Below are 53,730 nucleotides of genomic sequence, written 5' to 3'. Positions count from 1 at the left end.
CGCTCCTCAGCCTTGTCCAGCCCGTTCCTGCGGCAATGTTCGATGACGTCGAGGACATGACGGGTCTGGCGGGGCGTGAACTGGCGATTGTCGATGGGATGCGTCATCGGATGCCTCCTCCGTTCGGTAGCCGAACCAAGGAAGAATGCGCCGGGCCGTGGCTTTGTTCCCGGCGCCCGTCGTGTCAGGCAACCATTCCGGCGCCGGACTGGCCAGCCTTGCGGGAGAGGCCGTAGTCCCGGTCCTGCAGCGGGCGGCGGAAGGTCTGGCTGCGGTCGCGCGGCAGGGCCGAAAGGTCGGCGAGCGGCGTTCCGATCGCCCCATCCGCGTAGGTGCCCGTTGCAATATCGTCCTCGGGCGTGGCCGGGCTCACCTGAAAAAATCCGAAAAACATCCTGCTGTCTCCAGTTTCTCTCCAAACGGCCGGTCGGGGTTTGCGTTCCCTCCGACGCGCCGGATAGACGCAAAATTAACCATGTTTGCTAACAGGTCGTTAAAGCCCTCGCTTTTTGCGATCGGCGACGGGCCTCTTCCTGATCCGGCCTGTCATGATTCACGTCTTGGCGTACGCCGCCATTGGCGATAGCCTTCATCCAACGTCGGGTTGGCAGAGGGGCAATCGATGACGACTGAAATGATTTCAGAAAAGGCATTTTCAGACCAGGATGCACTGACGTCCGCCAATTTTGCCGAACGCACCAGACGGCTGCCCTTGCGCGCCAAGATGGTGTTGCGGGGCCTCTTGGACCTTGAGACCGGCGCACTGGTCATGACCGTCCCCGGCGGGCAGACCTTCGTGATCCGCGGCAGGACGCAGGGGCCCAGCGCCGCCGTCCGGCTCAACAACTGGAATCTCGTCAACCGCGCCGTCAGTGCCGGCACGATCGGCGTTGCGGAAAGCTATATGGACGGCGACTGGGAAAGCCCGGATGCCGGCGCCTTCCTCGAACTCTTCCTCGTCAATACGACTGTCGGCCGCAGCTACACCAACGGCCCGCGCGGGCTCTTCCTCCTCGCGGAAAAATTCCGCCACTGGCTGAATGCCAACACCCGCCGCGGCTCGAAGCGCAACATCTCGGCGCATTACGATCTCGGCAACGAGTTCTATTCGCAGTGGCTCGACCCGACGATGACCTATTCGTCCGCGCTCTATTCCCGCGGCGCAAACGACCTCACCTCGGCCCAGGTCGCAAAATACCGCGCGCTGGCCGAGGCGACCGGCATCGGCCCGAACGACCATGTGCTGGAGATCGGCTGCGGCTGGGGCGGCTTTGCGGAATTCGCCGCCAGCGAGATCGGTTGCAAGGTGACGGGCCTGACGATCAGCCGCCAGCAGCTCGCCTTCGCGCGCGAGCGCATGGCAAAGGCCGGGCTTGCGGACCGGGTCGAGCTTAAGTTTCAGGATTACCGCGACGAGACCGGCACCTATGATCGCATCGTCTCCATCGAGATGTTCGAGGCGGTCGGCGAACGCTATTGGCCGGCCTATTTCTCAAAACTCAGCGAATGCCTGAAGCCGGGCGGCCGCGCGGGCCTGCAGATCATCACCATCCTGCAGGAGGCCTATGCCGAATACCGGGCCAATCCGGATTTCATCCAGAAATACGTCTTCCCGGGCGGCATGTTGCCGACCCGCGAGCACCTTGCCTCCCTCGGCCGACAGGTCGGGCTCGCGACGGCCTCCGACATCGGCTTCGGCCACGACTATGCCCGCACCCTCGCCGAATGGCGCCACCGCTTCTGGGCCGCCTGGGAGCGCATCGTCCCGCTCGGCTTCGACGAGCGCTTCCGCAAGCTCTGGGAGTTCTACTTCTATTATTGCGAGGCGGGCTTTCGGGCCCGAAACATCGACGTTCGCCAGGTGGTCTACACGCGGCCTGCCGCCTGAGGGCAAGACATGGAAAAAATCCCTCTGGAAGGTCGCTCCATGGGAACACGATTTCTTGCAAAGCGCGGCTTGCCGGCCGAAAAGACGCTTTCCAATCTAGGCACATGAAGCGAGGCTCGGGTCCCATGGCAATTCTTCCGTCCGTTCTGGATGCAATCGGCAACACGCCGCTGATCCGGCTCAAGGGAGCCTCGGAGGCGACGGGCTGCGAAATCCTCGGCAAGGCGGAATTTCTGAACCCCGGCCAGTCGGTCAAGGATCGCGCGGCACTTTCGATCATCCGGGCGGCGGAGCGTTCGGGCGCCCTGCGGCCGGGCGGCGTCATCGTCGAGGGCACGGCGGGCAATACCGGCATCGGTCTTGCCCTCGTGGCGCAGGCGCTCGGCTATCGCACCGTCATTGTCATTCCGGAAACCCAGAGCCAGGAGAAGAAGGACGCGCTGCGGCTGCTCGGCGCCGAGCTCGTCGAGGTGCCGGCCGTTCCCTACAAGAACCCGAACAACTACGTAAAACTCTCCGGCCGCCTTGCCGAGCAGCTCGCAAAGACCGAGCCGAACGGCGCGATCTGGGCGAACCAGTTCGACAATGTCGCCAACCGCGACGCCCATATCGAGACGACGGCGCCGGAAATCTGGCGCGACACCGACGGCAAGGTCGACGGCTTCGTTTCGGCCGTCGGCTCGGGCGGCACGCTTGCTGGCGTCGCCGCCGGCCTCAAGGCGAAGAACCCGAACATCAAGATCGCCCTTGCCGATCCGGATGGCGCCGCCCTCTACAACTATTATGCGCATGGCGAGCTGAAATCCTCCGGCAGCTCCATCACCGAAGGCATCGGCCAGGGCCGCATCACGGCCAATCTCGAAGGTTTTACGCCGGACTATTCCTACCAGATCCCCGACACCGAGGCCGTCCCTCTGGTCTTCGACCTGATCGAGAACGAAGGCATCGCCGTCGGCGGCTCCTCGGGCATCAACATTGCCGGCGCGATCCGGCTCGCCCGCGACCTCGGCCCCGGCCACACGATCGTGACGATCCTGTGCGACTATGCTAACCGCTACCAGTCGAAACTCTTCAACGCGGACTTCCTCGATTCGAAGGGCCTGCCCGTTCCGGGATGGCTGAAGGCGAAATCGGGGATCAAGGTCCCCTACCAGCCGGTCGAATAGGTCTCATGTCCCTCACCACCACTGCCCTCTTCCGCGACGATTTCTATCTTTCGACGAACGAGGCGGTGGTGACGGCGGTGCACCAGGACGGCGGCATCGAGCTCGACCAGACCTGTTTCTACGCGACGTCGGGCGGCCAGCCCGGCGACAGCGGTTTCCTGGAGCGCGCCGACGGCAGCCGCATCGCGCTCGGTCCGGCGGTGACCGGCGCGACCAAGGACATCATCCTCCACCGGCCGCTGGAGGGCGAGGCGGTGCCGATCGTCGGCGAGGCTGTTGTCGCCCATATCGACTGGGCGCGCCGCTACAAGCTGATGCGCATGCACACGGCCTGCCACCTGCTCTCCGTCGTCTGCCCCTATCCGATCACCGGCGCGGCCGTCGGCGAGGACGACAGCCGCGTCGATTTCGACATGACGGAGACGATCGACAAGGACGAGGTGACGGCCCGGTTGATGGCGCTCGTTGCGGAGAACCATCCAATCTTCGTGCAGTGGATCACCGACGCGGAGCTTGCCGCCAATCCCGGCATCGTGAAATCGAAGAATGTACGCCCGCCGATGGGCCTTGGCCGGGTCAGCCTCGTGTGCATCGGCGAGAACTCCGCCATCGACAGCCAGCCCTGCGGCGGCACCCATGTCTCCGAAACCCAGGAAGTGGGTGCCATCCACATCGCCAAGATCGAGAAGAAGGGCAAGGAGAACCGCCGGTTCCGCATCCGATTCGGGGCGCCTGAGGCCTGACGGGATAGGCTCCGCGGCAAAATCGATCTAGGATATTTTCCAGCATATTCAAAATATTGCAGTGCCCATCACGCAGAGTACACCTGCCGGGCACTGCCAGCCTGACAGGGAGAAGACCATGTCCAACGACAAGAGCCGGTTCGTCGTCTCGGCGGACTTCGTGGAAAAGCAGCTCGGCGCGCCGCAGTTCCGCATCGTCGATGCCGCCTGGTATCTTCCCGCGCAGAACCGCAACGGCGCGGCCGAGTATGCGGCAGGCCACATTCCCGGCGCCGTGTTCTTCGACCAGGACGTGATCGCCGATCATTCGGGCACGCTGCCGCACACCGTGCCCTCGCCGGAACTCTTCGCCGCCGAAGTCGGTAAGCTCGGCATTTCCGATACGGACACCATCGTCGTCTATGACGGCCCCGGCATCTTCACCGCACCGCGCGTTTGGTGGCTGCTCCGCACCATGGGCGCAAAGAACGTCTTCGTTCTCGACGGCGGACTTGACGGTTGGAAGAAGGAGGGCCGGCCGCTTGAGACCGACCTGCCCGAACCGGCACCGGCCGTCTTCCACACCAATTTCAATCCCTATGCCGTCACCTCCTTCGAGGAGATGCGCGGGATCGTCACGACCGGCGCCAGGCAGATCGCCGACGCGCGCGGCGCCGGCCGCTTCACCGGCGAGGAAGCCGAGCCGCGCGCCGGCATGCGCGCCGGCCACATGCCGGGCGCAAAGAGCATGCCGTCGGGCACCTTTTCCGAGGGTGGCCGGTTCAAGGATCTCGCCAGTCTGCATCGGCATTTCGAGGAAGCCGGCATCGACCTTTCCAGGCCGGTCGTCACGACCTGCGGTTCGGGCATCACCGCCGCCATCATCACGCTGGCCCTGCATTCGCTCGGCCATGAGAACAACACGCTCTATGACGGCTCCTGGTCCGAATGGGGCGGTCGGGACGACACGCCCGTGGTGACGGGGAAAGACTGATGGCAAAAAAGTCCCGGCCCGCGCCGATCGCGGTGCATGTCACCACGCTGGAAATGACCGCGCCGCCGAAGCAGAGCCTGCCGGTGCCGGTCAACGTGCACACTGCCATCCTCAGCGCGCCCGACATCCCGCTCGCCTTCTACCGCTTCCTCTATCGGCAGGTCGGCGGGCGCTGGCACTGGGTCGACCGGCTGCGCATGGACGACGAAACGCTTGCCGCGACGCTGCACGACAAGCGCAACAGCGTCACGGTGCTCTATGTGAACGGTGCGCCGGCCGGTTTCTTCGAGCTTCTGCAGGTGGACGACACGGTGGTGGAGCTGTCGCATTTCGGCCTGTTCGAGCGGGCGCTCGGTCTTGGCATCGGCAAGTGGTTCCTGCTGCAGACGCTCTATGCCGCCTGGGCGCCCGGCCCGACGCGCGTCACGGTCGATACCAACAATCTCGATCATCCGCGCGCGTTGCAGCTCTACCAGATGTTCGGCTTCTCGCCGGTCGGCACGCGGGACACCGACCTCGTGCCGTTGTCGGACGCCGAGCTGCTTGCGCTTGCCAAGCGCGACTGTCTTTTGCCCGGCGAGGGGCGTTAATCACTCTGAACGGAACCTAACAGGCGGTTCAGGTCCGCTTCAGATCGCCTGTGGCACTTTCCAGCCAACAGACGATCAACCGAGCAAGGAAACACCGCCATGCAACGCCGCGCCTTTCTGACCGCGTTCGCCACCGCCCTCGCCGTACCCGCCTTTTCAGGCCTCGCCGTCGCACAGGAAACCCCGTCCTCGGAAATCATCCTGCGCCGGCTCGACGCGGCGCCGGCACGCCGCCTGCGCGAAGAGGAACGGGTGACGGTGCGTGAACTCAAGCGCCGGCCGGACCTGCGCAGCGCGGCACCGTCGATCAACATCCAGTCGATCAACTTTGCCTTCGGCTCCGCGGATATCCCGCGCTCGGAATACCGCAAGGTGCGCCAGATCGCCCGCGCCATGGAGCAGTTGCTGAACCGCCGCCGCCGCGCCGTCTTCCTGATCGAGGGCCATACGGACGCCGTCGGGTCGGCCGCCTCCAACCAGATCCTGTCGGAGCGTCGCGCCGAATCGCTGAAATGGGTGCTCGTGCAGGAATTCGGCATTCCCTCCCGTGCGCTCGAAACCGTCGGCTATGGCGAGGATTACCTGCTCGTCCAGACACTGAACGAGGAATGGCGCAACCGGCGTGTGACGCTGCGCCGCATCGACGAGTTCGTGCGCTGAAGCCCGCTGGAAACACATGAAAATCACAGCGGACCGGCCGTCCGGACACCGCGGTGATCGCCTTCCGGGCAACTGGTCCGGACCAATTCGCCGCTGGAAACGCTGTCACAGCTGTGCCATATGACTGTCACGCGCAATTCCGGGGGCGATGGATCCGCTGGACGGATCGATCGGCAGACAAACGGAACTTCTCGCTCGCATGGACAGCCGCACGCCCGACCTTCGCGATTTGCTCGGCAAGCGGGTGCGCGTCCTGCACACCAAGCGGCGCCTCAGCATCCAGAAACGCATCGTAGAGTTCGAGCAGCAAACCTATGTGCTGCATTTCTTCCTGCGCAAATCGACGAAGGACCGGTTCGAGGCGGCGGTGCGCAAGCTCCAGCAGTCGGGCATTTCCGCCCAGCATGTCTGTGCCGGCACCGGCTCGCGGCGCGAGGCCCTGCGGGCCGGCGGCCACTGGCTGGCGCTCTCCTTCCTGCCGGGCACGCCGCTGTCGCGGAAAGCCCATCCGAAGGCCCTCGCCGCGCTCGGTGGAACGCTGGCGAAGCTGAACGCGATCGAAGGCGCCGCTTCGGGCGCGCTCTTCGAGCGGCGGCAGCCCGTCCTGCCGCACGAGGCCTATCTTTCCTTCGCCGGCGCGGCGCATACACCCGAGGAGCGGCGCTGGATCGAGGAAAGCCTTGCCCGCATGCGCCGCCTGCCCGCAAACCAGCTGACCCACGGCGATCTCTACGGCAGCAACATCATCGAGCAGGACCACCACGCGATCGGCCTCATCGATTACGAGCTGATGACCTATGACGTGTCGGGCATCGAGCTTGCCGCCACGCTGATGCGCCCCTTCTGTCGCCAGGGCGCGCAGCGGCGGAGCCTGATTGAGAGCTACCTCGCGGCCTGCCCCGCGGCCCTTGCCGATATCTGGCGGCACCATGCGCCCGATTTCGTCTTTGCCGCAGCGACGCGACTGCTTGCCGCGCGGCAGAGGCGCATTCGTCACCTCACCATCCGTGATCGCCTGCTGGCGGCCGGCGAATGCGTGCTGCCGTCGTCGATGCGCAAGCGGGTGAAGGATCGGCGGACGGCAATCGCCAAGAACATCGCCTCTGCCCGGGAAAACGAGGCCTATTATCTGCATATCGCCCGGACCATGGTCGGCCTCTGCCTCGCCGAGCCGGCGGTCGATCCCGTGCGCCTCCTGGAACATTGCGACAAACTCTTCCGCAAACCGGGCTGAGCCGCAGGAAACGGGTGTCGCGATGGCGGCAAAAACGGGAGGCTACCGGCACGTCAACCGGAGCCCTGTGCCATGTCCATCCGCTTCCTGCCCATGCCGACCGAAACCGCCGCCGCCTATTGGACCGGCGGCAAGGATGCCTACGGCCTTGAGCCGGAACGGCATGTTTCCGACGGTACCGGCGTGCCCTGCCGCCATTGCCTGCGGCTGGTCGGCGCCGGGGAGCCCTATCTCGTCCTGGCGCACCGCCCCTTCCCGGCCATGCAGCCCTATGCGGAAACCGGACCGATCTTCCTCCACGCCGAGCCCTGTCCGGCCCATCAGCCCTCGCAAAGCCCGCCGCCAATGCTGACCAGCCGCGACTACATCGTGCGCGGCTATTCGGCGGAAGACCGCATCCTCTACGGCACCGGCGCCGTGGTGCCGACATCCGACATCCCGGCCTATGCCGCAGTGCTGCTCGCCCGGCAGGACGTCGCCTATCTGCACATCCGCTCGGCCCGCAACAACTGCTACCAGTGCCGCGTCGAGCGGGCATGAAAAAGGCCCGGATCGCTCCGGGCCTCCTTTATCCGTACCGTGACCCCGATCAGGCGACGTTGAGCACCGCTTCGGGCGCATAGGCCTCGTAGCCGAGCGCATCGGCGACCGGGCGGTTCGTCACGCGGCCCTTGTGCACGTTGAGACCGGCGCGGAGGTGCCGATCCTCGGCGATCGCCTTCAGGCCCTTGTCGGCAAGCTGCAGGCCGTAGTGCAGCGTTGCGTTGTTCAGGGCATGGGCGGAGGTGACCGGCACGGCGCCCGGCATGTTGGCGACGCAGTAGTGCACCACGCCGTCGACCTCGTAGGTCGGGTCGGAATGGGTCGTCGCGTGCGAGGTCTCGAAGCAGCCGCCCTGATCGATGGCGACGTCGACGATGACCGCCCCCTTCTTCATGCCCGAGAGCATTTCGCGGGTGACGAGTTTCGGGGCCGCGGCACCGGGGATCAGCACTGCGCCGATGACGAGATCGGCGGAGAAGACCTCCTCCTCCAGCGCGTCGATGGTCGAATAGCGGGTATGGATGCGCCCGCCGAAGAGATCGTCGAGCTGGCGCAGGCGCGGGATCGAGCGGTCGAGGATCGAAACATCCGCGCCGAGGCCCGCGGCCATCTTCGCCGCGTGCAGGCCGACGACGCCGCCGCCGATGATCGCGACCTTGGCCGGCAGCACGCCGGGCACACCGCCGAGCAGGATACCGCGGCCGCCATTGGCCTTCTGCAGCGCCGTGGCACCCGCCTGGATGGACAGGCGGCCGGCGACCTCGGACATCGGCGCAAGGAGGGGCAGACCACCGCGCTCGTCCGTCACCGTCTCATAGGCGATGGCGGTGACGCCGGAGGCGAGAAGGCCCTTGGTCTGGTCCGGATCGGGCGCAAGATGCAGGTAGGTATAGAGAATCTGTCCGTCGCGGAGCTGCGCCCATTCGGCGGGCTGCGGTTCCTTGACCTTCACCACCATGTCGCACTTCTGGAAGATATCGGCGGCGGTGGCGGCAATCTTCGCGCCGGCGGCGCGATAGGCGTCATCGTCTGCGCCGATGCCGGCGCCGGCCTTGGTCTCGACGAGAACCTCGTGGCCGTGGGCCACATATTCGCGCACGGCACCGGGCGTCAGACCCACCCGATATTCATGATTCTTGATTTCCTTCGGACAACCGACACGCATGCGCGTTCCTTTCCCAGTGTGTTCCCGTTTTCATTGCCGCCGCTCCCGGCGGGGATCACCATGGAAGCAGAGGACGCACGCAATGTCCTTGCAAAGCCGGTTTGCGAAACGGCCACACGTCGAATATTCTCCTGATATTAGCAGAATTTTCGAAGGAAATTCGAATGGCGCACTTGGATGCAATCGATGCTGCGATCCTCAAGGCTCTCCAGCAGAACGGGCGAATCTCCAATGCCGAGCTTGCCGAGCGTGTCGGCCTGTCGCCCTCGGCCTGTTCACGCCGCCTCGACATCCTCGAAAAATCCGGCACCGTCACCGGCTACCACGCCCGCATTTCGCCAAAGGCGCTGGATTACAAGATGATCGCCATCGTGCACATCTCGCTGTCCGGCCAGTTCGCCAAGACGCTCGCGGAATTCGAGGCGGCGGTCAAACTCTGCCCCAACGTGCTGGTCTGCTACCTGATGTCGGGTGAATACGACTATATCCTGCGCGTCGCCGCCAAGGATCTAGAGGACTACGAGCGCATCCACCGCGACTGGCTGTCGGCCTTTCCCCATGTGGTGAAGATCAATTCGAGCTTCGCCCTGCGCGAGATCATCGATCGGCCGAATGTCGGGGTCTAGGTCGTTCCGTTTTCACGCGGTTCCGGGAGCAAAACCGCTAGACGCTTTCGCTGGAGATGACGCGGTTGCGCCCGCCGTTCTTGGCGGCATAGAGCCGGGCATCGGCAGCGGAGAGCAGCGCATTCAGCGTCGTGCCGTCGCTGTAGCTGTTGGCGATGCCGATGCTGACCGTCACCGGCACGCCGTCCGGCCGACGGATTTCGGCCTCGACGGCCTGGCGCAGCATCTGCGCCCGCTCGGTGCCGACCGCCGGGGAAATGTCCTCGCAGATGACCACGAATTCCTCGCCGCCGAAACGAAACAGCCGGTCGCTGGTGCGCAGGGCCCGCTGCAGGCTGGCGGCGATATCCTTCAAAACGCCGTCGCCGGCAAGGTGCCCGAAGCGATCGTTGACGTCCTTGAAATGGTCGGCGTCGATGATCATCAATGCCATCGGCTTTCCCTCGGCCAACATGGCCGACAGCATGCGCGGCGCCTCGAACTCCAGGCGGCTGCGATCGTAGACGCCGGTCAGCGCGTCGCGGCCGGAACGGTCGAGCAGGTCCTCGTAGCGCTCTCGGAAGGTGAGATCGGCAAAGATGTCCGAGATCGGACGCGGTGAAACGGGAATGGCGGAAATGCGCGAATAGTGCAGGTACACGGTGATCAGCACCGCATAGGCGCTCGCCGCCAGCATCTTGGCAATCCAGCCGCCCCAGAACACCTCGGTCGGCGCGCCGTTGAGGAAATGCAGCGCGGCGAAGAAGCCGATCTGGTCGAAGGTGAGCACCACGATGCCGGAGACGAAGAAGCGCAGGGCCGTGTTCTTCTTGAAGACCCGCCCGAGCCGCTCGTAGAGCAGGATGATCGCCAGCGAATCGAGATAGAGCAGCGTCGTGCCCCACAGCATCAGCCAGCCCATCTCGTCGATGAAGGCAAGGTCGGCGATGCGGCCGGGCACCACGCCGATGGTCTGGTGATGGCGCAGGAAGAAACTGAGGCCGACCGTCAGGAAATTGCCGGCGAGCAGGCCGTAGATCGGCGCGCGCACCACCGCCGCATCCTCCTTCACATAAAGAAGGAGAATCATCATCAGCTTGCCGGAAAACAGCACCGAGGAGCCCGGCGAAATGACGCCGAAGGGCAATTCGATGTAGAAGACCGCGGCCAGATAGGTTTCCAGGAAGTGCATGACGCCGAGCGCGGCGATGAACACGCCGATTCCCAGCTGATGGCGCAGGTGCAGAAGGCCCACCATGAAGACGAAATAGAACCCGGCCTCGATGAGAAGCAGAATCAGGTTTTCAATACCCATGGGCTGTCCGCAGCATCTTCGACTGCCCGGCAGCTAACCGCACCGAGAGAGTCGCAACAAGTTGTTTTCCCGCGGATACAGGCAATCGCGCCGGTTCTCCAGCGCCTTCGTGCAATTGTGTACGACTTTTCACAGGGGCGGACGAAAAATCCGCCTGGGTCCTCAGACCTGCCGGCTGTCGATGCCGTCGCCGAAGAGCGAGGCGCCATGCTGGTCGGCGATCTGCTTCGCCTTGCGGAAGGTCGAGGTGACCGTATCGTCCCGCGAGGAGAAGAGATCGGCGCGGATGAAGCTGCGGGTCAGGACCCGGTCGCCGTCCCGCTTCTCGATCCGGCCTGCCAGACGATACTGCCCGCCTTCCGGAATGGGAGCCGCAACGAGGGTGAGGTCGTTGTAAGCCTCGGTTTCCTCCGCGATTTTCGCGGGAGTTGCCGAGTCGCCGCCGCGACCGAAGAGTTTTGAAAAGAACGATGCCATGGCCGATTGCTAACACAGGCCGCGGCGCGCTCCAAGGGGAGAGCTGTGGATAGCATCACCCGCCGCCGCGACGTCCTCTTGATGGAAGACGGGCGCGGGCAGCAGGCAACGCGACCTAGATAACGAGATTGGCCAGGATCTCGTTTTCCGTGATGTCCTGGTAGCGCAGGCCCGCCCCGTCGAAGGCCTTTTTCAAGGCAGCGAAATTCTCCGGCGCCTTGGTCTCGATGCCGATGAGGATCGAGCCGAAGTTGCGGGCGGATTTCTTGAGATATTCGAAGCGGGCGATGTCGTCGTCCGGGCCGAGCAGGTTGAGGACGTCGCGCAGCGCGCCGGGACGCTGGGCAAGGCGCAGGATGAAATACTTCTTCAGTCCCGCATGCCGCATCGCGCGCTCCTTGACATCAGGCAGGCGCTCGAAATCGAAATTGCCGCCGGAAACCACGGCAACGACCGTCTTGCCTTCCAGCGCCTCGCGGCCGAGCGCATCGAGCGCCGTCAGCGACAGCGCGCCAGCCGGCTCCAGCACCACGCCCTCGACATTCAGCATGTCGATCATCGTCACGCAGATCGCATTTTCCGACAGCAGCATCACCTGGTCGGCAGAGAAGCGGCTCAGCGCAGCGAAATTCAGCGCCCCGATCTGGCCCACCGCGGCACCGTCGACAAAGTTGTCGACCTGGTCGAGCGTCACCACCGCGCCACTTTCGAGGCTGCGCCGGAGGCTCGGCGCACCCGCCGGCTCGCAGAAGATGAAACTCGACGGGCCGATCCGGCCGTCAAGGTAACCCGTTATGCCGGAGGCGAGACCGCCGCCGCCGACCGGCAACACGACGAGGTCCGGAAGCATGCCATCCGGCAGCTGGGCGACGAACTCCGCCGCGACCGTCGCCTGTCCCTCGATAATGTCGGCATGGTCGAACGGCGGCACCATCAGCGCGCCGGTCGCCTCGGCATGCGCGCGGGCCGCCGTGTAGCACTGGTCGAAGAAGTCGCCGACGAGCTTGATCGTGACGAAGTCGCCGCCAAACATGCGCGTCTTGTCGATCTTCTGCTGCGGCGTCGTCACCGGCATGAAAACCACGCCCGGCACGCCGAAATGGCGGCAGACGAAGGCAAAGCCCTGCGCGTGGTTGCCGGCCGAGGCGCAGACGAAGCTGCGCGCACCGGAAGCATCGGCGAGCACCTTGCGGAAGAAGTTGAAGGCCCCGCGGATCTTGTAGGAGCGCACCGGCGAAAGGTCTTCGCGCTTGAGATAGATGTCCGCACCGTAGCGGGCGGAGAGATGTTCGTTCAGTTGAAGCGGCGTTTCGAGAAAGAGGCCGCGCAGGGCCTCCATGGCCGTGTCGACGTCGGGTGTCATGCTCTGGTCCGTGTTCGATAGATTGGGTTCAAAAAACTGCGTTTCTTGCCTTCGGAAAAGGACAGAGGCAGGCAAAGCCGATCATTCTTCAAACCTTTCCGATGCCCCGCGGCCGCGAGAGCCGCGCGACAGAACCTGCCCGAACCGGAATGGCGCCGCGCCGGGGCGCCATCCTTGAGTTTGGACGATGCAAAGGCTATGGCATATCGACGCGACGGTTACCACCCGCCCTGGCCAGCATGGCCTCTTCGAGACCAGAACTTGAACGCCACCATCTTCCGATCAGCCATCAATATCGCAGCAATCAGCGGGATCTATCTTTCCGTCGCGATGCTGATCCCGGCCTTCATCGACGTCTATTACGGCCATCCCGATTCGGAGGTGTTCTTCCTCTCCGCCTTCATGACCGGCGGCCTGTCGCTGGCAACGGCCGCGGCCACCCGGTCCGGCCCGCCGCCCTTCAACAAGCGTATGGGCTTTCTCGTCGTCAACATGCTCTGGCTGTCCGGCAGCATCATCGGCGCCATTCCGCTCTGGCTCTCCTCGCTGAACCTCACCTTCGCGCAGGCCTTCTTCGAGTCGGTCTCGGCGATCAGCACGACCGGCTCCACCGTCATTACCGGCCTCGACAACGCGCCGCCGGGCGTTCTGATGTGGCGCTCGCTGCTGCACTGGCTCGGCGGCGTGGGCATCCTGGCGCTCGGCCTGTTCATCATGCCCTATCTGCGCGTCGGCGGCATGTCCTTCTTCAAGTTGGAATCCTCGGATACGGCGGACAAGCCCTTCGCCCGAATCGCAAGCTACACCCGCGCCTTCCTCGCCCTCTATGTCGGCATCACCCTGCTCTGTGCCGTCGTCTATGCCGCACTCGGCATGAACCGGTTCGATGCACTGAACCATGCCATGTCGACGGTGGCGACCGGCGGGCTTTCGACGCATGACGCCTCCTTCGGTTACTACAAGAGCCTGCCACTGCTGTGGGCCGCCACCTTCTTCATGACGCTGTCCAGCCTGCCCTTCTCCGTTTTGATCCTCTTCGTCGTGCGCGGGCGGCTCGATGCATGGCGCGACCCGCAGATCCGCGTCTTCCTCGGCTATCTCGTGCTCTTCTCCATTGCGGCGAGCGTGTTCCAGCGGCTCGAAAACGGTGTCAGTTTCCACGAGGCGCTCGCCCATTCCTTCTTCACCGTTGCCTCCATCCTGTCGACGACAGGCTTTTCGAGCGACGACTATACGCAATGGGGCCATTTCATCGTGGCGCTCGCCTTCGTCGCCACCTTCATGGGCGGCTGTTCGGGCTCGACCTCCGGGGGGCTGAAGGCCTACCGTCTGATCATCCTCTTCAACTTCATCCGCACCGGCCTCTACCGCCTGATCTATCCGAATGGCATCCACGCCGTGCGCTACGGATCGATGACCGTCGATGCCGACTTCCAGCGCAGCGTCTTCCTGTTCTTCATCACCTATGTCGCGATCTCGGCCGTCGGCGCGATCCTGCTCGCCCTGATGGGCTACGACGTGCTGACGGCGATCTCGGCCGCCGCGACCTCGCTGTCGAATGTCGGTCCGGGGGTGACGCAGGCGATCGGGCCGGCCGGCACATTCGCCGGGTTCCATGATTCGGCGCTCTACGTGCTCTCCCTGCTGATGCTGCTCGGCCGCCTCGAAATCCTGACCGTGCTGGTCATCCTCACCCCGCTCTTCTGGAAGAGCTGATTGCGGACGAGCCGCGCGGCGTTCTTGACTGTTGCCATGCTTCTTCGCATCCTGCCGCCAACCGCCCGGAGGAAGACGGAATGTTCGTGTCGAAGTCCCTGTTGCGCATGACCTTTGTCGCCGCGCTCGCGCCCACGCTCGCCCTTGCCGGCCCCCTTACGGATGCGGCCAGGAAGGCCGAGGAGCAGGCGGCTGCCGGCGACACGGTCGGTGCGCACAATACGATCCGCGATGCCTTCGGCGCCTTTGCCGCCACGCTGCCCTTCTCGATCGGCAAAGCCGTCTTCGTTTCGGCCGCCCCGGAAGGCTACGGCATGTATGCTGTTCGGCCTGAGGCGAGCTTCAAGGTCGGCGAGGCGCTGATCTCCTATGTCGAGCCGGTCGGCCTCACCTGGCGGCCGGGCGACGGGGGCCTGCTCGAATCGCACTTCACCGTCGACCTGGAACTGCTCGACCCGAAGGGTACGGTGCTTGCCGAGCAGAAGGCCTTCGGCTCCTTCGACTTCAAGGGCAGCGTGCGCAACCAGGAGGTCTTCGCCAAGCTGACGCTCAATCTCAGCGGCCCGCCGGTGGGCGACTATGTGCTGCGCTATCGCTTCCGCGATGCTGCAAGCGGTGCCGTGGCGATCAGCGAGCAGCCGTTCAAGATCGTTCCCTGACCGACTTTTCCACAGGCACGCAGAGAATTGTGACAAGCCGGAATCCGCGCTTTCCAGCGGGTTGGCGGTCAATTATGACAGCGGCATGACAACCCCAGCCACGTAAGGGGCACCCATGCTTTCGCTGTTTCGCAAACTCATGCCGCGCGAGGACCGTTTCTTCGACCTCTTCGAGCAGCATTCCCGCACCGTCGTCGGCGCTGCCGAAGCCCTCCAGTTGCTCCTGGCCGGCGGGCCGGACATGGAAAAACACTGCAACCGCATCGTCGAACTGGAAGACAAGGCCGACGACATCACGCGCGAAGTGCTGCTTGCCGTGCGCCGCAGCTTCATCACGCCGTTCGACCGCGGCGACATCAAGGACCTGATCCAGTCAATGGACGATGCCATCGACATGATGCACAAGACGGTCAAGACCATCCGCCTCTACGAGCAGACGAGCTTCCAGCCCGGCATGCAGGAAATGGGCGAAGCCGTCGTCAAGGCTGCCCATCTCGTCGCCGAGGCCATTCCGCTGCTCGACAAGGTGGGCGTGCATGCCGGCCGCCTCAGCGCGATCGCCGAGGAAGTCACCCGCGTCGAGGGCCGCTCGGACGAGTTGCACGACCAAGGGCTGAAAGACCTCTTCAAGCAATACGGCAAGACCGATCCGATGGCCTATATCATCGGCAGCGAGATCTACGGCGAGCTCGAAAAGGTCGTCGACCGCTTCGAGGACGTCGCCAATGAAATCAGCGGTATCGTGATCGAGAACGTCTGATGGACGCCACCCTCGCCTTCCCGCTGCTCGTCGGCCTCGTCGGCATCGCACTGCTGTTCGACTTCCTGAACGGCCTGCACGATGCGGCGAATTCCATCGCCACGATCGTCTCGACGCGCGTGCTGCGTCCGCAATATGCCGTCATGTGGGCGGCCTTCTTCAACTTCATCGCCTTCCTGTTCTTCGGCCTGCATGTCGCCGAAACGCTGGGCAAGGGCATCATCGATCCCGGCATCGTCAGCCCGCTCGTCATCTTCGCGGCGCTGATGGGCGCGATCATCTGGAACGTCGTCACCTGGATCTTCGGCATCCCCTCCTCCTCCTCGCACGCCCTCATCGGGGGCCTGGTGGGCGCGGGTCTTGCCAAGACCGGCTTCGACGCCGTCGTGTGGAGCGGCCTCATCAAGACGGCGAGCGCCATCTTCCTGTCGCCCGCCATCGGCTTCCTCCTCGCCCTCATCCTCGTGCTCGCGGTCTCCTGGCTCTTCGTGCGCCAGACGCCGTTCGCCGTCGACCGCACCTTCCGCGTCATGCAGTTCATCTCGGCCTCGCTCTATTCGCTCGGCCACGGCGGCAACGACGCGCAGAAGACCATGGGCATCATCGCCGTGCTGCTCTTCTCGCAGGGGTATCTCGGCAGCGAGTTCCATGTGCCTTTCTGGGTGGTCATCACCTGCCAGGCCGCCATGGCGCTCGGCACGCTGATGGGCGGCTGGCGCATCGTGCACACGATGGGCTCCAAGATCACCCGCCTCAACCCGATGCAGGGTTTCTGCGCGGAAACCGGTGGCGCGATCACCCTTTTCGCCGCCACCTGGCTCGGCATCCCGGTCTCGACGACACACACGATCACCGGCGCGATCATCGGTGTCGGCGCCGCCCGCCGCGTCACCGCGGTGCGCTGGGGCATTGCCGGCAACATCGTCATCGCCTGGATCGTCACACTGCCGTCGGCCGCTGCGATCTCCGCCCTCTTCTACCTCACGATCGACGCGATCACCGGCTGAGGCCGCTCCAAACGAAAACGGCGGAAGCGTTGCCGCTTCCGCCGTTCCTGTTCCTGCCGTTTCAAATCCGGATCAGAAGAGATCCGGCGCGTGCTTGAGCGCATGGACCGGCTGCCCGAAGTCGGGCGCCGTAAAATCGAAATCGTCGGAACCCGACGTCGCCGAAGCGTCATCGATGGCAAAAGGCCGGGTGGCAAAACCCGCATCGGCGTGATCGTTGCCGGCTGCCGCCGCCTTCTTGAACACGAAGGCATCGCCGCCGCCGTGATCCTCGTCCGCCGGTTCGCCAGCCTTCTTCACGCCGGTGAACTTGAGCTGGAGCTTGGCGAAGAGCTCGGCGGTCTTGGCCGATTCGAAGAAGTACTTGTCGCTCTTGTCGTAGTAATCGCCATAGGACTTGAGGTTCAGCTTGGCCGTGCCGATCACGTCGCCGTCGCCGTCCACCGCCTTGAACGTCACCACGTCGCCGGAAACCTTCGTCGAGGTGATGGTCATCTTCTCGGTACCGAGTGCATAGACCAGCTTGAACTTGCTGAAATCCCCATCCTTCTCGAGGTTGAGGCTGTAGTTCATCTTGGTGTTGAAGCTGTCGGTATAGGTGCCCTTGATGGTAAAGCCGGCCTTCGTCTGCGCAGTGGAATAGGCCAGCGTGCTGCTGTAGCCTTCGCCCTCCACCTTCACCGAAAGGCTCGTCGTCGTCTTGCCGATCTTCATCAGGATATCGGTCGTGCTGTCGCCGAAGCTGCTGTCGATCTCGACGGTTGCCTTCAGCGTCGTGGACGTCAGGCTGTACTTGGTCAGCTTGACGGTGAAATCACCGACACCGTTCAGCGAACCGTAGGTCTTCTGCAGATAGGCCTTCGTCAGATATTTTGGAAATTTCATTTACGCCCCCAATGTGCCCCGCGTTGAAACATTGGACGCTAAAAAAGCGAAAGTTTTTCTACAAGGCAAGAGATCGCCCCTAGATTGCGTCTCGCGGGCGTGACCGGAAACGACGATGTGTTGCAGGGCCGGCACATTCCCGGCAAAGATCCATGGAAAAGTATTCTCCGGAACCGTCACATCCGGCAGCACTTCGCCCCGTTTGGCCACCCTCTGTACTACGCGCGAATCACATAAATCTACGACTAAGGACAAATCTGGGATGAAATGACTGGTGCGGGCGGCGGGGATCGAACCCGCACAGCCAAGGCCGAGGGATTTTAAGTCCCTTGCGTCTACCAGTTTCGCCACGCCCGCTTGGCCTGCTTTTCGGGGAGTACGACCGCTTCGTCAATAGGTGCGGCCACCTCGCGGAACAAAAAGGGCGCGGACCTGATGTGGGCCGCACCCTTCTTCATCGGTGATGTTTCAGGAGAACATCAGGCCGAGAGTTTTGCCGCGATCTTGGCGACATGGGCGCCCTGGAAGCGGGCGGCGTCCAGTTCGATTTCCGAAGGCTGGCGCGAGCCGTCGCCGTCGGTGATCGTCGAGGAACCGTAAGGCGAGCCGCCCTTGACGGCTTCCACGCCCATCTGGCCCTGGAAAGCGTAAGGCAGGCCGGCGACGACGAGGCCATGATGCAGCAGCGTCGGGATGAAGCCGAGGATGGTCGATTCCTGGCCGCCGTGCTGCGTGGCCGAGGAGGTGAAGACCGAGCCGACCTTGCCGACGAGCTTGCCCTGCGCCCAGAGGCCGCCGGTCTGATCCCAGAAATTGCGCATCTGCGAGGCGACCGTGCCGAAGCGCGTGCCGGCTCCGACGATGATCGCGTCATAGTCGGCAAGTTCCGCCACCGTGGCGATCTCGGCCTTCTGGTCGAGCTTGAAATGCGAAGCCTTCGCCACGTCTTCCGGCACCAGTTCCGGAACGCGCTTGACGGTCACCTCGGCACCGGCCGATTTCGCACCTTCCGCGACCGCATAGGCCATGGCTTCGATATGGCCGTAGGCCGAGTAGTAGAGAACCAGTACTTTTGCCATCGTCGTCTCCTGTTTCGATGATGCCTTTCCGCTTGATCGCGGCGTCGCGTTGGATGTAGCACTTCGGGGTGGCAATGCCCCAGCGGTTGCCCGGTCGACAGACTGTTCACCCACCATTGACAATGCCGCGCCTTCGGTCGGCATTTCTGTCCGAACTACAGAGAGCGCCCATGAGTTCCCGTCCTATCGCCACCGCCGCCATGCTCGCCATCGGCGACGAACTGCTCTCCGGGCGCACCAAGGACAAGAATATCGGCCAGCTCGCCGACATGCTCTTCCTCGCCGGCATCGACCTGAAGGAGGTGCGCATCGTCGGCGACGACGAGGACGCGATCGTCGAGGCGCTGAATGCGCTGCGCGCCCGCTATACCTATGTCTTCACGTCCGGCGGCATCGGCCCGACCCATGACGACATCACGGCGGACGCCATTTCCAAGGCCTTCGGCGTGCCCTGCCTGCACGACCCGCTCGCCATGCAGCTGCTCGGCGCCATGTACGAGCGCCGCGGCGTCGAGTTCAATGAGGCGCGCCAGCGCATGGCGCGCATGCCGGAAGGCGCTGTCCATATCGAGAATGCCGTCTCGACGGCGCCGGGCTTCCACATCGGCAATGTCTATGTCATGGCCGGCGTGCCGCAGGTCTTCACCGCCATGCTCGGCACCGTGGTGCCGACCCTTGAGGGCGGCGTTCCGATGCTCTCGCGCTCGGTCGCTTCGCCCTTCGGCGAAGGCGACATCGGCAGCGCGCTGGCCGGCATCCAGAAGAAGCATCCCGAAACCAGCATCGGCTCCTATCCGCGCTTCAGCGAAAACCGCTTCTCGACGGAAATCGTCATCCGCAGCCGCGAAGAAGCCCCGGCGGAAGCCGCCGAACGTGATATACTTCAGATGATTGCCGAAATCGCCGCGGCCAAGGCCGCGTCTTGATCCCGATCAAGGTTTGACGAAAGCGGCAGGCGCATGCTTCCATCGACCCAGAACAGGAGGCCGAAATGACCTACAAGACCATCGTGGCGGTGCTGAGCGCCGCCGAGGACGCCGGCAAGGTGACGGATCATGCGCTTGCCCTTGCGCGCAAGACCGGCGCTCACGTCATCGGCATCCATGCGGAAACGCCGGTCGTGGTCACGCTGATCGCGCCGATGGAATATCCCGACCCGAGCGCCGTTCTCGACCTGCAGGAGCGGGCGCAGCAACAGTCCCGGGAGGTCGAACAGGCCTTCAAGTCGCGCTGCGAGCGCGACGACATCTCCTATGAGTGGCGCCTCTTCACCGGCACCGCCGGCTATGCCTCTGCCGGGATCATCGACAGCGCGCGCGGCGCCGACATCGTCATTGCCGGCCAGTTCGACCCCGATCTCGACGGCCCGGCGCGCGAGGACATCGAGGACCTGCTCTACGAGAGCGGCCGCCCGGTCTACCTCGTCTCCAATGCCCCGGCCGGCCCGGCGCCGATCGACCGCGTGCTGCTTGCCTGGAACGGCTCGCGCGAATCGGCGCGCGCCGCCTTCGACGCCCTGCCCTTCCTGACGGGCGCGAAGGAGGTCGAGATTTTTACCGTCGATCCGCCGGAGAACGTCATGCAGTCGCGCGACTTCTGCGGCGCCGAGCTTGCGGCAACGCTTGCCCGTCACGGCATCAAGACCACGGTCACGTCGGGTGCTTCCGATGGCCACTCGGTGGCCGAGGCGCTGAACCGGCGCGCGACGGAAATCGATGCCGGCCTCATCGTCATGGGGGCTTACAGCCATTCGAGGCTGCGCCAGCGCCTTTTCGGCGGCGTCACCAGCGCCATGATGCGCTATGCCCGCGTGCCGACGCTGATGTCACGCTGAGACGAGGGAGGCGGGCTTGCCTCCCTTGCCGCCTCTCAAACGACCGGTTTGACCATCGTCGTCGCCGCTCCGAATCCGAAGACCGGTTTCAGGAATCCGAGCGAGACGGTCGAGACGGCCTCGAACCCGCGCCGGGCGTAAAGCGCCCGGGCCCGCGGGTTCTCGTCGATGACATCGAGCCGCACCCGTTTCAATCCCGCCTCTGCCGCGCGATGCTCCAGCGCATCCAGCAGGGCCGAGCCGACACCGAGGCTGCGCGCCTCCGGCCGCACGAAGATGCCGTCCATGAGAAGCGTATCCGGTTCGCAGGGCCGCTCCAGCAGGCTGATCAACAGCGCCCGGGCAGATCCCCCGAGCCAGCCGTAGACCTTCGCCATATCCGACAGGCCGCCGCCGACAAAGGCGCCGTCCGGCGTCTTGAACCCGGCAACGCCCAGAAAACCGCCATCCACCGAAACGGCGCTCAGCGCATGGCTGGGATTGAGCATCCGCTCGATGAAGGCTACCGCTTTTTGCCGTGGGCCGAGGGGATAACGCAGCTTGCGGGAAAAGGCCTCCCAATATCCTGAAGCGGCGATCCCGCAATGCTCCGGCCTGAGCCCCGGCTCGATGCGGAATTGGCCGCCATCCTCACTGTCGCGCTCCATGTCGTTCTCCTGTGTCATGCAGCAAACAGATGGGAGTGGCATAGTGACAGTGCAATTCCAGAGCGCCCCTTTTGGCGGCCACCCTGCCCGACTTCCTTGTGGATGCCCCGGTCCCGTTGCCGCCATGGCGATTTTCTTGGGCAGCGAGTTGCAGTACAGAGGATGAATCTTCTTTTTCTGCCTATCAGGAGCCCGCCATGTCGCTGCCCGACAAAGCCTTCCCCGTATCCTGGGATCAGTTTCATCGCGACGCGCGCGCGCTTGCCTGGCGGCTGGCGGATGGCGGGCGGGAATGGCGGGCGATCGTCTGCATCACCCGCGGCGGCCTCGTGCCGGCCGCCGTCATCTCGCGCGAACTCAATATTCGCCTTATCGAGACCGTTTGCGTCGCCTCCTATCACGACTATGTCTCGCAGGGCGACATGCATGTGCTGAAGGGCATCTCGCCGGAACTGACCAAGGAAGGCGGCGAAGGCATTCTCATCGTCGACGACCTGACGGATACCGGCAAGACCGCGGCGCAGGTGCGTGCCATGCTGCCGAAGGCGCATTTTGCCGCCGTCTATGCCAAGCCGAAGGGCCGCCCGCTGGTCGACACCTTCGTCACCGAGGTCAGCCAGGACACCTGGATCTATTTCCCCTGGGACATGGGCTTCACCTACCAGGAGCCGATCGCCAAGGGCACGCGCGGCTGAGCCCTCTATCCGCGGCAGCGTGAAACGTCCTTCACGTTACGACACAACATACTGATTTGGCATTTTTTTCGTCGATGGCCGGTGGATGCGCAAGCGTACCCGCCGGCTTAATCTTTCCGCAATTCCTGCCAAAGATAGTGCTTATGTTCACCGCATCGGCGCGGTGACGGGAGGCATGGCACGGATGCGCTACGCAAGGCCGGCATTCGCGGCAGTTCTCACCGGCGCGCTCGTCTTCGGCGCAAAGGCCGTCGCGCAGCAGGACGTGCGGACCACCGCGGTCGCCGAATTCATCGACGAGAGCGTCCGCCCCTGGCTGGACGAGCCGGCGATCCTCAATGCCATCATCGCCCAGAATGCCGCCCATGCCGGGCTCAGCCAGGCGGAGATCGACGATCTCGACGCCCGCTGGCGCAGCGAGCTCTCGCGCGCCGACCGCCCGATGATCGAGGCGCAGCTCTCCAATCCCCTCTCGCTCTATCTCAAGGGCCGCCAGCGCGCGGCGGAAGGCCTCATCACCGAAATCTTCGTGATGGACAACCGCGGCCTGAATGTCGGCCAGAGCGACATCACCTCCGACTACTGGCAGGGCGACGAGGCGAAGTGGCAGAAGAGCTTCCGCACCGGCCATCTTCACATCGATGAGCCGGACCGGGACGACTCCACCCAGCTCATGCAGTCCCAGGCGAGCCTGCCGATCCGCGATCCGGCGACCGGCACCGTCATCGGCGCCATCACCGTCGGGGTCAATCTCGACGCGCTTTGACGTTACGGAAGGGAATCACTTTATCCACGGATCACAACTCCGCCCGGATGGCTATTCCCTGAAGTCGCGGGATGGAAAAGACCCTCTAAATTTACCTGTAATTTTTCTCGCTTTTCCACAGTCGCGTGCTGCGCCGCCTGTGCTTTTGCCCCGAACCCGCTGATTTTTCAGGCATCCGGCATCGTCCCCGTTTTCCACAGCCGGCAGGCACAAGATGTAGCGTTCAAACTTCCTTCATAAACCAGCCCTTGACGGGAATCGGCCAGATGAGGTTAATGAAATCCAAGTTGCGGCGGCGACTGGACCGTAGTGTTACGAGGTCGGTTCTCATCATGAAATCGCGTATCATGCGCATGTGGCCGGGTGGATGATCCGCTCGCTGCACGGGTTTTTTCGCGCTCGTTTTCCTGAGACGCCAACGCAGCCGACTGGGCTGGAAAAAAGAACCTGTTGATACTATATTTAGTATTTGCAGCCATACTCAGCACAAGATACAGGAGGCCGAGATCGATCGGCTTTCCCGCACGGACTGGACGATTTGGGCTGGCTGCAAGCAGTTGCGGCCGGACGGGGATAATTTGCGCCCTGTTTTGAGGCAGGATGCGGCAGCGAAGGACAACGGACAATGCGCATAGAACGTCGTTTCACCAAACCTGGCCAGTCGGCCTATGCGGAGATCGAATTCCGCAAGGCCACCAGCGAAATCAAGAACCCGGATGGTTCCATCGTCTTCCGCCTCGCGGATATCGACGTGCCGGCCCAGTTCTCCCAGGTCGCCGCCGACATCCTCGCGCAGAAATACTTCCGCAAGGCGGGCGTGCCCGCGCGCCTGAAGAAGGTCGAGGAAAACGACGTTCCCTCGTTCCTGTGGCGCTCCGTGCCGGATACCGAAGCCTTGAAGGCGCTCCCCGAGGGTGAGCGCTTCGGCTCGGAAACCGACGCGCGCCAGGTTTTTGACCGTCTCGCCGGCACCTGGACCTACTGGGGCTGGAAGGGCAAGTATTTCGCTTCCGAAGAAGACGCTGCCGCCTTCAAGGACGAACTCGCCTATATGCTCGCCACGCAGCGCGTCGCCCCGAACTCGCCGCAGTGGTTCAACACCGGCCTGCACTGGGCCTATGGCATCGACGGACCCGGCCAGGGCCATTTCTATGTCGACCCCTTCACGGGAAAACTCGTCAAGTCCAAGTCCGCCTACGAGCATCCCCAGCCGCATGCCTGCTTCATCCAGTCGGTCGAGGACGACCTCGTCAACGAAAACGGCATCATGGACCTGTGGGTGCGTGAAGCCCGCCTGTTCAAGTACGGCTCCGGCACCGGCTCCAACTTCTCCCATCTGCGCGGCGAAGGCGAAAAGCTGTCGGGCGGCGGCCGCTCCTCCGGCCTGATGAGCTTCCTGAAGATCGGCGACCGTGCGGCGGGCGCCATCAAGTCCGGCGGCACGACGCGCCGTGCGGCCAAGATGGTCGTGGTCGATATCGACCACCCGGATATCGAGGCCTACATCAACTGGAAGGTCAAGGAAGAGCAGAAGGTGGCGGCCCTCGTGACCGGCTCGAAGATCGTCGCCGGCCACCTCAAGGCCATCATGAAGGCCTGCGTCAACTGCTCGGCCGAAGGCGATCGTTGCTACGACCCGGCGGAAAACCCGGCCCTCAAGCGCGAAATCCGCGCTGCCAAGAAGAGCCAGGTTCCGGAAAACTACATCAAGCGCGTCATCCAGTTCGCCAAGCAGGGCTACAAGGACCTCGAGTTCAAGACCTACGATACGGACTGGGATTCGGAAGCCTACCTCACCGTCTCCGGCCAGAACTCCAACAACTCGGTTTCGCTGAAGGACGACTTCCTGCGCGCCGTGGAGAATGACGGCGACTGGAACCTCACCGCCCGCAAGGACGGCAAGGTCATGAAGACGCTGAAGGCCCGCGACCTATGGGAGCAGATCTCCTACGCCGCCTGGGCTTCGGCCGATCCTGGCCTGCACTTCAACACGACGATGAACGACTGGCACACCTCGCCGGCCGCGGGCCCGATCCGCGCCTCGAACCCGTGCTCGGAATACATGTTCCTCGACGACACCGCCTGCAACCTCGCCTCGCTGAACCTGCTTCAGTTCAAGGATGCGGCCACCAAGAACATCAACATCGCCGATTACGAACACGCCGTCCGCCTCTGGACCATCGTGCTCGAAGTCTCGGTCATGATGGCGCAGTTTCCCTCGCGCCAGATCGCCGAGCGCTCCTACGAGTACCGCACGCTCGGCCTCGGCTACGCCAATATCGGCGGCCTCCTGATGTCCTCGGGCATCCCGTACGATTCGACGGAAGGCCGCGCCATTGCCGGTGCGCTGACCGCCATCATGACGGGCGTCTCCTATGCGACCTCCGCCGAAATGGCGAGCGAGCTCGGCCCGTTCCCGAACTTCGAGCCGAACCGCGACAACATGCTGCGCGTCATGCGCAACCACCGTCGTGCCGCCTATGGCGAAACCGCCGGCTATGAGGCCCTCTCGGTCAACCCGGTCGCCCTCATTCATGGCGAGTGCCCGGACCAGACCCTGATCGTCCACGCCAAGGCTGCCTGGGACAAGGCCGTCGACCTCGGCGAAAAGCACGGCTACCGCAACGCCCAGACGACCGTCATCGCGCCGACCGGCACGATCGGCCTCGTCATGGACTGCGACACGACCGGCATCGAGCCCGACTTCGCGCTGGTGAAATTCAAGAAGCTCGCCGGCGGCGGTTACTTCAAGATCATCAACCGCGCCGTTCCGGAAGCGCTGCGCACGCTCGGCTATTCGGAAAGCCAGATCGCCGAGATCGAGGCCTATGCGGTCGGCCATGGCAACTTCAATCAGGCGCCCGCCGTCAACCCCGGCTCTCTGAAGGCCAAGGGTTTTCCGGATGACAAGATCGACGCCGTCAATGCCGGCCTGAAGTCCGCCTTCGACATCAAGTTCGCCTTCAACCAGTGGACGCTCGGCGCCGACTTCCTGAAGGACGTGCTGAAGGTCTCGGACGAGCAGCTTTCCGACATGTCCTTCAACCTCCTGGAGCATATCGGCTTCTCGAAGAAGGACATCGAAGCCGCCAACATCCACGTTTGCGGTGCGATGACCCTCGAAGGCGCGCCCTTCCTCAAGAAGGAGCACCTGCCGGTCTTCGATTGCGCCAATCCCTGCGGCAAGATCGGCAAGCGCTACCTCTCGGTCGAAAGCCACATCCGCATGATGGCGGCCGCCCAGCCGTTCATCTCGGGCGCCATCTCCAAGACGATCAACATGCCGAACGAGGCGACCGTCGAGGATTGCAAGAACGCCTACATGCTCTCCTGGAAGCTCGCGCTGAAGGCCAACGCCCTCTACCGCGACGGTTCCAAGCTGTCCCAGCCGCTCAACGCCTCGCTAATCGAGGACGAGAACGACGAGGACGATGCAGTGGAAGCCCTGGTCGCCGCTCCGGCGGCTGCCCAGGCTGTCGCGGTCACGGAAAAGATCGTCGAGAAGATCATCGAACGCGTCGTGCGCGACCGGGAAAAACTGCCGAACCGTCGCCAGGGCTACACCCAGAAGGCCGTCGTCGGCGGACACAAGGTCTATCTGCGCACCGGCGAATTCGGCGATGGCCGCCTCGGCGAGATCTTCATCGACATGCACAAGGAAGGCGCCGCCTTCCGTGCGATGATGAACAATTTTGCCATCGCCATCTCGCTGGGTCTCCAGTATGGCGTGCCGCTCGAGGAATATGTGGAGGCCTTCACCTTCACCAAGTTCGAGCCGGCCGGCATGGTCCAGGGCAACGACGCGATCAAGAACGCGACGTCGATCCTCGACTACGTCTTCCGCGAACTTGCCGTCTCCTATCTCGGCCGTCACGACCTCGCGCATGTCGACCAGTCGGACTTCTCGAACACGGCGCTCGGCAAGGGCATCCAGGAAGGCAAGACCAACCCGTTCTCGACCGGCTGGACGCGCGGCCACAAGCCGACGCTGATCCAGGGCGGCCAGGGCGGCGAGCGCCAGCTCTCCGAGCCGAAGGGCGCGGCCACCGCCGCTCCGGCAAAAGCCTCCTCGGGCAGCAACGTCACCTCGTTCGCCGGCAACGCCGCGCGCAAGATCGAGCCGACCACCGCGATTTCGACCCACGAAATCGTCGCCTTCAAGCGCGATTACGAGGAGCGCGCGGCTGAGCTTGCGGAAGAAATCGCCGACGAGGTCGCGGACGAAGGCACCCAGAGCGTCACCGCCCTCTTCTCCGACAAGGCCGCCGCCGAAGCCGCCAGCGCCAAGGCCGATGCCAAGAAGCTGGAAAACGAACGCCGCATGCGCTCCATCGCGCAGGGCTACACCGGCAACATGTGCTCGGAGTGCCAGAACTTCACGATGGTGCGCAACGGCACCTGCGAGAAGTGCGACACCTGCGGCGCGACGAGCGGCTGCAGCTAAGGCCGCCGGCACAGGCCAATAACGAAACACGGTACCCCGGCAGTTTGCCGGGGTATTTTTTTGCCCGTCCTTCGCAGAAAATCCACTCTCGCATTTTCCCCACTCCTTTTCCCCATGCCTACAATCCCCCATCCCGCCACGGATACACCGCGAGGCGTCGTGGCGAGGCGGGGTCGGCGCTTTTGGCGAGGGACGGACGTAGGCCGTCGCCCAAGGGGCCTGCGGAAAATGGTCTCCCTCCGGCGACACGGGGGAAGCGGCGGGCGTCGGACCGAGCCTTCCGCTTCATGCCCCGAACGGCGCGCCGGGCGTGCCTGTGCGGCACACAAGGGGGCCGGCCTGGCGGATGCGTCGGCATCGTCCGCCGGGATGAGACCGTCCGGAAGGCAAAACCTTCCGTCCACCATCGCCATGGCGCGCGATGGCGGATGACAAAACGGAAACGGCCTCCTTCCGGAAACCGGCGAACACCATCCATCGTCCCGGCCTTTGCAGAGAGACCGGAGTTGCGGGCAAAAACCGCTGAACGGGGCGCTGAAAGGCGCCATACACTACTTTCAGATGCGGCACCTTCCAGCGCCCCGTCCGAAACACCAGGCAAAACCCGGCTCCCATGCGCGGGAATGCCGACGTGCGATTTCGCGCGAGCGCTGGCCGCCAACGCAAACTTTTCCGCGCCTGCACGCCCCGCCTTCCACGATATCATTGCCGTCACGGGATGCGCAGGGTACATGCAATCCTCCCGTTACGGGAATCGACCTGACCCGAATCCCGTGATGCAGAAGGAACAGTCGATGCCGATAGCACCGCGCCGTGGGCCGATTGCCCTGACGTACCGCGTGCTTGTCCTGCCGGGCGTCATTGCCTATCTCTTCGCCGTCAGCATCGTCGTGCTGGCCGCCGACCGGTTCTGGCTCGTCGATCTCCTCACCTTCGCCTGGCCCTATATCATCGCCGCCGGCAGCCTGCTTGTCGTTGCGGCGCTGGTGACGCGCCGCATGAAGGCGATCGTGATCGCCGGCGTCGGCCTTGCGGTGGCGCTAATCCCCGCCGCCGACGTACCGACCGCCCGCACCTCTGCCGCCACCGGCGGCCTGAAGGTGCTGACCGCCAATCTCTTCGTGGAGAACGAAGAGGATCCGGCCGTCTTCATCGCACTGCTGCGCGCGGAAAAGCCCGATATCGTCGTTCTGGAAGAGACGACCGCGCGCTGGGAGCAGGCCCTGTCCGCGGCCGGCCTCTATCCCTACGAAAGCAGCTCGGATGCGCGCGAGCGCGATGCCATCAAGGTCTTCTCCAGCCTGCCGATCCGCGCGGAGACCGAGCTGAAACGTGCCTTTACCGAGGAGCGCGCCTACAAGCAGCCGCTGCGAATGGAACTGGACATGCGCGGCAAGCCGCTCTTCCTCTATGCCTTCCATCCCGAAACACCGCGCCGGCTCTGGCAGTGGCGCGATCGCAATGCCTATCTTTCGGCCGCTGCCGATGCGGTGCGCGGCGATCTCGAAAGAGCGCCGGTCATCGTCGCCGGCGACTGGAACACGCCGACCTGGTCGCCCTTCTTCCGCACCTTCCTCAAGCAGGCCGGCCTTGCCTCCACCGCGGGCGGCTGGCTGCAGCCCGCCACGCGGTTCAGCCAGAGAATCGAGACGGTCGCCTATATCGGGGCGTCGATCGACCATATCGCCGTCTCCCCGGATATCTCGGTGCGGGCGCGCCGCGTCGGCCCTAACTTCGGGTCCAACCACCTGCCCGTCATCGCCGAACTGGCGCTACCGGAAAACTGACCCCTCGCCCGGGTGGAAAAACACCCTATCTTAGGCGCAGGCCACTTTGAGGGAGACCAACCATGCCGACGGAAAAGGACAGTCCCAGAGCATCGCTCGAGGAAGAGCGTGCCCGGCAGAAGCGGAAGACGGCCGAAGCCGAGCAGGACGACTATCTGGAAGAGGCGCTGGAAGAGACCTTTCCCGCCAGCGATCCCATCGCTCCGGGCGACGCAAGGGACCACGCCAAGTGAACGGCGTGGCGTCCATGCCCCGCCCCGACCAGGAAGACCCGAACAGCAATGAGTACACCCTTTCTCTTCACGGGCCCGGAAGACGCTGCCGTTACCCTGCTTCTTGCCCATGGCAGCGGCGCGCCGATGGATTCGGCGGCAATGAATGCGGCAGCCGATGCCCTCGCCGCCGAGGACCTGCGCGTCGCGCGCTTCGAATTTTCCTACATGGCGGCGCGCCGCAGCCAGGGCAGCCGCCGGCCGCCACCGAAGGCAGAAACGCTGAACCCGGAATTTCGCGCCGCCGTCGCCGATCTGGCGGCAAAGGGACGGCTGGTCATCGGCGGCAAATCGATGGGCGGACGCATCGCCAGCATGGTGGCGGATGATCTTTTCGCCGAGGGCCGCATCGCCGGCCTCGTCTGCCTCGGTTATCCGTTCCACCCGCCGGAAAAGCCTGCGCAACTGCGCACCGCGCATCTGATGACGCTGGCAACGCCGGCGCTGATCTGCCAGGGCACGCGCGATCCCTTCGGCACCCGGGACGAGGTTGCCGCCTACGATCTTCCGGAGCGCATCCGCCTTCTCTGGCTGGAGGACGGCGACCACGACCTGAAGCCGCGCAAGAGCGTTTCCGGCTTTTCCGCCGCCGACCACCTCGCCACCATGGCGAAGACCGTTAAGGCCTTCACGGAGACGCTGGCATAGGTCCTGTTCCGCATGGAACAGCGCGCAGAACCGTCCCATGCGAAGGTTCGGTCACTGGATGGAACGAACCATCCCAACCGAACCAGAAGGGACACCGACATGCGCAACCTCCTCCTCGCCGCCGCCATCGCCTTTACCGCCGTCGCAAGCTTCGCAGCTCCGTCGCAGGCGGGTTACTACGGCTATGACTACCAGCCGACCTGCTTCATCAAGAAGATCAAGACCTACGACTACTACGGCAACCTGATCATCAAACGCGTCCGCGTCTGCCACTAGCCGGCGCCCCCGATCTGGGGTCGATCGATGTGCGGCCGCCGCTGGCAGACGGCCTCACGGACGCGAAGAAGCCCGGATGCGTTCCCATGCATCCGGGCTTCTCGTCTTCGATTATTCGCCGTTCACCTGCCCGGCCCAGCTTTGCGTGGTACTCTGACCGTCGAGGAAAGGCAGGGCCGTGCTGACGAGTGCGGGTGCTGCAAAGATCTCGTAATGCGTCAGCCCCGGCAAGATGGCGAGACGGTTCTTTGACATGTGCTCCCGCATCCAGCCCGCATCCTTCAGCCCGCCGCCGAGTTTCTGGTAGAATTCGACGATGTGTTCCGGGCGGATCATGTCGCTGTCGCCGAAGACCAGCATGACGGGCATGGCGAGCTTGGCCACCGCATCCGATGCGTCGTAATCCACCCGCATCGCCGCTCCCATGGCATCAAGCAGTTTCGGGAACGCGGAAACATCGGGCGCAACGGCGGCATAGGACTTGTACATCGGCGTTTCCTTCATCATCTCGGCCATGGCCCCGGACACCGCCGCCTGCTGCGGCAGCATTTCCGGGAAGAAGCCGTTCCTGGCGAAGGGTGCGGAGGCGATGACGAGACGGCGCACTCTGTCCGGCGCGACGGCGGCCATGTGCAGCGCGACGCCGCCGCCAAAGGAATAGCCGAGCACATCGACCTTGTCGTAGCCGAGCTTTTCGACAAGCTCGGCCATGTCGGCGCCGATGGCAGGAAGATCGATCGGCCGCGTGCCGAGCGGCGTGCGGCCATGGCCCTGCAGATCGACGCCGATCACCTGGCGCTTCTCCTGCAGCGTCTTGAGGTTGGCGCCGAACATCTCGATCTGACCGAGGCCGCCATGCAGCAGGAGCAGCGGCTCGCCCTCGCCGCGGATCTCGTAATAGTAGTCGATGCCGTTCACGGTCAGGCGGCCGGCCTTGTCCGGTTTGCCGGCTTCGCCCTGCAGCGGGTTTTCGGATACCGTCTCCGCCTGCGCCGCAAGGGGGGCGAAGGCGGCAAGGGCGGCGGTCAGAAGGGTTATGATGGTCATCTTCGGCATGTCTGTCTCCTCGGGTTCCCGCCGGCGGCCCCGCCGGCGTCATGCACCAAGGACGCGGCGGGATGCTTCACCCCGACAGCACGAAAAAAATTTCAGAAGATGCCTGAGAGGATGATTCAAGTGCCTGCCGGATTGAATCCGCTTTCGGAGCCAACGATTTGAAAAGGCTTCTTTATTTTCGGAAGAGGTACCGGGTCGCCGCGGAAGGGAACGTTAACCCGGGCATGCGAACATTAGCGCCAAACCAGATACACCCGGGCAGACCATGGCACACAGCTTCTCCTACACGCACTACGATCTCGACATGCAGCGTGCCGGGACGGTGATCGAGATCACGCTTTCGGCCATCGCCAATGTTCGACTGATGAGCCACGGCAATTTCGACCTGTTCAAGAATGCCCGCCAGCACAAGTTCCTGGGTGGCGTCGCCAAGCAGTCCCCGGTCCGGCTGAAAATTCCGGACAACGGCCACTGGCATGTGGTGGTCGACATGGAAGGGCATCCCGGCAAGGCCGAATCGTCGATCAAGGCCGTGCCGGCCGCACCGCAAAAGCCCGTGCAGCGCTTCAGCGCCGCCTCCTGACGGGCGCTGCGGTCGTCAGCCCCGCTCCCGGCGCAACTTCGCCCACCATTCCAGCCGCTTCTTCAGCTCGCGTTCGAAGCCGCGCTCGGGCGGGTCGTAGAAGGTTTTCCGGCCCATCTTCTCCGGGAAATAGTCCTGCCCGGAAAAGGCATCCGGCTCATCGTGATCGTAGCGATAGCCATCGCCATACCCTTCGCCCTTCATCAGCTTGGTGGGCGCGTTGAGGATGTGTTTGGGCGGCAGCAGCGAGCCGTTCTCCTTTGCCGCACGCATCGCCGATTTGTAGGCGACATAGACCGCATTCGATTTCGGCGCGGTGGCGAGGTAGATACAGGCCTGCGCCAGCGCCAGCTCTCCCTCCGGCGAGCCGAGGAAATCATAGGCATCCTTGGCGGCATTGCAGACGGCGAGTGCCTGCGGATCGGCAAGGCCGATATCCTCCACCGCCATCCGCACCATGCGGCGGCACAGGAACAATGGATCTTCGCCGGCATCCAGCATGCGGGTCAGATAATAGAGCGCCGCATCCGGATCGGAACCACGCACCGCCTTATGCAGCGCGGAGATGAGATTGTAGTGGCCGTCCTGCGACTTGTCATAGACCGGGGCGCGGCGCTGGACGATACGGAAGAGATCGTCCTGCCCGAAGGTCTCGCCGGAACGCGCGGCGCGCCATACCTCCTCGGCAAGCGTCAGCACCGCCCGCCCGTCGCCGTCGGCCATGCGCAGCAGCGAGGCACGCGCTTCCCCGTCGAGTGGCAGCGGCTTCTCCTCGACCACCTCGGCGCGCTTCAGCAGCTCTTCGAGGCTCTCCTCGTCATGCGACTTGAAGGTGAGCACGCGGGCGCGGGAGAGAAGCGCGGCGTTGAGTTCGAAGGACGGATTCTCCGTCGTCGCGCCGACGAGCACGATCGTGCCGTCCTCCATGACCGGCAGGAAGCTGTCCTGCTGGGCACGGTTGAAGCGATGGATCTCGTCGACGAAGAGCAGGGTCTGGCGCCCGCCCATACGGCGTTGCCGGGCGGATTCGAAAACCTTCTTGAGATCGGCGACGCCGGAGAAGATGGCGGAGATCTGCTCGAAGGCGAGACCGGTCTCGCCGGAAAGCAGCCGCGCCACCGTCGTCTTGCCGGTGCCGGGCGGCCCCCAGAAGATCATCGAGCCGAGCGAGCCGGCCTCGATCATGCGCGACAGCACGCCGTCAGGTCCGGTCAGGTGGTCCTGCCCGGAGACTTCGCCCAGCGTGCGGGGACGCAGCCGATCGGCCAGCGGCCGTTTTGCCGCCATCTCCTCGGGTTCACGCGGGGCGAAGAGGTCGCTCATCGGAAGAACTGGCGGATGCGCTGGCCGTCACGCTCGATCTCGACGCGCCAGATGGACGGGTCCTCGGTGACGAGCGAGGCGAGGATTTCGGTGGAGGCGACTTCGGTGCCGTTGAGCGCAATGATGATGTCGCGCGGCTGGAGACCGATGCGCGCTGCCGGCGAGCCGCGATTGACCTCGGTAACGACGACGCCCGTCGTGGTCCTGTTGGTCGGCATGCGCAGGTCTTCGGCCACGCGCGGCGAAAGGTTGGCGACGATCGCGCCGGAGAAGGGGTTGCGCCCCTCGATCAGCCGCTCGTCGCGCGGCGTCGTCTCGGGCGCACGGTCGAGCGAGAGCGTCAGCTCCTCCTCCTTGCCATTGGCGACGACCGTGATGCGCGCCGTGCCGCCGATGCCGACCGTGGTGAGGCGATAGCCGAGGGCGTCGGGATGTTCGACGGGAACACCATTGACGGCGGTGACGACCTGCCCCGGCTTCATGCCCGCCTTCTCCGCCGGGCTGCCGGCCTGCACCTGCGAAACCAGCGCACCACGGGCACGATCGAGGCCAAGCGCCTCGGCCACCTCGGAGGTCACAGGATCGAAGGTGGCCCCGATGAAGGGGCGGTCGAAGGTGGCGCTGCCGTTTTCGGCACTGGCGATGAAGGTCTTCACCAGATTGGCCGGAATGGCGAAACCGACGCCGTTCGAGCCGCCGCCGCGCGAGAAGATCGCGGTGTTGATGCCGATCAGCTCGCCGTTCATGTTGATGAGGCCGCCGCCGGAATTGCCGGGATTGATCGAAGCGTCCGTCTGGATGAAGAAGCCGAAATCGCCGGAGCGGACCTGGTTGCGGGCGAGCGCCGAGACGATGCCGCTCGTCACCGTCTGGCCGACGCCGAACGGATTGCCGATGGCAAGCACCAGGTCGCCGACCTGCACCGCGTCGCTGTCGCCGAGCGGCAGCGCGGTGAAATCCACATCCGCCTTGATCTTCAGGACGGCAAGGTCGACGCGCTCGTCCTTCAGCACCACGGTGCTCTCATATTCACGGCCGTCCGCGAGCGCGATCTTGATATCGCTCGCCCCCTCGATGACATGGTTGTTCGTCATGACGATGCCCTTGGCCCCGACGATGACGCCCGAGCCGAGCGAGGACTGCTTTTCGCTGCGATTCGGCATGCGCTGGCCGAAGAACTCCTCGAAGAAGGGATCGCCGTCGAAGATCGAGCGGCGCTCGACGACGCGCTCGGCGTAGACATTGACCACCGCGTTTTCGACCTGCTTGACCAGCGGCGCGAAGGAGAGCTGCATTTCCGTGCGCGATTGCGGCACGGTGCGCTCCTCGGCCCTTGCGGGCGCCGCAAGGGCGAGAGCAAAGGCAAGCGGGGCGGCAAGCAGGATGCGGACGTTCGGCATGGACGAGTCTCCTTCGTTTCTGCGTCACGATCAGATAGGATCTCGCGGGAAAAAAGGCAAACCGCGTGGCGGCGCGTCGATCGCGGCGATCTCACGCAGCGCGCACGAAAATGTGGTCACTGCAAATCTTTCGCCGCCGTTGAAACAACACGGACCGCGTTTACGTAGGTACCAGGGAAAACAACGCAACAGATCGAGCCCCGCCATGTCTCTCTACCGCCCGCCCCGCATCCCCGCGTCGCAGATCACGCCGGAACACTGTTTCCTCGGGCGCCGCTCGTTTCTGGCGGCGGCGGGCGGAGCGCTCCTGGCATCCGGCGCCCCCGCCTTCGCGGAAGCGCTGAAGGCGTCGAAATCGCCCTATGCGGTGGACGAGGCACTGACGCCCGAAAAGGATGTGACCAGCTACAACAACTTCTATGAGTTCGGCTTGGGCAAGGGCGACCCGCTCGCCAACTCGGAAAAGTTCAAACCGACGCCCTGGACGGTGAAGGTCGACGGGCTCGTCGGCAAGCCGAAGGAATTCGGGTTGGAAGAGCTGCTTTCCCTGCCGCTGGAAGATCGGGTCTACCGCATGCGCTGCGTGGAGGCATGGTCGATGGTCATTCCCTGGGTCGGCTTTCCGCTCTCCGCGCTGCTCGACAAGGTGGAGCCGCTTGGCGACGCAAAATACGTCGCCTTCGAAACAATCGTCCGGCCTGAGGAAATGCCCGGCCAATCCGGCTATTTCCAGTCGCTGCCCTGGCCCTATGTCGAGGGGTTGAGACTGGACGAGGCACGCCACCCGCTGGCGATCCTCTCCGTCGGCGTCTACGGCAAGACGTTGCCGAATCAGAACGGCGCGCCGATCCGCCTCGTCGTGCCGTGGAAGTACGGCTTCAAGGGCATCAAGTCGATCGTCAAGATCACGCTCACCGACAAGCAGCCGCCCTCCACCTGGAACCTCGCCGCGCCGAGTGAATATGGCTTCTATGCCAATGTGAACCCGGAGGTCGATCATCCACGCTGGAGCCAGGCAAGCGAAAACCGCATCGGCGAAGGCGGCTTCTTCGGCGCCAACCGGCGGCCGACCCTGCCCTTCAACGGCTATGCCGAGGAGGTTTCCGGTCTTTACAGCGGTATGGATCTCAGGGCGAACTACTGATGGCGAGCCTGCCCACCCTGCCCCGCAAATACCACGCGGCCTCGATCTGGCTGCTGTACGCCGTCGGTCTCCTGCCCGCGGCCTGGGGCTTCTGGCTCGGCGCAACGGGGCGCCTGCCCGGCAATCCGGTCAAGGAATTCGAGCACCTGCTCGGCCTCTGGGCGCTGCGCTTCTTCATCGCCACGCTCGCCATCACGCCTATCCGCGATCTCTTCGCCATCAATTGGGTGCGCTACCGCCGGGCGCTCGGGCTCCTGGCGTTCTGGTACGTGCTGATGCACTTCCTCACCTACATGCTGCTCGACCAGTATCTGAATTTCCCGGCGATCCTCGTCGACATCGCCAAGCGGCCCTTCATCACCATCGGCATGGCCGCCTTCGTGCTGCTCATTCCACTGGCGTTGACGTCCAACAACTGGTCAATCCGTCGGCTCGGCATGCGCTGGGTGAAGCTGCACAGGCTAGTCTATGTCATCGCCGCCGCCGGTGCGCTGCATTTCGCCATGTCGGTGAAGGTCGTGGGGCTGGAGCCCTGGACCTATATCGGACTTGTGGCGCTGCTTCTCCTCTATCGGCTGGTGCGGCCGATGATCCGCGGCGGCAGAGGCGGGAAGGCACGCGCCTCCGCATTTCGCGGGCAGGAGCGCTCGGCTTGAGGCTTGCCGTATGACATTGCCTTAGGACGCGCGACCCGGGCCGCTCGCCTCGTCCCTGATCACGAAGAGCTTGGGTCCAGCCTGCTGCGGGACATCCGCCGGACTGCTGACGACGCGGTTCCGGCCATTGCTCTTGGCAAGATAGAGCAAGCGGTCGGCGCGGCTGATCGCATCATGGATCGTATGATCGCCGGCAGCCGTGACCGCAACGCCAAAACTCGCGGTGATCGAGCGGTCGATACCGATACGGCCGAGATCGCGTTCCGACAAGGCCAGACGCACCGTGTTTGCAAGCATATGGGCGTCTTGCAGGCGGCAGTTCGGCAGATAGGCGATGAACTCCTCTCCGCCGAAGCGGGCGACCGCGACGCCCGGCCAGGCGAGCGTGCGCAGGAGGTCGGCCACCTCGCGGATCGCCTCGTCCCCGGCTGCGTGTCCGAACCGGTCGTTGATCGACTTGAACCAGTCGATATCGGCGACGACGATGGCGGCCTCGTTTTTGCCCGCGTGCCCGTTTGCGCCAAGAAGCTGCTCGAAGCCGCGACGGTTGAGGAGACCGGTCAACGGATCCTCCTCCGACGCCTTGCGGTACCGCTCGACGATCCGCAACGCCACCGAGGCAAGCGCAGTCAGAGCCAGAAGCAATGCGCCGATCGTCGCCGTGACCTGCATGACGAAGGCGTAGGGCGAACCGATAAAGGCATCCATGGCAAGACTGCCCGCCATGACGAAGAAAACGATCGTGCGCACCGTCGTCTCAAGCATGACGAAGACAACGGCGCCGAGCAGCGCGCGGTCCACCCATGTGGCCGCCCGGCGCCAGGAGGACAGCAAGGCTGTTGCGAGCAGAAGGCTGCAGGCGATGTCGCTGACGAAGAGTTCGACGCGCAGGCTTTGCGCGACGAACACGGCGTAGGCGATGGCGCCGTAGGCGGCGGCGGCAATGCCGAGGCGGAGAACGAGATGACGGGGCGCGTCGAAATGGGCGGTCAGGCCATGACTGTAGAAGAGGAAGGCGCTGAGGAACGCAGCATCTGCCGTCATCGCGACCATGGGCACGGGCGCGACAGCCTGCAGAAGCGGCGCAAGGAAACCGAGGGCCGCACAGAGATAACCGCCGGCCCAGAACAGGGCGGCGCGGTTGCCGAAACGCGCGACGATGAAAAACGCTACGCCGAACAGGGTAAGAACCACCGGCAGCAGGAATGCGAAATTCTCGGCCATCACTCGAACTCGATTAAACTTCGCGAAAAGTTTAGAGCCGAGGGCTGAAGACAATGCCTAGGGACATGGTTTCCGGAACCTTGCAGGCGGCATTTGCGCAAAGAAAAAGCCGGGCGCTTTCGCGTCCGGCTTCAAGACGTCCGGTGAGGACGCTTTTTCGATCAGGCGGCTTCGGCAGCGTCTGCTTCAGCAGCAACGCGAGCCTTGTCGGCTGCGCCCTTGGCGTCGACGTCGCGGTCAACGAACTCGATGACGGCGAGCGGGGCGTTGTCGCCATGACGGTAGCCGGCCTTCATGATGCGCAGGTAGCCACCGTTACGGCTGGCGTAGCGCGTTGCGATCGCGTCGAACAGCTTCGAAACGACGGCGACGTCGCGGATCTGCGAGATCGCCTGACGGCGAGCGTGCAGGTCGCCGCGCTTGCCGAGGGTGACGAGCTTCTCGACGATCGGGCGAATTTCCTTCGCCTTCGGCAGGGTGGTGACGATCTGCTCATGCTGGATGAGCGAAGCAGCCATGTTGGCGAACATCGCCTTGCGGTGGCTGGCGGTACGGTTGAGTTTGCGACCGGAATTCTGGTGGCGCATCTCTATTCTCCTTCACATGCAGGCAGTTGCCTGCCGTTTGATGGTGTTAATACTGGTCTTCGTAGCGCTTGGCGAGATCTTCGATGTTCTCGGGCGGCCATGCCGGCACTTCCATGCCGAGGTGCAGGCCCATGGAAGCGAGAACTTCCTTGATTTCGTTCAGCGACTTGCGACCAAAATTCGGAGTACGAAGCATTTCGGCTTCGGTCTTCTGAATGAGATCGCCGATATAGACGATGTTGTCGTTCTTCAGGCAGTTCGCCGAACGGACGGAAAGTTCCAGTTCGTCGACCTTCTTGAGGAGTGCCGGGTTGAACGCCAGTTCGGTGACCGATTCCTCTTCGGCTTCCTTCTGCGGCTCGTCGAAATTGACGAAGACCGAGAGCTGGTCCTGGAGGATGCGGGCCGCAAACGCGATCGCATCTTCGCCCGTGACGGAACCATCGGTCTCGATGGTCATCGTCAGCTTGTCGTAGTCGAGAACCTGGCCTTCACGGGTGTTTTCCACCTTGTAGGACACTTTCTTGACCGGCGAATAAAGGCTGTCGACCGGGATGAGGCCGATCGGCGCGTCTTCGGAACGGTTGCGGTCGGCCGGGACATAACCCTTGCCGTTGTTGACCGTGAACTCCATGCGGATTTCCGCGCCCTCGTCGAGGGTGCAGATGACATGGTTCGGGTTCAGGATCTCGATGTCGCCGACCGTCTGGATGTCACCAGCCGTCACGACGCCCGGACCCTGCTTGCGCACGACCATACGCTTGGAATCGTCGCCATCCATCTTGATGGCGATTTCCTTGATGTTCAGCACGATATCGGTCACGTCTTCCCGGACGCCCGGGATCGACGAGAACTCGTGCAGCACGCCGTCGATCTGCACGGCGGTAACAGCCGCACCGCGCAGCGACGACAGGAGAACGCGACGCAGCGCGTTGCCGAGCGTCAGGCCGAAGCCACGCTCCAGCGGCTCGGCAACAAGGCTTGCCTTGGTGCGGCCGGAGGAGGAGAACTCCACCTTGTTCGGCTTGATCAGTTCCTGCCAGTTTTTCTGGATCATATGTTTTGCCTTCCGTTCGCCGCCACCATCCAATCGTGGCGGCCGAGCCCTGAAGATCCACGGAAGCCGTCACCCGGCTTCCGCGGCAATTCGAATGCGGTGATCAGACGCGACGCTTCTTGCGCGGGCGGCAACCGTTGTGCGGGATCGGGGTCACGTCGCGGATGGACGTGATCATGAAGCCGGCAGCCTGGAGGGCGCGCAGAGCCGATTCGCGGCCGGAACCCGGACCGCAGACTTCGACTTCCAGCGACTTCATGCCGTGTTCCTGGGCCTTCTTGGCGCAGTCTTCAGCAGCGATCTGGGCGGCAAACGGGGTCGACTTGCGCGAACCCTTGAAGCCCTTTGCACCGGCCGACGACCAGGCAATGGCGTTGCCCTGTGCGTCGGTGATGGTGATCATCGTGTTGTTGAACGAAGAATTGACGTGAGCAACACCCGAGGTGATGTTCTTGCGTTCGCGACGGCGGACGCGTGCGGCTTCCTTGGCCATGGATAGTCCTTTCGTTGATCTCGACACCGCCGTAGTTCCAGCGGCTCCACCGGGCCGGGTCGAAACCCTTGGCCCTGAATAAAATTTGCACCCGGCCCGAAGGCATCGCGTGCGGCGATATCGTCACTGCCGTAATACCAGCAGCTCCACCGACCGGGGCCTCGACCTGATGAAAAGCAAGGTCCCGCTCGAAACTCAAAAGAGGCCGGCGCGAAGCGCCAGCCTCCCACTCCCCGTTTCCGGGAAATTACTTCTTCTTGCCTGCGATGGCCTTTGCCGGGCCCTTGCGGGTGCGGGCATTGGTGTGCGTGCGCTGACCGCGGACCGGAAGGCCACGACGGTGACGCAGACCGCGGTAGCAACCGAGGTCCATGAGGCGCTTGATGTTCATCGAGGTTTCGCGACGCAGGTCACCTTCGACCTGATAGTCACGGTCGATGGCTTCGCGGATCTGCAGGATTTCTGCGTCCGTCAGCTGGTGTACGCGACGATCGGACGGAATACCGACCTTCTCGATGATTTCCTGTGCAAACTTCGGGCCGATCCCGTGGATATAGGTCAGCGCGATGACTACGCGCTTCGCGGTCGGGATGTTGACGCCAGCGATACGTGCCACGCCTGTTCTCCTTGCTTCCAGTTGCCATCCGGCAAGTGGTTTTCTTCATTCGATACGACCGGGAAGGCCGCTGTTCAATTGAGGTTCGGGACATGTCGAAAACGACCGCACCCGGACTTCGTTCTTCTGAAATCCGCGCCGATCGCAATGGTATGTCGCGAGTTGGCGCTGTCATAAGGGGAATCGGCCGAAAAAGTCAACTCCCGGCCGGTCCTTTTTCGCCTGATCTCAGGCGTTCTCCAGGATTCCGGCGATCTCCGCCGTCACCTTGTCGACATTGGCCATGCCGTCGACCGTCTGGAGCTTGCCGGTCGACGCGTAGTAGGTCGACAGCGGCGCAGTCTTTTCGCGGTATTCCGTCAAGCGTCGCTTGAAGGCTTCCGGATTGTCGTCGGAACGGACCGTGCCGCCCGCGGCGATCGTCTCGGCCACGCGATTCTCCATGCGCTTGACCAGCGCATCCTCGTCGACCTTCAGCTCGATCACGGCGTCGAGCGAGAGGCCCTTGCCGGCGAGAATCTGGTCGAGAGCCTCAGCCTGCGGAACCGTGCGCGGATAGCCATCAAGGATGAAGCCCTTGGCACAGTCGGCCGAATCGATTCGGTCAGACACGATCTCGTTGACGATGGCGTCGGAAACGAGCTGGCCGGCATCCATGACGGCCTTGGCGCGCTTGCCGACATCCGTGCCGGCGGCGACAGCCGCCCGCAACATGTCACCCGTGGAGAGCTGCGGAATACCGTGCTTCTCCGTCAGAAGCTTGGCCTGTGTCCCCTTGCCAGCGCCCGGCGGTCCCAGAAAAATCAGTCTCATCGTCCCCTCTTACCTCCACGCAGCTTCGACTTCTTGATCAGCCCCTCATACTGCTGAGCAATCAGGTGGCCCTGTATCTGTGCTACAGTATCCAAGGTCACGCTGACAACAATCAAAAGCGACGTACCACCAAGGTAGAATGGGACCCCGGTCTGCGCGATGAGAATTTCGGGAAGGATACAAACGAAGACAAGATAGAGCGCGCCGATGACCGTGATGCGGGTCAGCACGTAATCGATATATTCGGCGGTGCGTTCGCCCGGGCGGATACCCGGAATGAAGCCGCCATGCTTCTTCAGATTGTCGGCCGTGTCCTTCGGATTGAAGACGATGGCCGTGTAGAAGAAGGCGAAGAAGGCAATCATGCCCGCATAGAGCAGCATGTAGAGCGGCTGGCCGTGGCCGAGGGCAGCGATGACCGTCGTTGCCCAGGACGGCAGCTCGGACGTGTTCGAGAACCCGGCCAGCGTTGCCGGCAGCAGCAGCAGCGAGGAGGCGAAGATCGCCGGAATGACGCCCGCGGTGTTGAGCTTCAGCGGCAGGTGCGAGGTATCGCCCTGGAACATGCGGTTGCCGACCTGTCGCTTCGGATACTGGATCAGAAGCCGGCGCTGGGCACGTTCGACGAAGACGATGAGCGCGATGACGCCGACGGCCATGACCACGACGGCGATAACGACACCGATCGAGAGCGCGCCGGTGCGGCTGAGCTCGAGCGTGCCAGCCAGCGCGCCCGGAAGGGCCGCAACGATACCGGCGAAGATGATCAGCGAAATGCCGTTGCCGATGCCGCGCGAGGTGATCTGTTCACCCAGCCACATCAGGAACATGGTGCCACCGAGCAGCGAGATGACGGTGGAGATGCGGAAGAACCAGCCCGGATCGTTGACGAGCCCTGCCCCGCTCTCAAGGCCAACGGCGATGCCGTAGGCCTGCAGCGTGCCGAGCAGCACCGTGCCGTAGCGCGTGTACTGATTGATGATCTTGCGGCCCTGCTCGCCTTCCTTCTTCAGCTGCTCCAGCGACGGAACGACCGAGGTCATCAGCTGCACGATGATCGAGGCGGAAATATACGGCATGATGCCGAGCGCGAAGATCGCCATGCGCTCGACGGCGCCGCCGGAGAACATGTTGAAGAGGCCGAGAATGCCGCTCGCCTGGCCGCGGAAGGCCTGCGCGAAGGCTTCGGGGTTGAGACCCGGCAACGGGATATAGGTGCCGAGGCGATAGACGAGCAGCGCGCCCAGCGTGAACCAGAGACGCTTCTTCAGATCTTCTGCTTTCGAGAAGGTCGAGAAGTTGAGATTAGAGGCAAGTTGTTCCGCTGCCGAAGCCATGCATTTCTCCGCGAAGCCGATCCGGCGGCGGTAAGCCCGGCCAGGTCCGGATTGGCTGATCCGTTGGCACGTCCCCTCGCCCCTCCTCGGACCGATGGCACATGCTGAAATTCGTCTTGCCCCTCTGCCGGTGCAGCAAAGCGGGCGGATGGAGCCTAAACCGGTTGAAACGCGGATTGTCAAGCAATCCCGGCCTCACCGCACCACATAATTCCTGAGATCGAAAGTGAACTCAGGAATTATGTGGCAGATTCAAAAGACTATCGCGACCTTTGCGCACCTTGAGACGATACGCGGCGCTCCAGCTTCTTTTCGGGCAACGGCGGGGAAGAGAATCCCGGCCATCGTCGTGAGGCTCACATATGGGAGCAAAATCGCCCGGTGTGAAGCACACCGGGCGATAATTTTGTCGAATTATTCGGCAGCTTCCGCAGCGGCCGAGAGCAGCTTGATCGAGCCGCCAGCCTTTTCGATCTTCTCGATCGCCGGCTTGGAGGCACCGGCGACTTCGAAGGCCACCTTGGCCTTGAATTCGCCGTCGGCGAGGATGCGCACGCCGTCCTTTTCGCGGCGGATGACGCCGGCAGCCTTGAGGGCCGCTGCATCAACGGTCGCCTTGGCATCGAGCTTGCCGGCATCGATTGCCTTCTGGATGCGCTCCAGGGAAACGATGACGAAGTCGGATGCGAAGATGTTGTTGAAGCCGCGCTTCGGCAGGCGACGGTAGATGGGCATCTGACCGCCTTCGAAGCCGTTGATGGCGACGCCCGAACGAGCCTTCTGACCCTTGACACCGCGACCACCGGTCTTGCCCTTGCCGGAACCGATACCGCGACCGACGCGCTTGCGGTTCTTCGAAGAGCCTTCGTTGTCCTTGATTTCGTTGAGTTTCATGATCTATCCCCTCACTTCTCTTCGACGACGCGAACGAGGTGCTGGACGGCACGGATCATGCCGCGGACAGACGGAGTGTCTTCCAGCGTGCGAACCCGGTGCATCTTGTTGAGGCCCAGACCGACCAGCGTTGCGCGCTGAACGGCCGGACGGCGGATGGGGCTGCCGATCTGCTCGACAGTCACCGTCTTCTTTGCGGTTTCTTTCTTAGCCATGGCTCAGAGCTCCTTATTCTTCGGAAGCGACGCCGGCGGACGCACGACGGGCCTGCAGCGTGGCATACTTCATGCCGCGCTGTGCCGCGATGTCCTTCGGGTGCATCTGGCTCTTGAGAGCGTCGAACGTCGCACGGATCATGTTGTACGGGTTCGAGGAGCCGGTCGACTTCGCTACGACGTCATGGACGCCAAGCGTTTCGAAAACGGCGCGCATCGGACCACCGGCGATGATACCGGTACCGGCCTTGGCCGAACGAAGCAGAACCTTGCCGGCGCCGTGGCGGCCGTGCACGTCGTGGTGCAGCGTGCGGCCGGAGCGCAGCGGAACGAAGATGAGGTCGCGCTTGGCGGCTTCGGTGGCCTTCCGGATTGCTTCCGGAACTTCACGTGCCTTGCCGTGGCCGAAGCCGACGCGGCCCTTCTGGTCGCCGACGACGACGAGAGCTGCGAAACCGAAACGACGGCCGCCCTTGACGACCTTCGCGACGCGGTTGATCGCGACGAGCTTGTCGACAAACTCGCTGTCGCGCTCTTCGCGGTTCTGGCGGTCATCGCGACCGCGCTTTTCCTGTGCCATTGTCCTTTTCCTTTTTCTTTTCCGGGTGCAATCGGCAGATTGACGAAAGTCGCCCCCATTTCAGCAATGGAAGCGACCGATACCCTGCTGAGGATCGGCGGGGCGCTTCGACGCGCCCGGCCGAATGATCAGAAGTTCAGACCACCTTCACGGGCCGCTTCGGCGAGAGCCTTGATGCGGCCATGATAGATGAAGGCGCCACGGTCGAAAACGACTTCCTTGACGCCTGCCTTGACGGCGCGCTCAGCAATGAGCTTGCCGACGGCAGCGGCAGCTGCCGTGTCGGCGCCCGTCTTCAAGGACGAGCGCAGATCGGTGTCGAGCGTGGAGGCGGACGCAAGCGTCGTGCCGGCCACGTCGTCGATGACCTGTACGTAGATGTTCTTCGACGAGCGATGAACAGACAGGCGCGGGCGGCCATTGGCGACCGCCTTGATGGAACGGCGCACGCGGTTGGCGCGGCGCTGGAGAGCTTCTTTCCTGCTAGCCATTTCGCGTGATCCTTACTTCTTCTTGCCTTCTTTGCGGACAATCCGCTCTTCGGCATACTTGACGCCCTTGCCCTTGTAGGGCTCGGGGCCACGGTATTCGCGGATTTCCGCGGCGACCTGACCGACCTGCTGCTTGTTGATGCCGGAAATGATGATTTCCGTCGGCTTCGGAACAGCGATCGAGATGCCTTCCGGCGTCTGGTAGACGACGTCATGGCTGAAGCCGAGTGCCAACTGCAGGTTCTTGCCCTGCAGCGACGCGCGGTAACCGACGCCGTTGATTTCGAGCTTGCGCTCGTAGCCGTCCTTGACGCCCTTGAAGATGTTCTCGACCATCGTGCGGGACATGCCCCACTTGGAGCGAGCATCCTTGCTATCGTTGACCGGCTGAACGACAACGGCGTTGTCTTCGAGCTTTACCGAAACTTCGTCGTTTGCGACAAAGAACAGTTCGCCCTTCGGGCCCTTTGCGGTGACCTTCTGACCATCGACGGTCGCGGTGACACCAGCGGGAACCTGAACGGGCTTCTTACCGATACGAGACATTGTTTTATCCTGTCTGTTCGTTATGGAGTTCCTTGCCCAGTCTTAGAAGACCGAGCAAAGGATCTCGCCACCAACGTTCTGTTCGCGTGCCTGGTGATCGGCCATCACGCCCTTCGGGGTCGAAAGGATGGTGATGCCGAGGCCGTTCGCGACCTGCGGAATGGACTTTACCGAGACATAGACCCGGCGGCCCGGCTTGGAGACGCGGTCGATCTTGCGGATCACGGACGCGCCTTCGTAGTACTTGAGTTCGATGTTCAGCTCGGACTTGCCGTTGCCGAATTCGACTTCCGAATATCCGCGGATGTAACCTTCGGACTGAAGGACGTCCAGAACGCGGGCGCGCAGCTTGGAAGCCGGCGTCGAAACGCTGGACTTGCGGCGTGCGGCGCCGTTGCGGATACGGGTGAGCATATCGCCCAAGGGATCAGTCATTGCCATGTGCCCGTCTCCTTACCAGCTCGACTTGACGATGCCCGGCACCTTGCCGAGATTGCCCAGTTCGCGAAGCGCAATACGCGACATCTTGAGTTTGCGATAGAAAGCGCGCGGACGGCCCGTGACTTCGCACCGGTTGCGGATGCGGGTCTTGGAGCCATTGCGCGGCAGTTCGGCAAGCTTCAGGGTCGCCTTGAAGCGCTCTTCGATGGGAAGAGACTGGTTCTGGATGATCGCCTTGAGAGCGGCACGCTTGGACGCCTGAGCGGCGACCAGCTTGCGGCGGCGGTTGTTCTTCTCGACTGCGCTGGTTTTAGCCATAACAGTTGTTATCCTTCTTTACGCTTGTCGTTACGGTCAGGCGCGGAACGGGAAGTTGAACTCTTTCAGAAGAGCCCGTGCTTCGTCGTCCGTCTTTGCCGTCGTGCAAACGATGATGTCCATGCCCCACATCTGATCAACCTTGTCGTAGTTGATCTCCGGGAACACAATGTGCTCCTTGATACCCATGGCGAAGTTGCCACGGCCATCGAAGGACTTCGGGTTCAGACCACGGAAGTCGCGTACGCGGGGCAGCGCGATGTTCACGAGGCGATCCAGAAATTCATACATGCGGGCGCCGCGCAGGGTGACCTTCGCGCCGATCGGCATGCCTTCGCGCAGCTTGAAGCCGGCGATGGAGTTGCGGGCGCGCGTGATGACCGGCTTCTGGCCGGCAATCGCTGCGAGGTCGCCGGCCGCTACGGTCGGCTTCTTCGAGTCGCCCGTCGATTCGCCAACACCCATGTTGATGACGACCTTGTCGAGGCGCGGGATCTGCATCTCGTTGGCGAAGGAGAACTGCTCCTGAAGCGCCTTGCGGATACGCTCGACGTATTCCTTCTTGAGGCGCGGCTCATACTTGGTGTCAGCCATCGATCGACACTCCCGAACGCTTTGCTACACGAACCTTCTTGTCGCCTTCGACCTTGAAACCGACGCGGGTCGGCTTGCCGTCCTTGGGATCGGCGATCGCGATGTTCGACAGATGGATCGAAGCTTCCTTGGTGATGATGCCGGCTTCCTGGGTCTGGGTCTGGCGCTGGTGACGCTTCACCAGGTTGATACCCTTGACGACCGCACGGTCTTCCTTCGGCATGACCTGTACAACTTCACCGGTACGGCCCTTGTCCTTGCCGGTGAGCACGACGACCTTGTCGCCCTTACGAATCTTCTGCATAGCCATCGCTCCTTACAGTACTTCCGGAGCCAGCGAGATGATCTTCATGTGGTTCTTGGCGCGAAGTTCGCGCGGAACCGGTCCGAAGATACGGGTGCCGATCGGCTCTTTCTTGTTGTCGATCAGGACGGCTGCGTTGTTGTCAAAACGAATGACGCTGCCATCGGGGCGGCGGATGTCCTTGGCGGTGCGCACGACGACCGCCTTCATCACGTCACCCTTCTTCACGCGGCCGCGCGGGATCGCTTCCTTGATCGAGACGACGATAATGTCGCCGACCGAAGCGTACTTGCGCTTGGAGCCGCCCAGCACCTTGATGCACATGACACGACGTGCGCCGGAATTATCCGCGACGTCGAGGTTAGTCTGCATCTGAATCATGTCAGGTCGCCTTCTTGTTTTACCGGACCGGTTGGGTGTTAGCCCCCTGTTCCAGCTTATGGAAATTCATGTTTTCGCGCGGGATGGTCGTTTGCCAGGGTGGTTTCCACGTCGGCGAACCGATGGACCTTCCGTGCGCTCAAAGCAAAAGAACGCTCGTGATTCCGAGCGTCCTTGCGCTGCTTCATACAGAGTTTTGCGCCAAACACAAGGGCTCGGCGCAAAATCCGGTATTATTAAGCGTGGGCCGATACGACGGTCCAGCGCTTGTCCTTGGAAATCGGGGCGCATTCCTGGATGGAAACGACGTCGCCGACCTTGTACTGGTTGGTTTCGTCATGCGCCTTGTACTTCTTGGACCGGCGAACGGTCTTCTGAAGCAGGGGATGGGCAAAGCGGCGTTCGACGCGCACGACAACGGTCTTGTCGTTCTTGTCGCTGACAACAGTGCCCTGCAGAATGCGTTTCGGCATATTTTTTGGTCCTTAGGCCTTGGCTTCTGCCGCCTTCTGGCGGGCAATGGTCTTGACGCGCGCGATATCCTTGCGGACTTCGTTGATGCGCGAGGTCTTCTCGAGCTGGCCGGTGGCCTTCTGGAAGCGCAGGTTGAACTGCTCTTTCTTCAGCTTGGCAAGCTCTTCGTTGAGCTGATCGGCGCTCAGCGCCTTGACGTCTGCGGCTTTCATGGCGCTCGCTCCTTACTCTGCAATGCGCTGTACGAAGCGCGTCTTGACCGAGAGCTTGGCCGAGCCGAGGCGAAGCGCTTCACGCGCGATTTCCTCGGAAACACCGTCGATCTCGAACATCATACGGCCAGGCTTGACCTTGGCTGCCCAGTATTCGACCGAACCCTTACCCTTACCCATGCGGACTTCCGTGGGCTTCGCGGTGACCGGAACGTCGGGGAACACGCGGATCCACACGCGGCCGGCACGCTTCATGTAGCGGGTGATCGCGCGGCGGGCCGCTTCGATCTCGCGTGCGTTCACGCGGTTCGGTTCCTGAGCCTTCAAGCCGAACTCGCCGAAGGCGAGCTCGGAGCCGCCCTTGGCGACGCCCTTGATGCGTCCCTTGAACTGCTTGCGGTACTTGGTACGCTTTGGCTGCAACATTTTTTTACTTCTCCGATATTGGCTGCCAAACGCGACTGTTACGCGTTTTCACGACGGCGGTCGCCACGATCGCGATCGCGGCTTGCGGGGCCCTGGCTGTCACTTTCGCTGGCGCGACGCTCAGAGGCCATCGGGTCGTGCTCAAGGATTTCGCCCTTGAAGATCCAGACCTTGATGCCGCAGATGCCGAATGCGGTTTCGGCTTCAGCCGTACCGTAGTCGATGTCTGCACGCAGCGTGTGAAGCGGAACGCGACCTTCGCGGTACCATTCCGTACGGGCGATTTCCGCACCGCCGAGACGGCCAGCGCAGGTGATCTTGATGCCTTCGGCGCCAAGACGCATGGCCGACTGAACAGCGCGCTTCATCGCACGGCGGAAAGCCACGCGGCGCTCGAGCTGCTGGGCGATCGACTGGGCAACGAGGGTTGCGTCGACTTCCGGCTTGCGCACTTCAACGATGTTGAGGTGCGTTTCGGAGTTCGTCATCGAAGCGAGCTTCTTGCGAAGCTTCTCGATGTCCGCACCCTTCTTGCCGATGATCAGACCCGGGCGAGCCGAGTGGATCGTGACGCGGCACTTCTTGTGCGGGCGCTCGATGACCACCTTGGCGATACCGGCCTGCTTCAGCTCTTCCATGACGAAAGCGCGGATCTTCAGGTCTTCGTGGAGCAGCTGGCCGTATTCGGCGTTGTCGGCGAACCAACGGCTGTCCCAGGTACGGTTAATGCCGAGGCGGAAACCGATCGGATTAATCTTCTGGCCCATTATGCGGCCTCCCCTTTGGCTTCGACTTCACGGACGACGATCGTCAGATGCGAGAAAGGCTTCTCGATCCGCGATGCGCGGCCGCGGCCACGAGCGGCAAAGCGCTTCATGACAATCGACTTGCCGACATACGCCTCAGCGACGATGAGCGAGTCAACGTCGAGGTCGTGGTTGTTTTCTGCGTTGGCGATCGCAGACTCGAGCGTCTTCTTGACGGTCTCGGCGCTACGCTTGCGCGAGAACTCAAGCTCGGCGAGAGCCCGGTCGACCTTCTTGCCGCGGATGAGCGCAGCAAGCAGGTTGAGCTTCTGGGGGCTGACGCGGATCGTGCGCGCGATAGCCTGCGCCTCGTTATCCTTCAGCCGACGTTCGGCTTTAGCCTTACCCATCGTTACTTCCTCTTCGCCTTCTTGTCCGCGCCGTGACCGTAGTAGGTCCGGGTCGGAGCGAATTCACCAAACTTGTGGCCAACCATGTCTTCGTTGACGGCCACCGGGATGTGCTTGCTGCCGTTGTAGACGCCGAAAGTCAGACCAACGAACTGCGGCAGGATCGTGGAGCGACGGCTCCAGATCTTGATAACTTCGCTGCGACCGCCTTCACGAACCTTCTCAGCCTTCTTGAGAAGATAGCCGTCAACAAACGGGCCTTTCCATACTGAACGAGCCATTTCTGACTAACCTCTCTTACTTCTTCTTCAAGTGGCGCGAGCGCATGATGAACTTGTCGGTCGACTTGTTCGAGCGGGTGCGCTTGCCCTTGGTGGGCTTGCCCCACGGGGAAACCGGGTGACGACCACCAGAGGTGCGGCCTTCACCACCACCGTGCGGGTGGTCGACGGGGTTCATGACGACACCGCGGTTGTGCGGGGTCTTGCCACGCCAGCGCGTGCGACCAGCCTTACCGTCGTTGATGTTGCCGTGATCCGGGTTGGAAACGGCGCCGACCGTTGCAAGGCAGGACGAGTGAACCAGGCGCTGTTCGCCCGAGTTCAGGCGAAGGATCGCCATGCCCTGATCGCGGCCGACCAGCTGAACGAAGGTGCCGGCGGAGCGGGCGATCTGGCCGCCCTTGCCCGGCTTCATTTCGACGTTGTGAACGATCGAACCAACCGGAACGTACTGCAGCGGCATGGTGTTGCCGGGCTTTACGTCAACAGCCTTGTTGGAGGCGATGACCTTGTCGCCGGCTGCCAGGCGCTGCGGGGCCAGGATATAGGCCTGCTCGCCGTCGGCATAGCTCACCAGAGCGATGAACGCCGTACGGTTCGGGTCGTATTCCAGACGCTCGACCGTGCCTTCGACGTCGAACTTGCGACGCTTGAAGTCGATGAGACGGTAGGTGCGCTTGTGACCACCGCCGATGAAGCGGGCCGTGATGCGACCAAGGTTGTTACGACCGCCGCTCTTGGAGAGACCTTCGGTCAGAGCCTTGACGGGCTTGCCCTTGTAAAGGCCCGACCGGTCGACGATGACCAGCTGGCGCTGGCTCGGAGTGGTCGGATTGAAGTGTTTCAATGCCATTTTCTTGTTTCCTCTTTAGCCGACTGCCCGATTAGAGCCCGGTGGAGACGTCGATGGACTGACCGTCAGCGAGTGTGACGATAGCCTTCTTGACATCTCCCTGCCGGCCGGCGAAGCCGCGGAAACGCTTGATCTTGCCCTTGCGGACGAGCGTGTTCACAGCCGTGACCTTGACGCCGAAGAGAGCTTCCACAGCAGCCTTGATTTCAGGCTTGGAAGCGCGCTTGGCAACGTTGAAGACGATCTGGTTGTTTTCGGAGACCAGCGTCGACTTTTCGGTGATCGAGGGGGATACGATCACATCGTAGTGGCGAAGATCCGTCATTTGAACCGCTCCTCGAGGGCTTCTACAGCAGCCTTGGAGAGCACGAGCTTGCCGCGGCGCAGGATGTCGTAAACATTGATACCCTGGATCGGAAGCACATCCACGTTCGGGATGTTGCGGGCTGCGAGCTTGAAGTTGCCGTCAAGTTCTGCGCCGCCGATGAAGAGGGCATTGGTGAGGCCGAGCGAAGCGAACGCGCCGGCCAGAGCCTTCGTCTTTGCTTCTGCGGCAACGAGGTCGTCAACGATGATGACGTCGTCAGCCTTGATCTTGGCCGAGAGGGCGTGACGCAGGCCGAGCGCGCGAACCTGCTTGGGCAGGTCGTGAGCGTGGCTGCGGGATACCGGGCCGTGAGCCTTGGCACCACCGCGGAACTGCGGAGCGCGCGCCGAATGGTGACGAGCGCGGCCCGTACCCTTCTGCTTGTACATCTTGGAGCCGGTGCGGGACACTTCGCCGCGCGTCAGCGACTGGTGCGTGCCCTGCTGCTTCTTGGCGAGCTGCCAGCGGATGACGCGGGCAATGATGTCTTCGCGCGGCTCGAGGCCGAAGATCGCGTCGGAAAGAGAGACCTTGCCGGCGTCCTTCCCGTCGAGGGTCGTGACTTTGAGATCCATGATCAGGCTCCCTTACTTGGCTGCGGCGCGCACGGCGGCCGGACGCGGCGCGTCGGACGGGGTGCCGGACTTGACGGCGTCGCGAACGACGATCCAGGCGCCCTTGGAGCCCGGGACAGCGCCCTTGACGAGGATGAGACCGCGTTCTTCGTCGGTGGAGACGACTTCGAGGTTCTGGGTGGTGACGCGCGTCTGGCCCATGTGACCAGCCATGCGCTTGCCCTTCCAGACCTTGCCCGGGTCCTGGTTGTTACCAGTCGAACCGTGCGAACGGTGCGAAACGGAAACGCCGTGCGTTGCACGAAGACCGCCGAAGTTATGGCGCTTCATGGCACCGGCAAAACCCTTACCGATCGTGGTGCCGGTAACGTCGACGAGCTGGCCGGCGACGAAATGGCTCGCGGTCAGTTCCGCGCCGATTTCGATGAGGTTGTCTTCCGAAACGCGGAATTCGACGAGCTTGGCCTTCGGCTCAACGCTTGCAGCGGCGAACTGGCCGCGGAGCGCCTTTGCCGTGTTCTTCACCTTGGAAGAGCCGGCGCCGAGCTGGACGGCCGTGTAGCCGTTCTTGTCCTGCGTACGCTGGGCAACGACCTGGACGTTGTCCAGTCGCAATACTGTTACAGGGATGTGCTCACCTGCGTCATTATAGACGCGAGTCATCCCTACTTTCTGTGCAATCACACCTGAACGCATGGTTCAATCCTCTTAGAAGTCCTGGCGGGATCGTGACGTCCCGTCATGCCTCTTGGTTTAAGGATTCCACTCGGGCCTTACGGCCGTCGGGTTTCCCGTTTTTAGAAGACGTCGGCTTAATGCCACGTACCTTCCTTGTTATTTCGGCTTGCGCCGGACTTAGAGCTTGATCTCTACGTCTACACCGGCCGCGAGGTCGAGCTTCATGAGAGCATCAACGGTCTGCGGCGTCGGATCTACGATGTCGAGCAGGCGCTTGTGCGTGCGCATCTCGAACTGTTCACGGCTCTTCTTGTCCACGTGGGGCGAACGGTTGACAGTGAACTTTTCAATACGGGTCGGGAGCGGAACGGGGCCGCGGACGCTTGCGCCGGTGCGCTTTGCCGTCGACACGATTTCACGCGTGGAGGCATCAAGGATCCGGTGGTCAAACGCCTTGAGGCGGATGCGGATGTTCTGGCCGTTCATACGACTTTTCCTTAGTTCGTTACTCGCGCGATTCTCTTGGGAAATGCGCGTTTTTGATTCTGGCGGTTCCCATAACGGAACGCACGCGAAAATACAATTGCCGAAAGGCCAGTCCGCTAAATTTTCAAAGACCGGAGGGGCAGGATGACATCCTGCCCTTCCTATTTCAGCGGCCTGAAGCCTTAAGTCTTACTCGACGATCGAGGCAACGATGCCGGCGCCGACGGTACGGCCGCCTTCGCGGATTGCGAAGCGCAGCTTTTCTTCCATCGCGATCGGAACGATCAGCTCGACTTCAACCGTGACGTTGTCGCCCGGCATGACCATTTCCGTGCCTTCCGGCAGCGAAACGATACCGGTCACGTCCGTCGTGCGGAAGTAGAACTGCGGACGGTAGTTCGTGAAGAACGGCGTATGACGGCCGCCTTCTTCCTTCGTCAGGATGTAGGCTTCTGCCATGAACTTCTTGTGCGGCTTGACCGAGCCCGGCTTGCACAGGATCTGGCCACGCTCGACGCCGTCACGCGTGACGCCGCGCAGAAGCGCGCCGATGTTGTCGCCGGCCTGGCCCTGGTCGAGCAGCTTGCGGAACATTTCAACGCCCGTGCAGGTCGTCTTCGTCGTCGGGCGGATGCCGACGATTTCGATTTCTTCACCGACCTTGACGATACCGCGCTCGACGCGACCCGTCACAACCGTACCACGGCCCGAGATCGAGAACACGTCTTCGATCGGCATCAGGAACGGCTGGTCGATCGGACGCTCCGGCGTCGGGATGTAGGCGTCGACCTGAGCCATCAGCTCGCGGATCGCGTCTTCACCGATCTTCTTGTCCGAATCTTCGAGAGCGGCAAGAGCCGAACCCTTGACGATCGGAATGTCGTCGCCCGGGAAGTCGTAGGACGACAGAAGTTCGCGAACTTCCAGTTCGACCAGCTCCAGAAGCTCGGCGTCGTCGACCTGGTCGACCTT

Annotated in this window: 66 protein-coding genes and 1 tRNA gene (1 of these 67 only partly in view); 25 read left to right on the top strand and 42 right to left on the bottom strand. The window is 63.1% G+C overall.

Going from position 1 to position 53,730, the window contains the following annotated elements:
- Together P9A16_RS32420 and P9A16_RS32415 are read right to left on the bottom strand one after the other, a co-directional pair.
- On the bottom strand, window positions 1-107 hold the 5' portion of the coding sequence (locus P9A16_RS32420) for a hypothetical protein (RefSeq protein ID WP_023515543.1). The gene continues 85 nt to the left of window position 1, outside the view; 107 of the gene's 192 nt are visible here — the first part of the coding sequence; its start codon is at window positions 105-107; the stop codon falls past the left edge of the window.
- 77 nt (window positions 108-184) lie between these two features.
- Window positions 185-394: a hypothetical protein gene (locus P9A16_RS32415; protein ID WP_023515544.1), complete on the bottom strand. Its 210-nt coding sequence runs from the start codon at window positions 392-394 to the stop codon at window positions 185-187.
- A 228-nt stretch (window positions 395-622) separates the two neighbouring features.
- Between P9A16_RS32415 and P9A16_RS32410 the strand changes: the two genes are divergently transcribed.
- From P9A16_RS32410 to P9A16_RS32375, 8 genes are all read left to right on the top strand, one after another.
- Window positions 623-1,888 (top strand): SAM-dependent methyltransferase, encoded by a 1,266-nt coding sequence (locus P9A16_RS32410; RefSeq protein ID WP_278026356.1) that lies wholly within the window; start codon window positions 623-625, stop codon window positions 1,886-1,888.
- A 125-nt stretch (window positions 1,889-2,013) separates the two neighbouring features.
- A complete protein-coding gene (locus tag P9A16_RS32405) occupies window positions 2,014-3,054 on the top strand; it encodes a cysteine synthase A (protein WP_023514346.1) in 1,041 nt (346 codons plus the stop codon).
- 5 nt (window positions 3,055-3,059) lie between these two features.
- On the top strand, window positions 3,060-3,797 hold the full coding sequence (locus tag P9A16_RS32400) for an alanyl-tRNA editing protein (protein WP_023514345.1): 738 nt from the start codon (window positions 3,060-3,062) through the stop codon (window positions 3,795-3,797).
- A 118-nt stretch (window positions 3,798-3,915) separates the two neighbouring features.
- A complete protein-coding gene (gene sseA, locus P9A16_RS32395; protein WP_023514344.1) occupies window positions 3,916-4,770 on the top strand; it encodes a 3-mercaptopyruvate sulfurtransferase in 855 nt (284 codons plus the stop codon).
- Entirely contained in the window at window positions 4,770-5,360 is a 591-nt protein-coding gene (locus tag P9A16_RS32390; RefSeq protein WP_023514343.1) for a GNAT family N-acetyltransferase, read from the top strand. The genes sseA and P9A16_RS32390 overlap by 1 nt, the downstream gene beginning before the upstream one ends.
- A gap of 99 nt (window positions 5,361-5,459) precedes the next feature.
- The gene (locus P9A16_RS32385) at window positions 5,460-6,020 is read left to right on the top strand and encodes an OmpA family protein (protein WP_023514342.1); all 561 of its coding nucleotides are present in this window, start codon (window positions 5,460-5,462) and stop codon (window positions 6,018-6,020) included.
- Window positions 6,021-6,219: 199 nt separating this feature from the next.
- On the top strand, window positions 6,220-7,254 hold the full coding sequence (locus tag P9A16_RS32380; protein ID WP_197032893.1) for a phosphotransferase: 1,035 nt from the start codon (window positions 6,220-6,222) through the stop codon (window positions 7,252-7,254).
- Between the two features lie 72 nt (window positions 7,255-7,326).
- The gene (locus tag P9A16_RS32375; protein ID WP_023514340.1) at window positions 7,327-7,794 is read left to right on the top strand and encodes a DUF1203 domain-containing protein; all 468 of its coding nucleotides are present in this window, start codon (window positions 7,327-7,329) and stop codon (window positions 7,792-7,794) included.
- Between the two features lie 49 nt (window positions 7,795-7,843).
- Here the strand turns inward: P9A16_RS32375 and ald are convergent, their stop codons facing one another.
- Window positions 7,844-8,962, bottom strand: coding sequence for an alanine dehydrogenase (gene ald, locus P9A16_RS32370; protein ID WP_024270452.1), 1,119 nt, complete (start codon window positions 8,960-8,962; stop codon window positions 7,844-7,846).
- A gap of 164 nt (window positions 8,963-9,126) precedes the next feature.
- On the opposite strand from ald, the gene P9A16_RS32365 reads away from it, so the two are divergent.
- Window positions 9,127-9,588: an Lrp/AsnC family transcriptional regulator gene (locus P9A16_RS32365; RefSeq protein ID WP_023516139.1), complete on the top strand. Its 462-nt coding sequence runs from the start codon at window positions 9,127-9,129 to the stop codon at window positions 9,586-9,588.
- Window positions 9,589-9,625: 37 nt separating this feature from the next.
- On the opposite strand, the gene P9A16_RS32360 is transcribed toward P9A16_RS32365, so the two are convergent.
- The 3 genes from P9A16_RS32360 to ilvA form a co-directional block, all read right to left on the bottom strand.
- On the bottom strand, window positions 9,626-10,882 hold the full coding sequence (locus P9A16_RS32360) for a GGDEF domain-containing protein (protein WP_023516138.1): 1,257 nt from the start codon (window positions 10,880-10,882) through the stop codon (window positions 9,626-9,628).
- 162 nt (window positions 10,883-11,044) lie between these two features.
- On the bottom strand, window positions 11,045-11,359 hold the full coding sequence (locus P9A16_RS32355) for an HlyU family transcriptional regulator (RefSeq protein ID WP_023516137.1): 315 nt from the start codon (window positions 11,357-11,359) through the stop codon (window positions 11,045-11,047).
- A gap of 115 nt (window positions 11,360-11,474) precedes the next feature.
- Window positions 11,475-12,722, bottom strand: coding sequence for a threonine ammonia-lyase (ilvA, locus tag P9A16_RS32350; RefSeq protein WP_023516136.1), 1,248 nt, complete (start codon window positions 12,720-12,722; stop codon window positions 11,475-11,477).
- 261 nt (window positions 12,723-12,983) lie between these two features.
- Here ilvA and P9A16_RS32345 point away from each other — a divergent pair, with 261 nt between their 5' ends.
- The 4 genes from P9A16_RS32345 (at window position 12,984) to P9A16_RS32330 (ending at window position 16,864) form a co-directional block, all read left to right on the top strand.
- Complete coding sequence (locus P9A16_RS32345; RefSeq protein ID WP_278026355.1) at window positions 12,984-14,438, top strand: TrkH family potassium uptake protein; 1,455 nt, start codon at window positions 12,984-12,986, stop codon at window positions 14,436-14,438.
- A gap of 80 nt (window positions 14,439-14,518) precedes the next feature.
- Window positions 14,519-15,097 (top strand): hypothetical protein, encoded by a 579-nt coding sequence (locus P9A16_RS32340; RefSeq protein ID WP_023516134.1) that lies wholly within the window; start codon window positions 14,519-14,521, stop codon window positions 15,095-15,097.
- Window positions 15,098-15,212: 115 nt separating this feature from the next.
- Entirely contained in the window at window positions 15,213-15,857 is a 645-nt protein-coding gene (locus P9A16_RS32335; protein WP_023516133.1) for a DUF47 domain-containing protein, read from the top strand.
- Entirely contained in the window at window positions 15,857-16,864 is a 1,008-nt protein-coding gene (locus tag P9A16_RS32330; protein WP_023516132.1) for an inorganic phosphate transporter, read from the top strand. Before P9A16_RS32335 ends, P9A16_RS32330 begins: the two co-directional genes overlap by 1 nt.
- 72 nt (window positions 16,865-16,936) lie before the next feature.
- On the opposite strand, the gene P9A16_RS32325 is transcribed toward P9A16_RS32330, so the two are convergent.
- The 3 genes from P9A16_RS32325 to wrbA all read right to left on the bottom strand — a co-directional run bounded on the left by P9A16_RS32325 (window position 16,937) and on the right by wrbA (window position 18,828).
- The gene (locus tag P9A16_RS32325; RefSeq protein WP_024270451.1) at window positions 16,937-17,749 is read right to left on the bottom strand and encodes a hypothetical protein; all 813 of its coding nucleotides are present in this window, start codon (window positions 17,747-17,749) and stop codon (window positions 16,937-16,939) included.
- A 272-nt stretch (window positions 17,750-18,021) separates the two neighbouring features.
- Window positions 18,022-18,106 (bottom strand) — tRNA-Leu (locus tag P9A16_RS32320).
- 122 nt (window positions 18,107-18,228) lie between these two features.
- On the bottom strand, window positions 18,229-18,828 hold the full coding sequence (gene wrbA, locus P9A16_RS32315) for an NAD(P)H:quinone oxidoreductase type IV (protein ID WP_023516885.1): 600 nt from the start codon (window positions 18,826-18,828) through the stop codon (window positions 18,229-18,231).
- A 170-nt stretch (window positions 18,829-18,998) separates the two neighbouring features.
- Between wrbA and P9A16_RS32310 the strand changes: the two genes are divergently transcribed.
- Both P9A16_RS32310 and P9A16_RS32305 read left to right on the top strand, forming a co-directional pair.
- Window positions 18,999-19,754: a competence/damage-inducible protein A gene (locus P9A16_RS32310; RefSeq protein WP_023516884.1), complete on the top strand. Its 756-nt coding sequence runs from the start codon at window positions 18,999-19,001 to the stop codon at window positions 19,752-19,754.
- Window positions 19,755-19,819: 65 nt separating this feature from the next.
- Window positions 19,820-20,662, top strand: a complete 843-nt coding sequence (locus P9A16_RS32305; RefSeq protein ID WP_023516883.1) for a universal stress protein — start codon at window positions 19,820-19,822, stop codon at window positions 20,660-20,662.
- 35 nt (window positions 20,663-20,697) lie between these two features.
- Here P9A16_RS32305 and P9A16_RS32300 read toward each other — a convergent pair whose 3' ends face one another.
- Window positions 20,698-21,309, bottom strand: coding sequence for a GNAT family N-acetyltransferase (locus tag P9A16_RS32300; RefSeq protein ID WP_023516882.1), 612 nt, complete (start codon window positions 21,307-21,309; stop codon window positions 20,698-20,700).
- 197 nt (window positions 21,310-21,506) lie between these two features.
- On the opposite strand from P9A16_RS32300, the gene gpt reads away from it, so the two are divergent.
- From gpt to P9A16_RS32265, 7 genes are all read left to right on the top strand, one after another.
- Entirely contained in the window at window positions 21,507-22,004 is a 498-nt protein-coding gene (gene gpt, locus P9A16_RS32295; RefSeq protein ID WP_023516881.1) for a xanthine phosphoribosyltransferase, read from the top strand.
- A gap of 184 nt (window positions 22,005-22,188) precedes the next feature.
- Window positions 22,189-22,770 carry a cache domain-containing protein gene (locus P9A16_RS32290; RefSeq protein ID WP_023516880.1) on the top strand — a complete coding sequence of 194 codons (582 nt, stop codon included), beginning with the start codon at window positions 22,189-22,191 and terminating at the stop codon, window positions 22,768-22,770.
- A 625-nt stretch (window positions 22,771-23,395) separates the two neighbouring features.
- Complete coding sequence (locus P9A16_RS32285) at window positions 23,396-27,214, top strand: vitamin B12-dependent ribonucleotide reductase (RefSeq protein WP_023513760.1); 3,819 nt, start codon at window positions 23,396-23,398, stop codon at window positions 27,212-27,214.
- Between the two features lie 794 nt (window positions 27,215-28,008).
- The gene (locus P9A16_RS32280; RefSeq protein ID WP_023513762.1) at window positions 28,009-29,001 is read left to right on the top strand and encodes an endonuclease/exonuclease/phosphatase family protein; all 993 of its coding nucleotides are present in this window, start codon (window positions 28,009-28,011) and stop codon (window positions 28,999-29,001) included.
- 62 nt (window positions 29,002-29,063) lie between these two features.
- Window positions 29,064-29,234, top strand: a complete 171-nt coding sequence (locus P9A16_RS32275) for a hypothetical protein (RefSeq protein WP_023513763.1) — start codon at window positions 29,064-29,066, stop codon at window positions 29,232-29,234.
- A 48-nt stretch (window positions 29,235-29,282) separates the two neighbouring features.
- Window positions 29,283-29,921 (top strand): alpha/beta hydrolase family protein, encoded by a 639-nt coding sequence (locus P9A16_RS32270; RefSeq protein ID WP_023513764.1) that lies wholly within the window; start codon window positions 29,283-29,285, stop codon window positions 29,919-29,921.
- 99 nt (window positions 29,922-30,020) lie between these two features.
- Complete coding sequence (locus P9A16_RS32265) at window positions 30,021-30,197, top strand: hypothetical protein (RefSeq protein ID WP_023513765.1); 177 nt, start codon at window positions 30,021-30,023, stop codon at window positions 30,195-30,197.
- Window positions 30,198-30,308: 111 nt separating this feature from the next.
- On the opposite strand, the gene P9A16_RS32260 is transcribed toward P9A16_RS32265, so the two are convergent.
- Complete coding sequence (locus tag P9A16_RS32260) at window positions 30,309-31,253, bottom strand: alpha/beta fold hydrolase (RefSeq protein WP_023513766.1); 945 nt, start codon at window positions 31,251-31,253, stop codon at window positions 30,309-30,311.
- A gap of 265 nt (window positions 31,254-31,518) precedes the next feature.
- Between P9A16_RS32260 and P9A16_RS32255 the strand changes: the two genes are divergently transcribed.
- A complete protein-coding gene (locus P9A16_RS32255; RefSeq protein WP_023513767.1) occupies window positions 31,519-31,836 on the top strand; it encodes a DUF1883 domain-containing protein in 318 nt (105 codons plus the stop codon).
- Between the two features lie 15 nt (window positions 31,837-31,851).
- Here P9A16_RS32255 and P9A16_RS32250 read toward each other — a convergent pair whose 3' ends face one another.
- On the bottom strand, window positions 31,852-33,159 hold the full coding sequence (locus P9A16_RS32250) for a replication-associated recombination protein A (protein ID WP_023513768.1): 1,308 nt from the start codon (window positions 33,157-33,159) through the stop codon (window positions 31,852-31,854).
- Entirely contained in the window at window positions 33,156-34,559 is a 1,404-nt protein-coding gene (locus P9A16_RS32245) for a DegQ family serine endoprotease (protein WP_278026354.1), read from the bottom strand. The genes P9A16_RS32250 and P9A16_RS32245 overlap by 4 nt, the downstream gene beginning before the upstream one ends.
- A gap of 205 nt (window positions 34,560-34,764) precedes the next feature.
- On the opposite strand from P9A16_RS32245, the gene msrP reads away from it, so the two are divergent.
- A complete protein-coding gene (gene msrP, locus P9A16_RS32240) occupies window positions 34,765-35,703 on the top strand; it encodes a protein-methionine-sulfoxide reductase catalytic subunit MsrP (protein ID WP_024270449.1) in 939 nt (312 codons plus the stop codon).
- Entirely contained in the window at window positions 35,703-36,359 is a 657-nt protein-coding gene (gene msrQ, locus P9A16_RS32235) for a protein-methionine-sulfoxide reductase heme-binding subunit MsrQ (protein ID WP_278026353.1), read from the top strand. The genes msrP and msrQ overlap by 1 nt, the downstream gene beginning before the upstream one ends.
- Window positions 36,360-36,380: 21 nt before the next feature.
- Here msrQ and P9A16_RS32230 read toward each other — a convergent pair whose 3' ends face one another.
- From P9A16_RS32230 to P9A16_RS32090, 29 genes are all read right to left on the bottom strand, one after another.
- Window positions 36,381-37,583, bottom strand: a complete 1,203-nt coding sequence (locus P9A16_RS32230; RefSeq protein WP_023517175.1) for a GGDEF domain-containing protein — start codon at window positions 37,581-37,583, stop codon at window positions 36,381-36,383.
- 161 nt (window positions 37,584-37,744) lie between these two features.
- Window positions 37,745-38,170, bottom strand: a complete 426-nt coding sequence (rplQ, locus tag P9A16_RS32225) for a 50S ribosomal protein L17 (RefSeq protein ID WP_023517174.1) — start codon at window positions 38,168-38,170, stop codon at window positions 37,745-37,747.
- Window positions 38,171-38,216: 46 nt separating this feature from the next.
- On the bottom strand, window positions 38,217-39,227 hold the full coding sequence (locus P9A16_RS32220; RefSeq protein ID WP_024270448.1) for a DNA-directed RNA polymerase subunit alpha: 1,011 nt from the start codon (window positions 39,225-39,227) through the stop codon (window positions 38,217-38,219).
- 103 nt (window positions 39,228-39,330) lie between these two features.
- Window positions 39,331-39,720, bottom strand: a complete 390-nt coding sequence (gene rpsK, locus P9A16_RS32215) for a 30S ribosomal protein S11 (protein WP_023513823.1) — start codon at window positions 39,718-39,720, stop codon at window positions 39,331-39,333.
- Between the two features lie 247 nt (window positions 39,721-39,967).
- The gene (gene rpsM, locus P9A16_RS32210; RefSeq protein WP_024270447.1) at window positions 39,968-40,336 is read right to left on the bottom strand and encodes a 30S ribosomal protein S13; all 369 of its coding nucleotides are present in this window, start codon (window positions 40,334-40,336) and stop codon (window positions 39,968-39,970) included.
- 228 nt (window positions 40,337-40,564) lie between these two features.
- Window positions 40,565-41,149, bottom strand: coding sequence for an adenylate kinase (locus P9A16_RS32205; RefSeq protein ID WP_024270446.1), 585 nt, complete (start codon window positions 41,147-41,149; stop codon window positions 40,565-40,567).
- Entirely contained in the window at window positions 41,146-42,486 is a 1,341-nt protein-coding gene (gene secY / locus P9A16_RS32200) for a preprotein translocase subunit SecY (RefSeq protein ID WP_024270445.1), read from the bottom strand. The genes P9A16_RS32205 and secY overlap by 4 nt, the downstream gene beginning before the upstream one ends.
- A 414-nt stretch (window positions 42,487-42,900) precedes the next feature.
- Window positions 42,901-43,380 carry a 50S ribosomal protein L15 gene (gene rplO, locus P9A16_RS32195; RefSeq protein ID WP_023515496.1) on the bottom strand — a complete coding sequence of 160 codons (480 nt, stop codon included), beginning with the start codon at window positions 43,378-43,380 and terminating at the stop codon, window positions 42,901-42,903.
- A gap of 11 nt (window positions 43,381-43,391) precedes the next feature.
- Window positions 43,392-43,595: a 50S ribosomal protein L30 gene (gene rpmD, locus P9A16_RS32190; RefSeq protein WP_023515495.1), complete on the bottom strand. Its 204-nt coding sequence runs from the start codon at window positions 43,593-43,595 to the stop codon at window positions 43,392-43,394.
- 13 nt (window positions 43,596-43,608) lie between these two features.
- A complete protein-coding gene (gene rpsE, locus P9A16_RS32185; RefSeq protein WP_023515494.1) occupies window positions 43,609-44,175 on the bottom strand; it encodes a 30S ribosomal protein S5 in 567 nt (188 codons plus the stop codon).
- Window positions 44,176-44,303: 128 nt separating this feature from the next.
- Entirely contained in the window at window positions 44,304-44,666 is a 363-nt protein-coding gene (rplR, locus tag P9A16_RS32180) for a 50S ribosomal protein L18 (RefSeq protein WP_023515493.1), read from the bottom strand.
- Between the two features lie 12 nt (window positions 44,667-44,678).
- Window positions 44,679-45,212, bottom strand: a complete 534-nt coding sequence (gene rplF, locus P9A16_RS32175; protein WP_024270444.1) for a 50S ribosomal protein L6 — start codon at window positions 45,210-45,212, stop codon at window positions 44,679-44,681.
- Window positions 45,213-45,254: 42 nt separating this feature from the next.
- Entirely contained in the window at window positions 45,255-45,653 is a 399-nt protein-coding gene (gene rpsH, locus P9A16_RS32170; protein WP_023517482.1) for a 30S ribosomal protein S8, read from the bottom strand.
- Window positions 45,654-45,665: 12 nt separating this feature from the next.
- Window positions 45,666-45,971, bottom strand: coding sequence for a 30S ribosomal protein S14 (gene rpsN / locus P9A16_RS32165; protein ID WP_023517483.1), 306 nt, complete (start codon window positions 45,969-45,971; stop codon window positions 45,666-45,668).
- Window positions 45,972-46,007: 36 nt separating this feature from the next.
- Window positions 46,008-46,565, bottom strand: a complete 558-nt coding sequence (gene rplE, locus P9A16_RS32160; protein ID WP_023517484.1) for a 50S ribosomal protein L5 — start codon at window positions 46,563-46,565, stop codon at window positions 46,008-46,010.
- A complete protein-coding gene (gene rplX, locus P9A16_RS32155) occupies window positions 46,558-46,869 on the bottom strand; it encodes a 50S ribosomal protein L24 (RefSeq protein WP_024270443.1) in 312 nt (103 codons plus the stop codon). The genes rplE and rplX overlap by 8 nt, the downstream gene beginning before the upstream one ends.
- A gap of 12 nt (window positions 46,870-46,881) precedes the next feature.
- Window positions 46,882-47,250 carry a 50S ribosomal protein L14 gene (gene rplN / locus P9A16_RS32150; RefSeq protein WP_018328276.1) on the bottom strand — a complete coding sequence of 123 codons (369 nt, stop codon included), beginning with the start codon at window positions 47,248-47,250 and terminating at the stop codon, window positions 46,882-46,884.
- 236 nt (window positions 47,251-47,486) lie between these two features.
- Complete coding sequence (gene rpsQ, locus P9A16_RS32145; RefSeq protein ID WP_024270442.1) at window positions 47,487-47,723, bottom strand: 30S ribosomal protein S17; 237 nt, start codon at window positions 47,721-47,723, stop codon at window positions 47,487-47,489.
- A gap of 12 nt (window positions 47,724-47,735) precedes the next feature.
- On the bottom strand, window positions 47,736-47,936 hold the full coding sequence (gene rpmC, locus P9A16_RS32140) for a 50S ribosomal protein L29 (protein WP_024270441.1): 201 nt from the start codon (window positions 47,934-47,936) through the stop codon (window positions 47,736-47,738).
- Window positions 47,937-47,948: 12 nt separating this feature from the next.
- Window positions 47,949-48,362: a 50S ribosomal protein L16 gene (gene rplP, locus P9A16_RS32135; RefSeq protein WP_024270440.1), complete on the bottom strand. Its 414-nt coding sequence runs from the start codon at window positions 48,360-48,362 to the stop codon at window positions 47,949-47,951.
- Between the two features lie 38 nt (window positions 48,363-48,400).
- Complete coding sequence (gene rpsC, locus P9A16_RS32130) at window positions 48,401-49,129, bottom strand: 30S ribosomal protein S3 (RefSeq protein WP_023514178.1); 729 nt, start codon at window positions 49,127-49,129, stop codon at window positions 48,401-48,403.
- Window positions 49,129-49,518, bottom strand: coding sequence for a 50S ribosomal protein L22 (gene rplV / locus P9A16_RS32125; protein WP_023514179.1), 390 nt, complete (start codon window positions 49,516-49,518; stop codon window positions 49,129-49,131). Before rplV ends, rpsC begins: the two co-directional genes overlap by 1 nt.
- A gap of 2 nt (window positions 49,519-49,520) precedes the next feature.
- On the bottom strand, window positions 49,521-49,799 hold the full coding sequence (gene rpsS / locus P9A16_RS32120) for a 30S ribosomal protein S19 (protein WP_023517272.1): 279 nt from the start codon (window positions 49,797-49,799) through the stop codon (window positions 49,521-49,523).
- Between the two features lie 16 nt (window positions 49,800-49,815).
- A complete protein-coding gene (gene rplB / locus P9A16_RS32115) occupies window positions 49,816-50,652 on the bottom strand; it encodes a 50S ribosomal protein L2 (protein ID WP_023517273.1) in 837 nt (278 codons plus the stop codon).
- A gap of 31 nt (window positions 50,653-50,683) precedes the next feature.
- Window positions 50,684-50,977, bottom strand: a complete 294-nt coding sequence (locus P9A16_RS32110; protein ID WP_023517274.1) for a 50S ribosomal protein L23 — start codon at window positions 50,975-50,977, stop codon at window positions 50,684-50,686.
- Window positions 50,974-51,594 carry a 50S ribosomal protein L4 gene (gene rplD, locus P9A16_RS32105; protein ID WP_024270439.1) on the bottom strand — a complete coding sequence of 207 codons (621 nt, stop codon included), beginning with the start codon at window positions 51,592-51,594 and terminating at the stop codon, window positions 50,974-50,976. Before rplD ends, P9A16_RS32110 begins: the two co-directional genes overlap by 4 nt.
- 12 nt (window positions 51,595-51,606) lie before the next feature.
- Entirely contained in the window at window positions 51,607-52,290 is a 684-nt protein-coding gene (gene rplC, locus P9A16_RS32100) for a 50S ribosomal protein L3 (RefSeq protein WP_024270438.1), read from the bottom strand.
- 159 nt (window positions 52,291-52,449) lie between these two features.
- Complete coding sequence (gene rpsJ / locus P9A16_RS32095; RefSeq protein ID WP_003507767.1) at window positions 52,450-52,758, bottom strand: 30S ribosomal protein S10; 309 nt, start codon at window positions 52,756-52,758, stop codon at window positions 52,450-52,452.
- 189 nt (window positions 52,759-52,947) lie between these two features.
- Window positions 52,948-53,730 (bottom strand): elongation factor Tu (locus P9A16_RS32090; RefSeq protein WP_278026352.1); only part of this gene is annotated, 783 nt, incomplete at its 5' end.

It is taken from the genome of Shinella sp. 838, assembly GCF_029623935.1.
Taxonomy (GTDB): Bacteria; Pseudomonadota; Alphaproteobacteria; order Rhizobiales; family Rhizobiaceae; genus Shinella.
The sequence above is the reverse complement of the archived record's forward strand: the minus strand, read 5'-3'. Positions and strand labels throughout refer to the sequence as shown.

Bases quoted from the DNA above. Each gene is read 5' to 3' on its own strand.
- P9A16_RS32415 (WP_023515544.1), bottom strand. From the start codon at position 394: ATGTTTTTCGGATTTTTTCAGGTGAGCCCGGCCACGCCCGAGGACGAT.
- P9A16_RS32410 (WP_278026356.1), top strand. From the start codon at position 623: ATGACGACTGAAATGATTTCAGAAAAGGCATTTTCAGACCAGGATGCA.
- P9A16_RS32405 (WP_023514346.1), top strand. From the start codon at position 2,014: ATGGCAATTCTTCCGTCCGTTCTGGATGCAATCGGCAACACGCCGCTG.
- P9A16_RS32400 (WP_023514345.1), top strand. From the start codon at position 3,060: ATGTCCCTCACCACCACTGCCCTCTTCCGCGACGATTTCTATCTTTCG.
- sseA (WP_023514344.1), top strand. From the start codon at position 3,916: ATGTCCAACGACAAGAGCCGGTTCGTCGTCTCGGCGGACTTCGTGGAA.
- P9A16_RS32390 (WP_023514343.1), top strand. From the start codon at position 4,770: ATGGCAAAAAAGTCCCGGCCCGCGCCGATCGCGGTGCATGTCACCACG.
- P9A16_RS32385 (WP_023514342.1), top strand. From the start codon at position 5,460: ATGCAACGCCGCGCCTTTCTGACCGCGTTCGCCACCGCCCTCGCCGTA.
- P9A16_RS32380 (WP_197032893.1), top strand. From the start codon at position 6,220: ATGGACAGCCGCACGCCCGACCTTCGCGATTTGCTCGGCAAGCGGGTG.
- P9A16_RS32375 (WP_023514340.1), top strand. From the start codon at position 7,327: ATGTCCATCCGCTTCCTGCCCATGCCGACCGAAACCGCCGCCGCCTAT.
- ald (WP_024270452.1), bottom strand. From the start codon at position 8,962: ATGCGTGTCGGTTGTCCGAAGGAAATCAAGAATCATGAATATCGGGTG.
- P9A16_RS32365 (WP_023516139.1), top strand. From the start codon at position 9,127: ATGGCGCACTTGGATGCAATCGATGCTGCGATCCTCAAGGCTCTCCAG.
- P9A16_RS32360 (WP_023516138.1), bottom strand. From the start codon at position 10,882: ATGGGTATTGAAAACCTGATTCTGCTTCTCATCGAGGCCGGGTTCTAT.
- P9A16_RS32355 (WP_023516137.1), bottom strand. From the start codon at position 11,359: ATGGCATCGTTCTTTTCAAAACTCTTCGGTCGCGGCGGCGACTCGGCA.
- ilvA (WP_023516136.1), bottom strand. From the start codon at position 12,722: ATGACACCCGACGTCGACACGGCCATGGAGGCCCTGCGCGGCCTCTTT.
- P9A16_RS32340 (WP_023516134.1), top strand. From the start codon at position 14,519: ATGTTCGTGTCGAAGTCCCTGTTGCGCATGACCTTTGTCGCCGCGCTC.
- P9A16_RS32335 (WP_023516133.1), top strand. From the start codon at position 15,213: ATGCTTTCGCTGTTTCGCAAACTCATGCCGCGCGAGGACCGTTTCTTC.
- P9A16_RS32330 (WP_023516132.1), top strand. From the start codon at position 15,857: ATGGACGCCACCCTCGCCTTCCCGCTGCTCGTCGGCCTCGTCGGCATC.
- P9A16_RS32325 (WP_024270451.1), bottom strand. From the start codon at position 17,749: ATGAAATTTCCAAAATATCTGACGAAGGCCTATCTGCAGAAGACCTAC.
- wrbA (WP_023516885.1), bottom strand. From the start codon at position 18,828: ATGGCAAAAGTACTGGTTCTCTACTACTCGGCCTACGGCCATATCGAA.
- P9A16_RS32310 (WP_023516884.1), top strand. From the start codon at position 18,999: ATGAGTTCCCGTCCTATCGCCACCGCCGCCATGCTCGCCATCGGCGAC.
- P9A16_RS32305 (WP_023516883.1), top strand. From the start codon at position 19,820: ATGACCTACAAGACCATCGTGGCGGTGCTGAGCGCCGCCGAGGACGCC.
- P9A16_RS32300 (WP_023516882.1), bottom strand. From the start codon at position 21,309: ATGGAGCGCGACAGTGAGGATGGCGGCCAATTCCGCATCGAGCCGGGG.
- gpt (WP_023516881.1), top strand. From the start codon at position 21,507: ATGTCGCTGCCCGACAAAGCCTTCCCCGTATCCTGGGATCAGTTTCAT.
- P9A16_RS32290 (WP_023516880.1), top strand. From the start codon at position 22,189: ATGCGCTACGCAAGGCCGGCATTCGCGGCAGTTCTCACCGGCGCGCTC.
- P9A16_RS32285 (WP_023513760.1), top strand. From the start codon at position 23,396: ATGCGCATAGAACGTCGTTTCACCAAACCTGGCCAGTCGGCCTATGCG.
- P9A16_RS32280 (WP_023513762.1), top strand. From the start codon at position 28,009: ATGCCGATAGCACCGCGCCGTGGGCCGATTGCCCTGACGTACCGCGTG.
- P9A16_RS32275 (WP_023513763.1), top strand. From the start codon at position 29,064: ATGCCGACGGAAAAGGACAGTCCCAGAGCATCGCTCGAGGAAGAGCGT.
- P9A16_RS32270 (WP_023513764.1), top strand. From the start codon at position 29,283: ATGAGTACACCCTTTCTCTTCACGGGCCCGGAAGACGCTGCCGTTACC.
- P9A16_RS32265 (WP_023513765.1), top strand. From the start codon at position 30,021: ATGCGCAACCTCCTCCTCGCCGCCGCCATCGCCTTTACCGCCGTCGCA.
- P9A16_RS32260 (WP_023513766.1), bottom strand. From the start codon at position 31,253: ATGCCGAAGATGACCATCATAACCCTTCTGACCGCCGCCCTTGCCGCC.
- P9A16_RS32255 (WP_023513767.1), top strand. From the start codon at position 31,519: ATGGCACACAGCTTCTCCTACACGCACTACGATCTCGACATGCAGCGT.
- P9A16_RS32250 (WP_023513768.1), bottom strand. From the start codon at position 33,159: ATGAGCGACCTCTTCGCCCCGCGTGAACCCGAGGAGATGGCGGCAAAA.
- P9A16_RS32245 (WP_278026354.1), bottom strand. From the start codon at position 34,559: ATGCCGAACGTCCGCATCCTGCTTGCCGCCCCGCTTGCCTTTGCTCTC.
- msrP (WP_024270449.1), top strand. From the start codon at position 34,765: ATGTCTCTCTACCGCCCGCCCCGCATCCCCGCGTCGCAGATCACGCCG.
- msrQ (WP_278026353.1), top strand. From the start codon at position 35,703: ATGGCGAGCCTGCCCACCCTGCCCCGCAAATACCACGCGGCCTCGATC.
- P9A16_RS32230 (WP_023517175.1), bottom strand. From the start codon at position 37,583: ATGGCCGAGAATTTCGCATTCCTGCTGCCGGTGGTTCTTACCCTGTTC.
- rplQ (WP_023517174.1), bottom strand. From the start codon at position 38,170: ATGCGCCACCAGAATTCCGGTCGCAAACTCAACCGTACCGCCAGCCAC.
- P9A16_RS32220 (WP_024270448.1), bottom strand. From the start codon at position 39,227: ATGATCCAGAAAAACTGGCAGGAACTGATCAAGCCGAACAAGGTGGAG.
- rpsK (WP_023513823.1), bottom strand. From the start codon at position 39,720: ATGGCCAAGGAAGCCGCACGCGTCCGCCGTCGCGAACGCAAGAACATC.
- P9A16_RS32205 (WP_024270446.1), bottom strand. From the start codon at position 41,149: ATGAGACTGATTTTTCTGGGACCGCCGGGCGCTGGCAAGGGGACACAG.
- secY (WP_024270445.1), bottom strand. From the start codon at position 42,486: ATGGCTTCGGCAGCGGAACAACTTGCCTCTAATCTCAACTTCTCGACC.
- rplO (WP_023515496.1), bottom strand. From the start codon at position 43,380: ATGAAACTCAACGAAATCAAGGACAACGAAGGCTCTTCGAAGAACCGC.
- rpmD (WP_023515495.1), bottom strand. From the start codon at position 43,595: ATGGCTAAGAAAGAAACCGCAAAGAAGACGGTGACTGTCGAGCAGATC.
- rpsE (WP_023515494.1), bottom strand. From the start codon at position 44,175: ATGGCACAGGAAAAGCGCGGTCGCGATGACCGCCAGAACCGCGAAGAG.
- rplR (WP_023515493.1), bottom strand. From the start codon at position 44,666: ATGGCTAGCAGGAAAGAAGCTCTCCAGCGCCGCGCCAACCGCGTGCGC.
- rplF (WP_024270444.1), bottom strand. From the start codon at position 45,212: ATGTCTCGTATCGGTAAGAAGCCCGTTCAGGTTCCCGCTGGTGTCACC.
- rpsH (WP_023517482.1), bottom strand. From the start codon at position 45,653: ATGGCAATGACTGATCCCTTGGGCGATATGCTCACCCGTATCCGCAAC.
- rpsN (WP_023517483.1), bottom strand. From the start codon at position 45,971: ATGGCTAAAACCAGCGCAGTCGAGAAGAACAACCGCCGCCGCAAGCTG.
- rplE (WP_023517484.1), bottom strand. From the start codon at position 46,565: ATGGCTGACACCAAGTATGAGCCGCGCCTCAAGAAGGAATACGTCGAG.
- rplX (WP_024270443.1), bottom strand. From the start codon at position 46,869: ATGCAGAAGATTCGTAAGGGCGACAAGGTCGTCGTGCTCACCGGCAAG.
- rplN (WP_018328276.1), bottom strand. From the start codon at position 47,250: ATGATTCAGATGCAGACTAACCTCGACGTCGCGGATAATTCCGGCGCA.
- rpsQ (WP_024270442.1), bottom strand. From the start codon at position 47,723: ATGCCGAAACGCATTCTGCAGGGCACTGTTGTCAGCGACAAGAACGAC.
- rpmC (WP_024270441.1), bottom strand. From the start codon at position 47,936: ATGAAAGCCGCAGACGTCAAGGCGCTGAGCGCCGATCAGCTCAACGAA.
- rplP (WP_024270440.1), bottom strand. From the start codon at position 48,362: ATGTTGCAGCCAAAGCGTACCAAGTACCGCAAGCAGTTCAAGGGACGC.
- rpsC (WP_023514178.1), bottom strand. From the start codon at position 49,129: ATGGGCCAGAAGATTAATCCGATCGGTTTCCGCCTCGGCATTAACCGT.
- rplV (WP_023514179.1), bottom strand. From the start codon at position 49,518: ATGGGTAAGGCTAAAGCCGAACGTCGGCTGAAGGATAACGAGGCGCAG.
- rpsS (WP_023517272.1), bottom strand. From the start codon at position 49,799: ATGGCTCGTTCAGTATGGAAAGGCCCGTTTGTTGACGGCTATCTTCTC.
- rplB (WP_023517273.1), bottom strand. From the start codon at position 50,652: ATGGCATTGAAACACTTCAATCCGACCACTCCGAGCCAGCGCCAGCTG.
- P9A16_RS32110 (WP_023517274.1), bottom strand. From the start codon at position 50,977: ATGACGGATCTTCGCCACTACGATGTGATCGTATCCCCCTCGATCACC.
- rplD (WP_024270439.1), bottom strand. From the start codon at position 51,594: ATGGATCTCAAAGTCACGACCCTCGACGGGAAGGACGCCGGCAAGGTC.
- rplC (WP_024270438.1), bottom strand. From the start codon at position 52,290: ATGCGTTCAGGTGTGATTGCACAGAAAGTAGGGATGACTCGCGTCTAT.
- rpsJ (WP_003507767.1), bottom strand. From the start codon at position 52,758: ATGAACGGCCAGAACATCCGCATCCGCCTCAAGGCGTTTGACCACCGG.